Source organism: Bacillus sp. KICET-3 (genome assembly GCF_033261025.1).
Lineage (GTDB): Bacteria > Bacillota > Bacilli > Bacillales > Bacillaceae > Bacillus > Bacillus sonorensis.
The window spans coordinates 3,332,145-3,389,815 of the sequence record NZ_CP137345.1 but is presented as its reverse complement, the minus strand read 5'-3'; the positions used below and the strand labels follow the sequence as shown (position 1 = coordinate 3,389,815).

Annotated in this window: 52 protein-coding genes, 3 pseudogenes and 1 other annotated feature; of the genes and pseudogenes, 46 read left to right on the top strand and 9 right to left on the bottom strand. The window is 46.7% G+C overall.

Annotated features, from left to right (window positions below; all coding sequences use genetic code 11):
* Positions 1-33: 33 nt before the first annotated feature.
* On the top strand, positions 34-420 hold the full coding sequence (locus R5H20_RS17275; RefSeq protein ID WP_006637976.1) for an FxsA family protein: 387 nt from the start codon (positions 34-36) through the stop codon (positions 418-420).
* Positions 421-456: 36 nt separating this feature from the next.
* Here the strand turns inward: R5H20_RS17275 and ytvI are convergent, their stop codons facing one another.
* Complete coding sequence (ytvI, locus tag R5H20_RS17270; RefSeq protein ID WP_006637975.1) at positions 457-1,572, bottom strand: sporulation integral membrane protein YtvI; 1,116 nt, start codon at positions 1,570-1,572, stop codon at positions 457-459.
* A 98-nt stretch (positions 1,573-1,670) separates the two neighbouring features.
* Between ytvI and R5H20_RS17265 the strand changes: the two genes are divergently transcribed.
* The 19 genes from R5H20_RS17265 (at position 1,671) to thrS (ending at position 23,550) form a co-directional block, all read left to right on the top strand.
* A complete protein-coding gene (locus R5H20_RS17265) occupies positions 1,671-2,135 on the top strand; it encodes a DUF441 domain-containing protein (RefSeq protein ID WP_006637974.1) in 465 nt (154 codons plus the stop codon).
* Positions 2,136-2,774: 639 nt separating this feature from the next.
* Entirely contained in the window at positions 2,775-3,893 is a 1,119-nt protein-coding gene (citZ, locus tag R5H20_RS17260; protein WP_006637973.1) for a citrate synthase, read from the top strand.
* Positions 3,894-4,051: 158 nt separating this feature from the next.
* On the top strand, positions 4,052-5,323 hold the full coding sequence (icd, locus tag R5H20_RS17255; protein ID WP_006637972.1) for an NADP-dependent isocitrate dehydrogenase: 1,272 nt from the start codon (positions 4,052-4,054) through the stop codon (positions 5,321-5,323).
* A 47-nt stretch (positions 5,324-5,370) separates the two neighbouring features.
* A complete protein-coding gene (mdh, locus tag R5H20_RS17250; RefSeq protein ID WP_006637971.1) occupies positions 5,371-6,309 on the top strand; it encodes a malate dehydrogenase in 939 nt (312 codons plus the stop codon).
* 314 nt (positions 6,310-6,623) lie between these two features.
* The gene (locus R5H20_RS17245) at positions 6,624-7,346 is read left to right on the top strand and encodes a response regulator transcription factor (RefSeq protein WP_006637970.1); all 723 of its coding nucleotides are present in this window, start codon (positions 6,624-6,626) and stop codon (positions 7,344-7,346) included.
* On the top strand, positions 7,339-9,081 hold the full coding sequence (pnpS, locus tag R5H20_RS17240) for a two-component system histidine kinase PnpS (protein WP_006637969.1): 1,743 nt from the start codon (positions 7,339-7,341) through the stop codon (positions 9,079-9,081). Before R5H20_RS17245 ends, pnpS begins: the two co-directional genes overlap by 8 nt.
* Positions 9,082-9,337: 256 nt before the next feature.
* On the top strand, positions 9,338-11,977 hold the full coding sequence (gene polA, locus R5H20_RS17235) for a DNA polymerase I (RefSeq protein ID WP_006637968.1): 2,640 nt from the start codon (positions 9,338-9,340) through the stop codon (positions 11,975-11,977).
* A gap of 18 nt (positions 11,978-11,995) precedes the next feature.
* The gene (gene mutM / locus R5H20_RS17230; protein WP_006637967.1) at positions 11,996-12,823 is read left to right on the top strand and encodes a DNA-formamidopyrimidine glycosylase; all 828 of its coding nucleotides are present in this window, start codon (positions 11,996-11,998) and stop codon (positions 12,821-12,823) included.
* A 218-nt stretch (positions 12,824-13,041) separates the two neighbouring features.
* Complete coding sequence (gene ytaF / locus R5H20_RS17225; RefSeq protein WP_006637966.1) at positions 13,042-13,674, top strand: sporulation membrane protein YtaF; 633 nt, start codon at positions 13,042-13,044, stop codon at positions 13,672-13,674.
* Between the two features lie 16 nt (positions 13,675-13,690).
* Complete coding sequence (gene coaE, locus R5H20_RS17220) at positions 13,691-14,296, top strand: dephospho-CoA kinase (RefSeq protein WP_006637965.1); 606 nt, start codon at positions 13,691-13,693, stop codon at positions 14,294-14,296.
* A 207-nt stretch (positions 14,297-14,503) separates the two neighbouring features.
* The gene (locus R5H20_RS17215; protein ID WP_006637964.1) at positions 14,504-15,526 is read left to right on the top strand and encodes a glyceraldehyde-3-phosphate dehydrogenase; all 1,023 of its coding nucleotides are present in this window, start codon (positions 14,504-14,506) and stop codon (positions 15,524-15,526) included.
* Between the two features lie 227 nt (positions 15,527-15,753).
* The gene (gene speD / locus R5H20_RS17210) at positions 15,754-16,140 is read left to right on the top strand and encodes an adenosylmethionine decarboxylase (protein WP_006637963.1); all 387 of its coding nucleotides are present in this window, start codon (positions 15,754-15,756) and stop codon (positions 16,138-16,140) included.
* A gap of 201 nt (positions 16,141-16,341) precedes the next feature.
* Positions 16,342-16,734 (top strand): hypothetical protein, encoded by a 393-nt coding sequence (locus R5H20_RS17205; protein ID WP_006637962.1) that lies wholly within the window; start codon positions 16,342-16,344, stop codon positions 16,732-16,734.
* 15 nt (positions 16,735-16,749) lie between these two features.
* Positions 16,750-17,208 carry a transcriptional regulator NrdR gene (gene nrdR, locus R5H20_RS17200; protein WP_006637961.1) on the top strand — a complete coding sequence of 153 codons (459 nt, stop codon included), beginning with the start codon at positions 16,750-16,752 and terminating at the stop codon, positions 17,206-17,208.
* A gap of 118 nt (positions 17,209-17,326) precedes the next feature.
* Positions 17,327-18,742 carry a replicative helicase loading/DNA remodeling protein DnaB gene (locus R5H20_RS17195; protein ID WP_095259995.1) on the top strand — a complete coding sequence of 472 codons (1,416 nt, stop codon included), beginning with the start codon at positions 17,327-17,329 and terminating at the stop codon, positions 18,740-18,742.
* A gap of 20 nt (positions 18,743-18,762) precedes the next feature.
* Positions 18,763-19,695 (top strand): primosomal protein DnaI, encoded by a 933-nt coding sequence (gene dnaI / locus R5H20_RS17190; protein WP_006637959.1) that lies wholly within the window; start codon positions 18,763-18,765, stop codon positions 19,693-19,695.
* A gap of 27 nt (positions 19,696-19,722) precedes the next feature.
* Positions 19,723-20,355, top strand: coding sequence for a TVP38/TMEM64 family protein (locus R5H20_RS17185; protein WP_006637958.1), 633 nt, complete (start codon positions 19,723-19,725; stop codon positions 20,353-20,355).
* A gap of 78 nt (positions 20,356-20,433) precedes the next feature.
* A complete protein-coding gene (gene ytxC / locus R5H20_RS17180; RefSeq protein ID WP_006637957.1) occupies positions 20,434-21,276 on the top strand; it encodes a putative sporulation protein YtxC in 843 nt (280 codons plus the stop codon).
* Positions 21,277-21,618: 342 nt separating this feature from the next.
* Positions 21,619-23,550 carry a threonine--tRNA ligase gene (thrS, locus tag R5H20_RS17175; protein WP_006637956.1) on the top strand — a complete coding sequence of 644 codons (1,932 nt, stop codon included), beginning with the start codon at positions 21,619-21,621 and terminating at the stop codon, positions 23,548-23,550.
* Positions 23,551-23,595: 45 nt separating this feature from the next.
* On the opposite strand, the gene R5H20_RS17170 is transcribed toward thrS, so the two are convergent.
* Positions 23,596-24,393 carry an HAD family hydrolase gene (locus R5H20_RS17170; protein ID WP_006637955.1) on the bottom strand — a complete coding sequence of 266 codons (798 nt, stop codon included), beginning with the start codon at positions 24,391-24,393 and terminating at the stop codon, positions 23,596-23,598.
* 526 nt (positions 24,394-24,919) lie between these two features.
* On the opposite strand from R5H20_RS17170, the gene R5H20_RS17165 reads away from it, so the two are divergent.
* The 3 genes from R5H20_RS17165 to R5H20_RS17155 all read left to right on the top strand — a co-directional run bounded on the left by R5H20_RS17165 (position 24,920) and on the right by R5H20_RS17155 (position 27,815).
* The gene (locus R5H20_RS17165) at positions 24,920-25,147 is read left to right on the top strand and encodes a DUF3923 family protein (RefSeq protein WP_006637954.1); all 228 of its coding nucleotides are present in this window, start codon (positions 24,920-24,922) and stop codon (positions 25,145-25,147) included.
* 186 nt (positions 25,148-25,333) lie between these two features.
* Positions 25,334-27,100 carry a sensor histidine kinase gene (locus tag R5H20_RS17160; RefSeq protein ID WP_006637953.1) on the top strand — a complete coding sequence of 589 codons (1,767 nt, stop codon included), beginning with the start codon at positions 25,334-25,336 and terminating at the stop codon, positions 27,098-27,100.
* Complete coding sequence (locus R5H20_RS17155) at positions 27,093-27,815, top strand: LytR/AlgR family response regulator transcription factor (RefSeq protein WP_006637952.1); 723 nt, start codon at positions 27,093-27,095, stop codon at positions 27,813-27,815. Before R5H20_RS17160 ends, R5H20_RS17155 begins: the two co-directional genes overlap by 8 nt.
* 11 nt (positions 27,816-27,826) lie before the next feature.
* Here the strand turns inward: R5H20_RS17155 and R5H20_RS17150 are convergent, their stop codons facing one another.
* The gene (locus R5H20_RS17150) at positions 27,827-29,398 is read right to left on the bottom strand and encodes an alkaline phosphatase D family protein (RefSeq protein WP_006637951.1); all 1,572 of its coding nucleotides are present in this window, start codon (positions 29,396-29,398) and stop codon (positions 27,827-27,829) included.
* A 252-nt stretch (positions 29,399-29,650) separates the two neighbouring features.
* On the opposite strand from R5H20_RS17150, the gene lrgA reads away from it, so the two are divergent.
* The 6 genes from lrgA to R5H20_RS17120 all read left to right on the top strand — a co-directional run bounded on the left by lrgA (position 29,651) and on the right by R5H20_RS17120 (position 32,567).
* On the top strand, positions 29,651-30,064 hold the full coding sequence (gene lrgA / locus R5H20_RS17145) for an antiholin-like murein hydrolase modulator LrgA (RefSeq protein WP_006637950.1): 414 nt from the start codon (positions 29,651-29,653) through the stop codon (positions 30,062-30,064).
* Between the two features lie 21 nt (positions 30,065-30,085).
* Positions 30,086-30,769 carry an antiholin-like protein LrgB gene (gene lrgB / locus R5H20_RS17140; RefSeq protein WP_006637949.1) on the top strand — a complete coding sequence of 228 codons (684 nt, stop codon included), beginning with the start codon at positions 30,086-30,088 and terminating at the stop codon, positions 30,767-30,769.
* A gap of 136 nt (positions 30,770-30,905) precedes the next feature.
* Positions 30,906-31,039: a sequence feature (ribosomal protein L20 leader region), on the top strand.
* A 68-nt stretch (positions 31,040-31,107) separates the two neighbouring features.
* A complete protein-coding gene (infC, locus tag R5H20_RS17135) occupies positions 31,108-31,626 on the top strand; it encodes a translation initiation factor IF-3 (protein ID WP_087962510.1) in 519 nt (172 codons plus the stop codon).
* Between the two features lie 17 nt (positions 31,627-31,643).
* Entirely contained in the window at positions 31,644-31,844 is a 201-nt protein-coding gene (rpmI, locus tag R5H20_RS17130; RefSeq protein ID WP_006637947.1) for a 50S ribosomal protein L35, read from the top strand.
* 32 nt (positions 31,845-31,876) lie between these two features.
* Positions 31,877-32,236: a 50S ribosomal protein L20 gene (gene rplT, locus R5H20_RS17125; protein ID WP_006637946.1), complete on the top strand. Its 360-nt coding sequence runs from the start codon at positions 31,877-31,879 to the stop codon at positions 32,234-32,236.
* 61 nt (positions 32,237-32,297) lie between these two features.
* On the top strand, positions 32,298-32,567 hold the full coding sequence (locus R5H20_RS17120) for a DUF1294 domain-containing protein (protein ID WP_006637945.1): 270 nt from the start codon (positions 32,298-32,300) through the stop codon (positions 32,565-32,567).
* Between the two features lie 12 nt (positions 32,568-32,579).
* Here the strand turns inward: R5H20_RS17120 and R5H20_RS17115 are convergent, their stop codons facing one another.
* Positions 32,580-32,981: a hypothetical protein gene (locus R5H20_RS17115; protein WP_006637944.1), complete on the bottom strand. Its 402-nt coding sequence runs from the start codon at positions 32,979-32,981 to the stop codon at positions 32,580-32,582.
* A gap of 176 nt (positions 32,982-33,157) precedes the next feature.
* On the opposite strand from R5H20_RS17115, the gene R5H20_RS17110 reads away from it, so the two are divergent.
* From R5H20_RS17110 to R5H20_RS17060, 11 genes and pseudogenes are all read left to right on the top strand, one after another.
* Positions 33,158-34,243, top strand: coding sequence for a M42 family metallopeptidase (locus R5H20_RS17110; protein ID WP_029419156.1), 1,086 nt, complete (start codon positions 33,158-33,160; stop codon positions 34,241-34,243).
* Positions 34,244-34,445: 202 nt separating this feature from the next.
* The gene (locus R5H20_RS17105) at positions 34,446-35,357 is read left to right on the top strand and encodes an arabinan endo-1,5-alpha-L-arabinosidase AbnA (RefSeq protein ID WP_081605374.1); all 912 of its coding nucleotides are present in this window, start codon (positions 34,446-34,448) and stop codon (positions 35,355-35,357) included.
* Between the two features lie 271 nt (positions 35,358-35,628).
* A pseudogene (araA, locus tag R5H20_RS17100) lies at positions 35,629-37,109 on the top strand (L-arabinose isomerase).
* 14 nt (positions 37,110-37,123) lie between these two features.
* Positions 37,124-38,812, top strand: a pseudogene (araB, locus tag R5H20_RS17095) (ribulokinase).
* 19 nt (positions 38,813-38,831) lie between these two features.
* Positions 38,832-39,518 carry an L-ribulose-5-phosphate 4-epimerase gene (gene araD / locus R5H20_RS17090; RefSeq protein ID WP_006637940.1) on the top strand — a complete coding sequence of 229 codons (687 nt, stop codon included), beginning with the start codon at positions 38,832-38,834 and terminating at the stop codon, positions 39,516-39,518.
* A gap of 39 nt (positions 39,519-39,557) precedes the next feature.
* Positions 39,558-40,730 carry a sn-glycerol-1-phosphate dehydrogenase gene (locus tag R5H20_RS17085; protein WP_051056679.1) on the top strand — a complete coding sequence of 391 codons (1,173 nt, stop codon included), beginning with the start codon at positions 39,558-39,560 and terminating at the stop codon, positions 40,728-40,730.
* Between the two features lie 39 nt (positions 40,731-40,769).
* Positions 40,770-42,041 carry an arabinooligosaccharides ABC transporter substrate-binding protein AraN gene (locus R5H20_RS17080; RefSeq protein WP_206702802.1) on the top strand — a complete coding sequence of 424 codons (1,272 nt, stop codon included), beginning with the start codon at positions 40,770-40,772 and terminating at the stop codon, positions 42,039-42,041.
* A gap of 30 nt (positions 42,042-42,071) precedes the next feature.
* Entirely contained in the window at positions 42,072-43,016 is a 945-nt protein-coding gene (locus tag R5H20_RS17075) for an arabinooligosaccharides ABC transporter permease AraP (RefSeq protein ID WP_006637937.1), read from the top strand.
* A complete protein-coding gene (locus R5H20_RS17070) occupies positions 43,017-43,859 on the top strand; it encodes a carbohydrate ABC transporter permease (RefSeq protein WP_006637936.1) in 843 nt (280 codons plus the stop codon). It abuts the gene before it with no gap.
* A gap of 33 nt (positions 43,860-43,892) precedes the next feature.
* Positions 43,893-45,401, top strand: a complete 1,509-nt coding sequence (locus R5H20_RS17065) for an arabinosylfuranosidase ArfA (protein WP_006637935.1) — start codon at positions 43,893-43,895, stop codon at positions 45,399-45,401.
* A 90-nt stretch (positions 45,402-45,491) separates the two neighbouring features.
* Positions 45,492-45,770, top strand: a complete 279-nt coding sequence (locus tag R5H20_RS17060) for a hypothetical protein (protein ID WP_224254427.1) — start codon at positions 45,492-45,494, stop codon at positions 45,768-45,770.
* Positions 45,771-45,895: 125 nt separating this feature from the next.
* On the opposite strand, the gene R5H20_RS17055 is transcribed toward R5H20_RS17060, so the two are convergent.
* From R5H20_RS17055 to R5H20_RS17045, 3 genes are read right to left on the bottom strand one after another with little or no spacing between them, the layout of a single operon-like run.
* A complete protein-coding gene (locus R5H20_RS17055; protein WP_006637933.1) occupies positions 45,896-47,344 on the bottom strand; it encodes a PH domain-containing protein in 1,449 nt (482 codons plus the stop codon).
* Positions 47,331-47,810: a PH domain-containing protein gene (locus tag R5H20_RS17050; protein WP_006637932.1), complete on the bottom strand. Its 480-nt coding sequence runs from the start codon at positions 47,808-47,810 to the stop codon at positions 47,331-47,333. Before R5H20_RS17050 ends, R5H20_RS17055 begins: the two co-directional genes overlap by 14 nt.
* An 11-nt stretch (positions 47,811-47,821) precedes the next feature.
* Positions 47,822-48,415 carry a TetR/AcrR family transcriptional regulator gene (locus R5H20_RS17045; protein ID WP_006637931.1) on the bottom strand — a complete coding sequence of 198 codons (594 nt, stop codon included), beginning with the start codon at positions 48,413-48,415 and terminating at the stop codon, positions 47,822-47,824.
* A gap of 179 nt (positions 48,416-48,594) precedes the next feature.
* Between R5H20_RS17045 and cstA the strand changes: the two genes are divergently transcribed.
* Positions 48,595-50,391: a carbon starvation protein CstA gene (gene cstA / locus R5H20_RS17040; protein ID WP_006637930.1), complete on the top strand. Its 1,797-nt coding sequence runs from the start codon at positions 48,595-48,597 to the stop codon at positions 50,389-50,391.
* Between the two features lie 32 nt (positions 50,392-50,423).
* Here the strand turns inward: cstA and sspI are convergent, their stop codons facing one another.
* On the bottom strand, positions 50,424-50,639 hold the full coding sequence (gene sspI / locus R5H20_RS17035; RefSeq protein WP_006637929.1) for a small acid-soluble spore protein SspI: 216 nt from the start codon (positions 50,637-50,639) through the stop codon (positions 50,424-50,426).
* Positions 50,640-50,754: 115 nt separating this feature from the next.
* On the opposite strand from sspI, the gene R5H20_RS17030 reads away from it, so the two are divergent.
* The 3 genes from R5H20_RS17030 (at position 50,755) to pheT (ending at position 55,327) form a co-directional block, all read left to right on the top strand.
* A complete protein-coding gene (locus R5H20_RS17030; RefSeq protein WP_006637928.1) occupies positions 50,755-51,501 on the top strand; it encodes a TrmH family RNA methyltransferase in 747 nt (248 codons plus the stop codon).
* 361 nt (positions 51,502-51,862) lie between these two features.
* Positions 51,863-52,897, top strand: coding sequence for a phenylalanine--tRNA ligase subunit alpha (pheS, locus tag R5H20_RS17025; RefSeq protein ID WP_006637926.1), 1,035 nt, complete (start codon positions 51,863-51,865; stop codon positions 52,895-52,897).
* Positions 52,898-52,912: 15 nt separating this feature from the next.
* Positions 52,913-55,327 (top strand): phenylalanine--tRNA ligase subunit beta, encoded by a 2,415-nt coding sequence (gene pheT, locus R5H20_RS17020; protein ID WP_006637925.1) that lies wholly within the window; start codon positions 52,913-52,915, stop codon positions 55,325-55,327.
* A 50-nt stretch (positions 55,328-55,377) separates the two neighbouring features.
* Here pheT and R5H20_RS17015 read toward each other — a convergent pair whose 3' ends face one another.
* Entirely contained in the window at positions 55,378-56,178 is an 801-nt protein-coding gene (locus tag R5H20_RS17015) for a zinc-dependent metalloprotease (RefSeq protein ID WP_006637924.1), read from the bottom strand.
* A gap of 533 nt (positions 56,179-56,711) precedes the next feature.
* Between R5H20_RS17015 and R5H20_RS17010 the strand changes: the two genes are divergently transcribed.
* On the top strand, positions 56,712-56,939 hold the full coding sequence (locus tag R5H20_RS17010; protein WP_053071197.1) for a hypothetical protein: 228 nt from the start codon (positions 56,712-56,714) through the stop codon (positions 56,937-56,939).
* 288 nt (positions 56,940-57,227) lie between these two features.
* Positions 57,228-57,664, top strand: a pseudogene (locus R5H20_RS17005) (SMI1/KNR4 family protein).
* The last annotated feature ends 7 nt before the right edge of the window (positions 57,665-57,671 follow it).

Below are 57,671 nucleotides of genomic sequence, written 5' to 3'. Positions count from 1 at the left end.
GTTCGCTTCCATAAAGAACGTGAGGTGAAAATGATGAAGTTTTTCTTATTATTTCTCATTATCTTTCCGGCAAGTGAAATCGGCCTGTTCCTATTGTCCGCCAACTGGATCGGTGTTTTGCCAACCGTGCTGCTGATCATATTGACGGGCTTTCTCGGCGCGGCTCTGGCTAAAAAGCAGGGCATAGAGGTTTATCATAAAGTCCAGCGCGATCTTCAATACGGAAAAATGCCCGGTGATGCGATTTTAGACGGGCTTTGCATTTTCTTCGGCGGCATGCTGCTGCTTCTCCCCGGATTTCTATCCGATATCATCGGTTTACTGCTATTGATTCCGGCATCACGCAATTGGCTCAAACCGTTTTTATCCCGCAAACTGAAAAAAATGTCTGAAGGCAGACGGGTGAAAATTATCAAATAATGTAAAGCGGCAGCCTGCTGAAAAGCGGATTGTCGTTTATTTTTGGTTTCCTTTAATAAAAAGCCAGATTTCCTTGAATATACCTGTTGTATAGAGAGCCTGAATCAGAACGAAAAGAGCGGGACCCATGATCAGCCCGAGAAATCCAAACAGCTTGAGGCCGGCAAAAAGGGAGATGAGTGTGCCTAAAGGATGGATTCCGATTGATTTGCTCAAGATCTTTGGTTCGGCAAGCTGCCTGAACAGCAATACAACGATGTACAATACACCGAGGCCGATAGCGAGCGGCAGCTGCTTGGTGATTACCAAATATAAAATCCAAGGGACGAATACTGACCCTGCTCCCAAATACGGAAGAAGATCAACAAGTCCGATGAAAAAAGCAATCGCCACAGCATGGTTGACTTTCAGGACGGCAAGTCCGATCAGCACGAGGACCATCGTGATGGAAACGAGCGCAAGCTGCGCCTTCAAAAAGCCGGTCAACGCTTTTTTTAGTTCGGCATAAACCGCGGCTCCCCCTGCAATCAGACGGTCAGGCAATACCGTCTTCACCCCTTTTTTGAATTGATGTAAATCCTTGCTGATGAAAAAAGTGGCCAAGAGGGAAAAAATCAGCACGGCTGCCGTATTTGGCAAGAAAGCGAAAAAAAGCGGCACCATTTCTAAAATTTTGGAAAGAAATGAAGCGGTGCTCGAAGCGAATCCGCTCCCGACATTCTCGATCTGCGCAATAATCGATTCCTGCTGGCCGGCGTCAAGTCCGTCAAAAAAAGCGGCAAGCTGATTGTAAAGCGGCATGATTTGACCGGTGAAAAATCGTTCAATATAAAAAGCGGCTTTATGTAATTGAGCGGGCAGCACCTTGGCCAAATAAGCTGCACCGGAGACAATCTCGGCAACGACCAATGTCAAAAAGCCCGCTCCTAAGACCAAAAAGCAGCTCAACACGATGCCGACATTGACGCCCCGCGGAAATCCCGTCGATTTTTCCAGCCATTCTACAAAAGGGTTAATCATCACGGCCAGAATAAGGGCGATCACAAAAGGATAGGTTAACGGAAAAGAGTAGTACCCGGCTGTTCCGACGGCTGCGGTTAAGAAAAGCACAAAACCTGCCCGAAGTGCGATTGTAAGATAGGATTGATTCAATTCTAAAATCCTCCCGCAAGAAAGCGTGTCCTTTTTTTCATTTTATTCATGAGTCCTGCTATTATGAGAAAGGTCATAAAAAAATGGAGATGAAACAGATGTTTACTCAAGCCAATTTATTTTTACTGCTTTTGCTGGCGATCGCTTTAATAGCCAAAAACCAGTCTCTGCTGATTGCGGTATCGGTGCTTTTGGTGATCAAGCTGATCGGCCTCGATCAAAAGCTGTTCCCCTACATTCAGTCAAAGGGAATCAACTGGGGCGTCACGGTGATTACGATTGCCGTTCTTGTACCGATCGCGACAGGAGAAATCGGATTTAAACAGCTTGGTGAAGCGATGAAATCATATTATGCGTGGATTGCCCTTGGAGCAGGCATCCTCGTCGCTCTGATCGCCAAAAACGGCATCACCCTGCTTGCGCAGGATCCGCATATCACGACCGCCCTTGTCTTCGGAACGATTTTGGCAGTCGCTTTATTTAAAGGCGTCGCGGTTGGCCCGTTAATCGGCGCGGGAATTGCTTACCTCGTCATGCAGGTCGTACAGCATTTTGCTCCATAGGTTCGGGTTGCAGTGTCTATGAATCAATCCCCTTTGAAAAAAGGGGATTCAGCGTGTCGACAAACCCTCGCATTCGTTGTCAGGCCTGTGCGTCGGTGCTCACGAATTCCAACATTCGCTCCGCTCCGCTGCTCGGCCTTCCTAGACTGCAAGGGTTTTCAATCACGCTGAAAGGATGACAAAATTCTAAAACTGAAAACCGTTTTAGGATTTTGTCAACAATCTAAATCCCCTTTGAAAAAAGGGGATTTTTTTGTTCAATATGTTTCGCAACCGAAAAAATTTCAGAGCCGTATTTTTTCAAAAAAACATAATTGAATACAAATTAAACCGTAAAAAACTACTAAAAGTCTGTAAATAGAAGACAGCTAGACTAAAAAATGAGCTGAAAAAACTATAGTTAAACATTTAACAAATGTCTGATAATTGTTTATAATATAAATATGCTTAATCTTTATTAAGCTTATCGGAGTATTGAAGGGTATAAAGACGCATGATTGTTTTATTTGAAAAACGATTTAATGTAAGCATTTTCTTTTTAGATCCAAAAGAAGGTGTATTGCATTCTGCGTTGTTTTTACTCCAGGGTTTTGGTTTAATTTTAAAAGGGGAAATTTTTTAAAAAAGGGAGAGATGTATATGACAGCAACACGCGGCCTAGAAGGGGTAGTCGCAACTACATCATCAGTAAGTTCAATTATTGATGATACTCTTACATATGTAGGGTATAACATCGATGATTTGACTGAAAACGCCAGCTTTGAAGAAATTGTATACCTGCTCTGGCATTTAAAGCTGCCGAACAAAGCCGAGCTTGCCGAGCTTAAAAAACAGCTTTCTGAAAATGCCGGCATCCCCAAAGAATTAATTGATCATTTCAAATCCTACTCAAATCGAAAAGTCCACCCGATGGCAGCCATTCGTACAGCGGTTTCTTTATTGGGGCTGTATGACGAAGAAGCAGATCAAATGGATGCGGAAGCGAACTACAGGAAAGCGGTGCGTCTGCAAGCAAAGATGCCTGCGCTTGTCGCTGCTTTTTCAAGAATCCGCAAAGGGCTTGAGCCAATCGAACCAAATCCTGAACTCGGCTTTGCCGCCAATTTTCTTTATATGCTGAATGGAAAAGATCCTTCGCCTGTCGAAATCGAAGCCTTTGATAAAGCATTGATTCTCCATGCGGACCATGAGCTGAACGCCTCCACATTTACGGCAAGGGTATGCGTCGCAACGCTTTCAGACGTATATTCCGGAATAACCGCCGCAATCGGCGCCTTGAAAGGCCCGCTTCACGGGGGCGCAAACGAGGCAGTTATGAAAATGCTTTCAGAGATTGGCGAGGTGGAAAACGTAGAATCCTATATTCGCGCCAAACTTGAAAAGAAAGAAAAGATTATGGGATTTGGGCACCGCGTGTACCGGCAGGGCGATCCGCGCGCAAAGCACTTGAAGGAAATGAGCAGAAGGCTGACGAATTTAACCGGTGAGAGCAAATGGTTTGAGATTTCCGAGCGGACTGAACAAATTGTCACATCGGAAAAAAAGCTGCCGCCAAACGTAGACTTTTACTCTGCGTCGGTTTATCATAGCTTAGGAATCGACCATGATCTGTTTACGCCTATATTTGCGATCAGCCGGGTATCAGGCTGGCTGGCGCATATTCTTGAACAATATGAAAACAACCGACTGATCCGCCCGCGCGCCGATTACACGGGGCCGGACATGCAGAAGTTCATTCCGCTTGAAGAAAGAAGCTGACGAATGAATGAGGGGCTGTCCGCGGTTTTAAAGGACAGCCTTCTTCACACGCTTTTTGCTAAATGAACTTATGAATCTATGAAAAAACATGCTTGTCCCCCTCTCCGGGGGAAACAAATGTTTTTCTATATGCACTACATATTATGGGAGGTTTTATTGTGGCACAAGGTGAAAAAATTACAGTCTCTGGCGGAGCATTAAACGTTCCAAATAACCCGATCATCCCGTTTATCGAAGGGGACGGAACCGGTCCTGATATTTGGAGAGCGGCTTCAAGGGTTTTGGAAGCAGCCGTTGAAAAAGCGTATAAAGGCGAAAAGAAAATCACCTGGAAAGAAGTCTACGCCGGTGAGAAGGCATTCAACAAAACAGGCGAATGGCTTCCGGAGGAAACGCTGGACGCAATCCGCGAATATCTCATCGCCATTAAAGGTCCTTTAACCACACCGGTAGGGGGCGGAATCCGCTCGTTAAACGTAGCGCTCAGACAGGAGCTTGACTTGTTCACATGCTTAAGACCTGTCCGCTATTTCAAAGGTGTTCCTTCTCCGGTCAAACGCCCTGAAGATACGGACATGGTCATCTTCCGCGAAAATACCGAAGACATCTACGCAGGCATTGAGTACGCCAAAGGTTCTGAAGAAGTGGAAAAGCTGATTTCCTTCCTGAAAAACGAGCTTGGCGTTAATAAAATCCGCTTCCCTGAAACATCAGGCATCGGAATCAAACCGGTTTCGCAAGAAGGAACATCAAGACTTGTCAGAGCAGCCATCGAGTATGCGATTGAGCACGGCCGTAAATCCGTGACCCTCGTTCATAAAGGAAACATCATGAAATTTACTGAAGGAGCCTTTAAAAACTGGGGATATGAAGTGGCTGAAAAAGAATTCGGCGACAAGGTATTTACATGGGCCGAATATGACCGCATCGCTGAAAAAGACGGCAAAGACGCGGCCAATAAGGCGCAAAGCGAAGCCGAAGCAGCTGGGAAGATCATCATCAAAGACAGCATCGCCGACATTTTCCTTCAGCAGATTCTTACGCGTCCTGCGGAATTTGACGTTGTGGCAACAATGAACTTGAACGGGGACTACATCTCTGATGCGCTTGCGGCACAAGTAGGGGGAATCGGGATAGCGCCGGGAGCGAACATCAACTATGAAACAGGGCATGCCATATTTGAAGCAACGCACGGTACGGCTCCTAAATATGCCGGCCTTGATAAAGTCAACCCGTCATCAGTCATCCTTTCCGGCGTCCTGCTTCTTGAACATTTGGGATGGAATGAAGCAGCCGACCTTATCATTAAATCGATGGAAAAAACAATCGCCTCCAAAGTCGTGACATATGATTTTGCCCGCTTGATGGACGGCGCGACAGAAGTAAAATGCTCTGAGTTCGGGGATGAGCTCATCAAAAACATGTCTTAACCAACAATAGGTTTTATCAACAAAAAACAACAAAAGGGGTAGAAAAAATGGGAAAGAAGCGTAATAAAGTATCTATTATTGGAGCGGGTTTCACGGGTGCAACAACTGCATTCCTGACGGCACAAAAAGAATTGGCTGATGTCGTGCTGGTCGACATTCCGCAGCTTGAGAACCCTACGAAAGGCAAGGCGCTCGACATGCTTGAAGCGAGTCCTGTCCAAGGGTTTGACGCAAATATTAAAGGAACGGCGAATTATGAAGACACAGCCGGTTCCGATATCGTCGTGATCACCGCCGGCATCGCGAGAAAGCCTGGAATGAGCAGGGACGACCTTGTCGCTACAAATGAAAAAATCATGAGAAGCGTCACAAAAGAAGTCGTCAAATATTCTCCGGACTGTATCATCGTCGTCTTGACGAATCCAGTTGACGCGATGACTTATGCCGTATTTAAAGAATCCGGTTTTCCGAAAGAGCGGGTCATTGGCCAGTCGGGGATCCTCGATACCGCGAGATTCAGAACATTTGTCGCTCAAGAGCTGAATCTTTCCGTCAAGGACATCACAGGCTTTGTGCTTGGCGGCCATGGGGACGATATGGTGCCGCTAGTCCGCTATTCTTATGCGGGCGGCATTCCGCTTGAAACGCTTCTTCCAAAAGACCGCATTGATGCAATTGTCGAAAGAACGAGAAAAGGCGGGGGAGAAATTGTCAACCTGTTAGGAAACGGAAGCGCATATTATGCGCCTGCCGCTTCACTGACGGAAATGGTTGAAGCGATCTTGAAAGATCAGCGCCGTGTATTGCCGACGATCGCCTACCTTGAAGGTGAATACGGTTATGAAGGCATCTATCTCGGCGTACCGACCATCATAGGCGGAAACGGCCTTGAGCAGATTATCGAACTTGAACTGACAGATTATGAAAAAAGTCAGCTGGATCAATCCGTTCAATCCGTGAAGAACGTCATGAAGGTACTTTCATAGAACAAACGGACAGGGAAGGCTTGGAAAAGCCTTCCCGTTTTTCATAGTAGGCAAAAATGAAAATCGAGACATAAACACAGGCTCCGGGCATATACCTAATCATAATCATCTGCCCGGACATTTCTATCTTTTAATGATCTCGAATTTCTTGAATGTAGCTGTACAGAAAACGGGTAAAAAGAAGGTTTATTTTAAAAGACAGAAAAATCAAATTGTCGAACAGACAGGCTTTCGTTAAAATAAGAGTGAAAACATTTGTTGATCATAAAATAGAGATAGAGATGTCGGGGAAATCTGAAGCCTGGAGGCATGTCATGAGCAAAAAGATATTAGTTGTAGACGATGAAGAATCAATTGTTACCCTTCTAAAATATAACCTTGAACGGTCAGGTTACCAAGTCGTAACGGCTATGGACGGAGAGGCCGGCTTATTAAAAGCGATAGAAGAGAAGCCGGATCTGATTGTGCTTGATCTGATGCTCCCAAAAATGGACGGAATCGAAGTCTGCAAGGAGCTCAGACAGCAGAAATTGATGTATCCGATTTTGATGCTTACCGCAAAAGACGATGAATTCGATAAAGTGCTCGGGCTTGAATTGGGAGCGGACGACTACATGACAAAACCGTTCAGCCCGAGAGAGGTAACGGCAAGAGTCAAAGCGATCTTAAGGAGAACACAGACGCTACCTGTTCAGCAGGATGAAGCTGAAGAGGCGGATACCGGGGAACTGATCATCGGCGAGCTTAAAATACTGCCTGAACATTATGAGGTATATTTTCAAAACGAACGTCTCGAACTCACGCCGAAGGAATTTGAGCTTCTTTTATATCTCGGGAAGCATAAGGGAAGAGTGCTGACAAGAGACCTTCTGTTGAATGCTGTCTGGAATTATGACTTTGCGGGAGACACGCGCATTGTCGACGTTCATATCAGCCACCTGCGCGATAAGATTGAAAAAAACACCAAAAAACCTGAATACATTAAAACGATCAGAGGTCTTGGCTACAAAATGGAGGAGCCGAAACTGAATGATTAAATTTCGGACTCGGCTTTTAGCTGCCCTGCTGACGCTCTTGATTCTCGTATTTGCTTCACTCGGCTTTCTGCTTGTTCACTTGTTTCACACTTCCTACTATGAAAAATTAAGCAGCCATATTGAAAAAGAAGCCGGCTTGATCGCCTCGCTGGCGGACACCGATCATCTGAAGTCTAAAGAGCAAGGCGCACTGTTGGAAAATGCAAGCCGTGAACTGAACAGCGCCGTAGCACTGATAGATACAAAAGGCAAGGTCCTTTTTCATTTTGGAGGCAGCCCCGATCAAGCGGTTATAAAAGAGGCGGTTGAATCAGAAGAAAATGTTGAAAGCGGAGGCTATCGAATCAATCCGGATGATGAAGCAAAATTCCGCTATGTACAGCCGCTGAAGGAACGCGGGGAACTGCACGGCTATCTCCTGATCACTTCACCTGTTGATTCGCTCGCGGATATCAACCAGAAGATTTGGATTCTGCTCGGCGTCAGCCTTGGAACGGCGTTTCTGATCATAGCAGGGCTTGGGGCGAGAATCACCTCGCAATACACGAATCCGATTGAATCCGCAACCCAAGTTGCGATTGAGCTAGCGAAAGGAAACTACAAAGCGAGGACTTTTAACGAAGATGAGACGATGCTGAGCCAGTCGATTAATATGCTGGCCCAGAATTTGCAGGACATGACCAGAGCCCAGGAAATGCAGCGGGACCGGCTGCAGACCGTGATCGAAAACATAGATTCCGGGCTGATTTTAATTGACGGGAAAGGCTATATTCATTTGGTGAACCGCGCCTATCAAAAACAGTTTCACGTTCAGGCGGACCAGCTTCTTTACCATTTTTATCATGAGGTGCTTGAACATGAAGAAATCATCAATCTTATTGAAGAAATTTTCATGACCGAAACAAAGGTCCGCAAGATGTTTCATCTGCCGATCCGGATTGAAAGAAGATATTTCGAAGTCGACGGGGTTCCGATTATCGGCATCAATGATGAATGGAAGGGAATCGTCCTCGTGTTCCACGACATGACAGAGAGAAAACAGCTTGAAGAAATGAGAAAGGACTTTGTCGCAAACGTCTCCCATGAGCTGAAAACGCCGATTACTTCAATCAAGGGCTTTACCGAAACGCTTCTTGACGGCGCCATGAACGAACGGGAAACCCTCTCACAATTTCTCTCGATTATTTTAAAAGAAAGCGGGCGTCTGCAAACCCTCATTCAGGATCTATTGGATCTTTCCAAAATCGAGCAGCAAAACTTCACCCTGAACATTCAAGATTGCGACATCGGTGAAATCCTTGTGGAGATTGAAATGCTTTTGAAAAATAAAGCGGAGGAAAGAGGAATCTCGCTTAGGCTCGAAAAACCGGAAGGACCGGCCGTTGCTTCCGGAGATCCGCACAGATTGAAGCAGATCTTCTTAAATTTGGTCAACAATGCCATCACATACACACCGGAAACCGGCAGTGTGACGATTTCTGCCGAAGTGCTTGAAGATGTGGTTCAAGTGAAGGTGAGGGATACGGGCATCGGCATCAAAAAAGAGGAAATCCCGAGAATTTTTGAACGGTTCTACCGGATTGACAAAGACAGAAGCAGAAACTCGGGAGGCACCGGGCTCGGCCTTGCGATCGTCAAGCATTTGGTTGAAGCGCATCACGGTGAAATCGATGTCGAAAGCGAGCAGGGAAAAGGCACCGTATTTACAGTCCGCTTAAAACGCGCTTCGCATTGATCGGAATGAACAATCTTTACAAAGGCTTTACAACTTTTATATACACCTTTAAAACTTGGTTGATAGGATCATTAGTGAACCCCTTCATCCAAGGAGCCATATGGACGGACGCGAGATCATCACGCGTCCCTTTTTTTGTTTTCTAAAAAAGGACTCTGATTTTCCTTTCAAAATGAACTTTGCTAAAATAAAATAAGCTACATATGAAGATGAAGCGAAAGGAAGCTTAATAACTCGGCTTCTTAGGAGGATCAAGATGACTGAAAGAAAAAAATTAGTATTGGTTGACGGAAACAGCCTGGCATACCGCGCGTTTTTCGCTCTGCCTCTCCTCAGCAATGAAAAAGGGATACATACAAATGCGGTGTACGGTTTTACGACGATTTTGCTGAAAATGCTCGAGGAAGAAAAACCGACTCACATGCTTGTCGCATTTGATGCGGGGAAGACGACGTTCAGGCATAAAACGTTTAAAGAATATAAAGGCGGCAGACAAAAAACGCCTCCGGAGCTTTCCGAGCAGTTGCCGTTTATTCATGAGCTCCTGGACGCCTACCGCATTTCCAGGTATGAGCTTGAAAACTACGAGGCCGATGATATTATCGGAACGCTCGCCAAATCAGCCGAAAAAGAAGGTTTTGAAGTCAAGATTTTTTCCGGAGACAAAGACTTGACACAGCTTGCGACAAAAGGAACAACTGTCGCCATCACAAAAAAAGGAATCACAGATGTTGAATATTATACCCCTGATCACATTCAGGAAAAGTACGGCCTTGCCGCTGAGCAGATCATCGATATGAAAGGTCTGATGGGCGATGCCTCAGATAATATTCCCGGCGTGCCCGGCGTCGGCGAAAAAACGGCGATCAAGCTGTTAAAGCAGTTCCACACGGTGGAAGAGCTTTTATCATCAATTGATGAAGTAAGCGGCAAAAAGCTGAAAGAAAAGCTGAGCGAATTTAAAGATCAGGCTTTGATGAGCAAAGAGCTCGCGACGATCACAACAGATGCCCCGCTTGAGATTGGTCTTGACGGCCTCGGCTACGAAGGCTTTGACAGGGAAGCGGTCGTCAAGCTGTTTAAGGATCTCGGCTTTAACTCTTTGCTGGAACGGCTTGGCGAAGATCCGGTGGAAAAAGAAGAAGAACCATTTGAGGATATTCATGTAAAGATTCAGCAGTCCATCACAGAAGAATTGTTGGCTACCCCGGCTTCATTTGTTGTTGAACAGCTTGGCGACAACTATCATGAAGCGCCGATCCTCGGTTTTTCCATCGTCAATGAAAACGGTGTGTTCTTCATTCCGAAAGAGACGGCTTTAGGCTCTGACCGCTTTAAAGAATGGGCTGAGGATGAGTCGAAAAAGAAATGGGTATTTGATGCAAAACGTGCGGCCGTCGCCTTGCGCTGGCAAGGAATTGAGCTGAGCGGAGCCGAATTTGACGTTCTTCTTGCAGCTTATATTATCAATCCAGGCCACTCGTATGATGATGTGGCAAGCGTTGCAAAGGAACATCATCTTAACATCGTTTCCACTGATGAAGCGGTTTACGGAAAAGGAGCCAAACAGGCGGTTCCGGACGAGAAGGAGCTTGCCGATCATTTGGGCAGAAAAGCCCGGGCGATTTGGGAGCTCCGTGAAAAGCTCCTTGACGAATTGGAAAAAAACGAGCAGCTTAAACTGTTTGAGGAGCTTGAGATGCCTCTCGCCCATATCCTTGGTGAAATGGAATCCATCGGTGTCCAGGTCGATGTCGACAGGCTGAAAAAAATGGGCGAAGAGCTGTCCGGAAAGCTGAAGGAATATGAAAAGAAAATCCATGAATCAGCAGGCGAAACCTTTAATATCAACTCGCCCAAGCAGCTCGGCGTCATCCTGTTCGAAAAGCTTGGATTGCCTGTCGTGAAAAAAACGAAAACGGGATACTCCACATCAGCGGATGTTCTGGAAAAGCTTCGCGATAAGCATGTCATCATCGAAGACATTCTTCATTACAGGCAAATCGGCAAGCTGCAGTCCACATATGTCGAAGGGCTTTTAAAAGTCATCCGGAAGGATACCCATAAAGTGCATACCCGCTTTAACCAAGCCTTGACGCAAACCGGCCGGCTGAGCTCGACCGATCCGAACCTGCAAAATATCCCGATCCGTCTTGAAGAAGGCCGGAAAATCCGGCAGGCATTTGTTCCGTCTCAAAAAGATTGGCTGATATTTGCGGCGGATTATTCGCAGATCGAGCTGAGGGTGCTTGCCCACATTTCAAAGGACAAAAACTTGATTGAAGCTTTTACGCATGACATGGACGTTCACACAAAAACGGCGATGGACGTGTTTCATGTATCTGAGGAAGAAGTCACACCGGCCATGAGAAGACAGGCAAAAGCCGTCAATTTCGGAATCGTATACGGCATCAGCGATTACGGGCTTTCGCAAAACCTCGGGATTACAAGGAAGGAAGCCGCCGCGTTTATTGAACGGTATTTCCACAGCTTTCAGGGAGTCAAAGAATACATGGAAGAAACAGTTCAGGAAGCAAAGCAGAAGGGCTATGTCACGACGCTGTTAGCCCGAAGAAGATACATTCCTGAGCTGACGAGCCGGAATTTCAATCTGCGCAGCTTTGCCGAGCGGACAGCGATGAACACTCCGATTCAGGGAAGCGCCGCTGACATTATTAAAAAAGCGATGATCGCGATGGCTGAGAAGCTGAAGGAGAAAAACCTCCAGGCCAAACTGTTATTACAGGTTCATGACGAATTAATCTTTGAGGCGCCTGAAGAGGAAATCAAAGAGCTTGAAAAGCTGGTGCCGGAAGTGATGGAAAACGCACTTCAGCTTGACGTGCCGCTCAAAGTGGATTATTCCTCAGGGCCTTCATGGTATGATGCTAAATAATGAAAAGGGAGTGATGATGTGCCGGAGCTGCCAGAAGTCGAAACCGTCCGGCGCACTTTAGCCGGACTTGTAATAGGGAAAACGATCGAATCTGTTGAAATTCGCTGGACAAACATCATTAAACGCCCGGCAGAACCAGAGGAGTTTGCAAGGCTACTCATTGGGGAAACGATTCAGTCAGTTGACAGAAGAGGGAAATTTTTGCTGTTTCATCTCGACCATTTCACCATGGTCTCTCATCTGAGAATGGAAGGGAAATACGGGCTTCACCAAAACGGTGAGCCTATGGATAAACATGTGCACGTGATCTTTACGTTTACGGACGGAACGGAGCTTCGCTACCGCGATGTCAGGAAATTCGGCACGATGCATTTGTTTAAACCGGGTGAAGAACAGACTGAACTGCCTCTCAAACAGCTCGGCCCGGAGCCTTTCAGCGACGAATTTACGATCGGGTATTTAAGAGAGCGCCTCAAAAAAACGAGCCGCTTTGTCAAAACCGCGCTGCTTGATCAGAAGACAGTCGTCGGACTTGGAAACATTTATGTGGATGAAGCGCTCTTCAGAGCCGGCATCCACCCGGAAACAGCGGCAAACAAGCTGACAAAAAAACAAACGGCTCTGCTTCATGAAGAAATCATCAAAACGCTGAAAGAAGCGGTTGAAGCGGGGGGAAGCACTGTCAGATCCTATATCAATTCACAAGGAGAAATCGGCATGTTTCAGCTTCAGCTCTTCGTCTATAACCGAAAAGACGAACCTTGCAAAAAATGCGGGACTGTGATCGAAAAAACGGTTGTCGGAGGAAGAGGCACGCATTTCTGCGCCACATGCCAGAAAAAATAACAATTGCATAAACTTTGTCCAGGCTTGACGCATCACGGTTCACGCTGCCGATATTTACGCTTTTGGAGCGCTTAACATCCGGCGGTTCTGTGTATTATTTCTTTTTTAAGGTGAACAACACACAGATCATTTTCCTTTCTCATATATATAAGAAGCCTATATAAAAGCTGCCTAAGGCTAAAAAACACCGCCGCATCAACAGAAAGGAAGAACCGGATATGATGTTTGCATCTTTCTTGCTGCTGGCATTCGCCGTCAGCCTGGACAGTTTTTCAGTCGGATTTACTTACGGATTGCGCAAGCTGAAAATTCCTTTTAAAGCGATTGTGATTATCGCGTTTTGTTCGGGAATCGTTATGCTGCTGGCCATGATGATCGGATCTTTATTGGCGAGATTTTTCCCGGTCGCTTTAACAGAAAGGCTCGGAGCCGTTATTTTGATGGGGATCGGGGCCTGGGTGCTTTATCAGTTTTTCAGACCGGAAAAAGAGCAGGAAATGGCCCTTTCGGAGAAAACGCTGATCAATCTTGAACTGAAATCGCTCGGAATCGTCATCCACATTTTAAGGACGCCGACAAGCGCGGACATCGATAAGTCGGGCATTATCACCGGGATCGAAGCCTTCCTGCTCGGTTTTGCCCTTTCGATCGATGCCTTTGGTGCGGGAATCGGTGCAGCCGCACTCGGATTTTCACCTGTTCCGATGAGTTTGACGGTCGCTCTTATGAGTTCGTTATTCGTATTTTTGGGCATTCAGTCCGGCCGTTTCTTATCAAGGTGGAATTGGATGGATAAACTGACCTTCCTGCCGGGAATATTGCTGATTATGATCGGAATTTGGAAACTGTAGGAAAGAGGTGCAGCCCGTGACATTGGTCATCGGTTTAACAGGAGGCATCGCCAGCGGAAAAAGCACTGTCGCACAGATGTTCCAGCAGCGCGGCATCACGGTTGTTGACGCTGACGTCATTGCGAAAGAAGCCGTTGAAAAAGGAATGCCGGCATACCGAAAAATCACCGAGACATTCGGCAGCGGCGTGTTGCTTGAAACCGGCGATATCGACCGGAAAAAACTCGGAGAACTTGTATTTAAAAACGAAGAAAAAAGGATGCAATTAAATGCGATCGTCCATCCCGAAGTTAGAAAAACGATGATCAGAGAGCGGGATGAAGCCATTCAGGCCGGAGAACGGTTTGTCGTTCTTGATATTCCGCTTTTGTATGAAAGCGGACTCGAGCATCTGGCAGACAAGGTGATCGTTGTCTGGATCCCGAAAAAGCTCCAGCTTGAGCGGCTGATGAAAAGAAATTCATTAAATGAAGAGGAAGCGCTGAATCGAATTCATGCCCAGCTTCCGCTTGATGAAAAAAGAAAAAAAGCCGACGCCGTCATCGATAACAGCGGCCGTCTGGAGGATACCGAAAACCAGCTTCAGCGCCTGCTTGAAGCGTGGTCACATACTGAGAAGTGAGTGCGGATTTTCCCGCACTCACTTTTTTTGTTATACGGAAATCCGTTCGCCGACAGCCCCGCAACGCCAGCCAGCCGTTATTCGCATACACGGTGTGCAAATTTGCTGTAAAAAGAATAAATGGTATGGCTAATTCGAAATAATGTGTTATACTTATTTTGAGCAAAACAGATATGGAATGACATAAAAATAAGGGGTGTTTGTTTGATGAAGGTAAAAGTTGCGATAAACGGATTCGGCCGTATCGGCAGAATGGTGTTTAGAAAAGCGATGCTTGATGATCAAATGGATATAGCTGTGATCAACGCGAGCTATCCTGCGGAAACGCTCGCTCATTTAATAAAGTATGACACAAATCACGGACGCTATGAGCTTGATGTCAAAGCGGGCGATGATCATCTTTCGGTAAACGGGAAAAAGGTTTTGCTGACCAATCAAAGAGATCCGAAGCTCCTTCCGTGGGCAAAACACGGAATCGATATAGTGGTTGAAGCTACAGGCAAGTTTAATTCTAAGGAAAAAGCGGAAGCGCACATTGAAGCAGGAGCGAAAAAGGTCATTTTAACCGCGCCTGGAAAAAATGAAGATATTACGATTGTGATGGGCGTAAATGAAGGCGATTTCGATGCGGAGCGCCATGCGATCATCTCCAACGCGTCTTGTACGACGAATTGTCTGGCGCCTGTCGCAAAAGTGCTTGATGATGCATTTGGCATTGAAAACGGACTTGTCACGACCGTTCACGCCTTCACAAACGATCAAAAAAATATCGACAATCCGCACAAAGACCTGCGGAGAGCGCGCGCCTGCGGTTCTTCGATCATTCCCACGACTACAGGCGCTGCAAAAGCGCTGTCGCTCGTTATGCCTCATTTAAAAGGAAGAATGCATGGCCTTGCTTTGCGGGTGCCTGTTTCAAACGTTTCTCTCGTTGATCTTGTCGCAGATTTAAAAAGCGATGTCACGGCTGAGGACATCAATGAGGCATTCCGCATGGCGGCCGCCGGTTCAATGTCCGGCATCATCGATGTGTGCGATGAACCGCTCGTGTCAGCAGATTTTAATACAAATCCATATTCCGCCGTCATTGACAGCCTTTCAACGATGGTGCTTGAAAACAGAAAAATGAAAGTGCTTGCATGGTATGACAATGAATGGGGATATTCGTGCAGGGTCGTTGATTTAATCAGATATGTCGCTTTGAGAATGAAACATCCTTCAGCTGTATAAAATAAAAGCATGGACGGCTAAAAAAATAAAAACCCCTTAACCAAAAAACCGCCTTGCAAAAAATAATCAAACAAAGTATACTATTTTTCGTGAACTTCTAGTTCGTGAGCGCTTCGGCATTACTTAAAGGGTTAGGACCTCTCCGGACTAACTTTCCCCCGTGGTAAATGACCGGTTTAGTTGCTTGGAAATTCACTTTTTAATTCTTGTTAAGGGGGGTCCATGCTATGGAAACAATGGGGCGTCACGTCATCTCCGAACTGTGGGGATGCGATTTTGATAAGCTGAACGACATGGATTTTATTGAAAAAACGTTTGTAAATGCGGCACTGAAGTCAGGCGCTGAGGTGCGGGAGGTTGCGTTTCATAAATTTGCGCCTCAAGGTGTAAGCGGGGTCGTCATTATTTCTGAATCTCATCTGACCATCCACAGCTTTCCTGAACACGGATATGCCAGCATTGATGTTTATACTTGCGGAGATTTAGATCCGAATATTGCTGCGGATTACATCGCAGAAGAGCTAAGTGCGGAAACAAGAGAGAACATTGAAATACCGAGAGGCATGGGACCTGTTCAGATCAAACAGGCCAAAGCCAAAGCACAGGCGCTTTAATGCCTGAAAAGGAGCTGGATGAAAAAGCGAAGAGCCGCTTTTTGTGATCCGCTCCTTTTTGTTTTTCCGCGAAACCAGCCCCCGCTTCTTTGAAATGGCCTTTCTTCCAGCATTCGGCATTCTCTTGCTATTTTGTTTTCTCTTGGAAATGGAGAGTTTTTTTAATAAAATATAGAGAAGAAGACAAAGGGGATATGGAATATGAGCGTTTTCCAAAAGATTCAGGGGTTTTTTTCGACCCATGCCGAAACATCCGACCACCATCCTTTGGACGAGCTGAAGAGCCGCTATTATAAAGCAACTGCAAAACAGGCGCTTGAAGCAGTAAAGGAAGTGCTGGACGGGCTTGACTGCTGCACCGCCATTTCGGTATCGGAAGAAAGAGGAGAAATAAGCGCGGAGGTTGCAAAGCCGAGAAAAGCTTTTTTGGTGGCGACCGTCGTATCGGTTCGCCCTTTTGATACAGCCGTAGATTTTAATATATCGACGGAAACGTTTTTGCCGACTGATTTTGGGTACAGCCGCAGCATGGTTTCGTCGGTTTATCGGGAATTGGACCGAAAGCTGGCTCCTGCTGTCCAAACAAACAACTGAATAGGAGCTGAAAAAATGAAATGTCCAGCGTGTCAGCATAATGGGACGAGAGTGTTAGACTCCCGTCCGGTTGACGAAAGCAGATCGATTCGCAGAAGGCGCGAATGCGAATCATGTAATTACCGGTTTACGACATTTGAAAAAGTGGAAGAAATTCCGCTCATCGTCGTAAAAAAAGAAGGAATTCGGGAAGAATTCAGCCGGGAGAAGATGCTCCGCGGCTTGATCAAAGCTTGTGAAAAGCGGCCTGTCGCTTTAAAACAGCTTGAAGATATTTGTTTTGAAATTGAAAAAGAGCTTAGAAATCAAGGTGCTTCTGAAGTGAAAAGCGAGGATATCGGCGAAATGGTGATGGACCGTCTGGCGAAAATCGATGAGGTAGCATATGTCAGATTTGCGTCCGTATACCGCCAATTCAAGGATATCAATGTGTTTATCGAGGAACTGAAAGACTTAATAAAGAAAGAACGGTAAAGAGCTGAAAACTTGATCCAGCTCTTTTCTCATGATAAAGATTTCAGGTGGATGACATGAAGACCGAAAAAAGGTGTAAAATGAGGACAAGAAACAAATTGGAAGGTTGACAAAAGATATGAGTAATTATTGGAAAGACTTGCTTCCTGTCGATCCTTACATCGTCAAGAGCCACGGGCTTCTTCAGGATTTGGACCGGCAAATTGTGACCCTGCTGTACCAGCCTTTGATCGGCTTTTTCCCGCTCAGCCTGTTTTTTACGCTCTGGGGAGAGCTGGAGCAAAACAGGGTATGGGGGAAAAGCTCGACCCACAGGCAGCTGATGGGGGCGATGCAGACAAGCCTGAAAACGATTTACGCCGAAAAGGAAAAGCTCGAGGGAATAGGTCTGTTAAAAACATATGTAAAAGAAACCGAACAGGAGCGTTTATTTATATATGAACTGATTCCGCCGCTCAGGCCGGATGAGTTTTTTCAAGACGGCATGCTGAACGTTTTTTTGTACAACCGCGTCGGAAAAGCAAGGTTTCAGCAGTTGAAAGATTATTTTTCACATCCTGCCGTTCCTGAAGAGGCCCGTGATATCACACGCTCGTTCAATGAAGTCTTTGCAGCTGTGCAGCCGAGCGAATGGAAGCTGTCAGATGATATGGCCGACGCCATGCAGCTTGAAGACGGCCAGGAATTGATGAAAGAGGGGCAAAGCAAGCCGGTCGAGGTGACGGATGATGCTTTTGACTTTCAGTTGTTTCTGGCTGGTTTGTCTGAGGCGCTGATCCCGAGAAAAGCGCTGACCGGGCAAGTAAAAGAGACGATCAAAAAACTCGCCTTTCTGTACGGCATCGAACCGCTGCAAATGCAAAACGTCGTCATGTCAGCTGTTGATGAACATGATACAATCACGACGGAAGCGCTCAGAAAAGCGGCAAGCGACTGGTATCAGATCGAAAGAAGCGGCCTGCTTCCGGAGCTTGTCGACAAAGTGCAGCCGCTCAGGCTGCGTGATTATTCGAATGAACAGCCGCCAAAGCCGTCATCAAAGGAAGAAAACTTGATCGCGCTCCTTGAACAGGTATCCCCGAGAAAATTGCTGCAGGATATTGCAGGCGGGGCCGAACCGTCCAAAGCCGATTTGAAAATCATCGAGGAAATCATGCTTGACCAAAAGCTGGAGCCGGGCGTCATCAATGTCCTGATCTATTATGTCATGCTGAAAACCGATATGAAGCTTTCAAAAAACTACACGCAAAAAATCGCTTCCCACTGGGCCAGAAAAAAAGTGAAGACGGTAAGGGAAGCCATGAAGCTTGCCAAGGAAGAAAACCGTCAGTATCTTGAATGGGCGGAAGGAAAGAAAACGCAGCGCAGCAAAAAAGTCATCAGGGAAGAAAAGCTGCCGGATTGGCTGCAAGGTGAAGCTTCCGGGGCTCATCCCGAAGGGGAGCAGGCCGTGGCAAGCAAGGAAGATTTTGATCAGCAGAAGCAACAACTGCTGGAGGAAATGAAAAAACTGAGAAACCATTCCGCCCTTTAAATGTGAGGTGAACAAGAGTTATGGAGCCGATTAAACGAGCTTTGCAAGGCGTGACGGCAAGGCCTGATTTTAAAAAGCGCCTTGAGGATATGAAAGAAAAAGTTCTTTCTGACAAGGATGTTCAGGAATTTCTCGCACAACATCAGTCGGAAGTGGACGATCATATGATCGACAGAAGCTTGAACAAGCTTTATGAATATACACAGCAAAGCAAAGCCTGCAGCAACTGCCCCAGTCTGAATGAATGCAAAAATCTGCTTAAGGGCTATTATCCAAAGCTTGTGCTGAACGGAAAAACGATTGATATCAAGTATGACATCTGTCCTGAAAAGCGCAAAGCTGATGAAAGGGAAAGACAGCGTTCGCTAATCAAAAGCATCTATATTCAAAGGGATCTGCTGGATGCCACATTTGCGGATATTGATGGGGACGACCCCAGCCGCTTGAAGGTGCTTCAGCTTGTGACGCAATTTTTCCATGACTATAACGAGACGGGAAAAGGAAAAGGAATTTATGTCCACGGGAAATTCGGCGTCGGCAAAACCTTTATGCTGGCAGCCATCGCTAATGAGCTTGCAGCAAAGGATCACCCGTCCATTCTCGTCTATGTCCCCGAATTTGTCAGAGAGCTGAAAAACGCCATTCATGACCAGTCATTGGAAGAAAAGCTCGATATGGTGAAATCCACTCCGATTCTTATGCTTGATGATATCGGAGCGGAGTCCATGTCCAGCTGGGTCAGGGATGAAGTAATCGGCACGATTCTTCAGCACAGAATGTCCCAGCAGCTGCCGACGTTTTTCTCTTCGAACTTTGATCCGGATGAGCTGAAGCATCATTTCACATATTCCCAAAGGGGAGAAAAAGAAGAGGTAAAGGCGGCAAGACTGATGGAAAGGGTGCTGTACCTGGCTACTCCCGTCCGTCTTGATGGGAAAAACCGCCGACAATAATCGCCTATGAATCAGGGAGATGAGGACATGCCAAAAAAAGCCCTCGGCAAGTGGGCGGCGGTGATTGCGATAGCGTCAGCCGGATTGTGGTTCAACGCAAAATATTTGAACCTGAATCCCCGCCATATCAGGGAAGGGGTTTTATCCTTCGGCGCTTTCGCACCGCTGATTTATATCGGATTATTAATGATCAGGCCGTTTATTCTGCTGCCCGCTTCCGTTTTCGCCGTTGGCGGCGGGCTTGCGTTCGGTCCGCTGTTTGGATCTCTGTATTCTTTTGCAGGGGCCGCAGGCGGAGCGTTTTTATCATTTGCCGTTGCCTATAGACTCGGCGGAAATGTGAAAAAAATGCCCCTAAAGCTTGATGCGGTTCGCAGCCTTTTGCAAAAAAACGGTTTTTACGGCATTTTGCTGTTAAGGCTCGCTCCGATTCATTTTGATGCGGTCAGCTATGCGGCAGGCGTTTCAAAAGTGAGGCCGCTGTCGTTTTTGGCGGCCACGGCTTGTGGCATCATTCCGGGAACCGTCATTTTAAATGCGCTCGGATCAAGCCTGCTGTCCGGCGACCTCTTGGCAATCGTGATCGTTTCCATGATCTATCTTCTTTTTATCACCGTTCCGCTTTTATTCAGAAAAAAAGTGCAGGAGCTGTTTGATTAAAGGCTTATCCATTTTTTTGAGTCTATTTTATTTGTCCCGCCCATATACATGTATCAGATGTTGTTAGGGGGGACAAACATGCTCGAAATTACATTTGAAGATGATTATGATACAGCCGCGTTTTTGCATCTGCTTCGCAATGCTGATGTGAACCGGCATATCAAGATTCACGAGGCGCCAGGGAAGATCGGAATTGAAAAAACACATTCCTCTGTCAGGATTCAGGCATTGATTCAGCCTGTTCTGACGAAATTTTTTACAGAATGCAAAGAAGATGAATACATGCTTTCGGTCATTGAAGGCGATTATTACTTTTTGGACAGGGATGAACAGCAGCAGATTCTCCAGCTGGCCCACAGCATCATGGAGGGTGAACTTGAAGGGCTTCCGCTTAATCAGGACGACACCCCTCGTGAACATTTCATCAATCAGGAGCTTCAAGCCATCTGTCTTGAAGAAAACGTTCTGTCGATCCGCTCCTTTATGACGTTTCGGCTCGGAAAATATTATCAACGTCTGAGGGGGTACGTCGAGGCTGCGATTGACGAATACAAAATGGAACAGGAATACCAGACGTTCATTCAATCGCTCAGGGACTATGTCACCTCGAAAGAGCCGATGCTTGATCATGTACACATCGTGCATGACGATCATTTCGTATTATGGGAATTAAAGTATATTTCGGAACGGGAACAAAAAAAATACATAGACAGGCGGTTCGTAAGAGAACACCCGATGTATATTGATTCCCGCCTGCTGGCGCCGCTCGTTTCAATCGCTCCGAAAAAAATCGATCTTTATACGAAAGACCGGGAGCATGCCATGGTTCAGACGATCCAAAACATTTTTCAGGAGCGGGTGCGGATTTTTTCTCTCGACTCCTTCCATCCGCAGGAAAACATTTTGGAAGAGCATTCTTGATTTTGCTCGCAAAACGATTTATAATACGGTATAAACTTAAGATGCAATGTATTGATAAGGACATGGAAAAATGAACACCGGTTTGACAGAGAGGGAGGCCGGGGCTGCAAGTCTCCTAAACCAAGGGTCATTTTTTTACCACCTTTGAACATCAGTTGTGAACGGCGTTTTGTCCAGTAATGACTGACGGGACTTCCCGTTACAGAATCGAAAGCCGAAAGCGCCAAGGATTTTTTGCGTTTTCGGGAAAAAGGGTGGAACCACGAATTCCGTTTATCAATCCTCGTCCCTTTCATAGGGGGACGGGGATTTTTTATTTTGTAAAAAAAAGGAGTGACTAGGATGTCAGATATGGTAAAAATCAAATTTCCTGACGGAGCGGTTAAGGAGTTTGCCAAAGGAACGACGACAGAAGATATCGCGGCATCGATCAGTCCCGGCTTAAAGAAAAAAGCAATTGCCGGAAAATTAAACAGCAAAGAAATCGATCTGCGCACACCGATTGTTGAGGACGGTGCGATTGAAATCATTACGGAAGACAGCGACGAAGCGCTTGAGATTATGCGCCACAGCACCGCGCACTTAATGGCTCAGGCGATCAAGCGGCTTTATAAAAATGTGAAGCTCGGCGTCGGCCCTGTGATCGAAAACGGCTTCTACTATGATGTTGACCTGGAAGAAGCGCTCACACCCGAGGATCTCCCGAAAATCGAAAAAGAAATGAAAAAAATCATCGGGGAAAATCTGCCGATCGTCAGAAAAGAGGTCAGCCGCGAAGAAGCGAAAGCACGGTTTGCCGAAATCGGCGACGACTTGAAACTGGAACTGCTTGATGCGATTCCGGAAGGTGAGGCGGTATCCATTTATGAGCAGGGCGAATTCTTTGATTTGTGCCGGGGCGTCCACGTCCCTTCAACAGGAAAAATCAAGGAATTTAAGCTGCTGAGCCTTGCGGGAGCATACTGGCGCGGAGACAGCAATAACAAGATGCTGCAGCGCATCTATGGAACTGCTTTCTTCAAAAAGGCTGAGCTTGAAGAGCATCTGCGCCTGCTTGAAGAAGCAAAAGAACGCGACCACAGAAAGCTTGGAAAAGAGCTCAAGCTGTTTGCCATTTCTCAAAAAGTCGGCCAAGGGCTGCCGCTCTGGCTGCCAAAGGGCGCCACAATCAGACGCGTAATCGAACGCTATATCGTTGATAAAGAGCTCGCACTCGGCTATGAGCACGTCTATACACCAGTGCTCGGAAGCAAGGAACTTTACGAAACATCAGGCCACTGGGATCATTATCAGGATACAATGTTCCCGCCAATGGAAATGGATAATGAGACGGTTGTGCTCCGTCCGATGAACTGTCCGCACCATATGATGATTTATAAAAACGACATTCACAGCTACCGCGAGCTGCCGATCAGAATCGCTGAGCTCGGCACGATGCACCGCTATGAAATGTCCGGTGCGCTCTCAGGGCTGCAGCGCGTCCGCGGAATGACCCTGAATGACGCTCATATTTTCGTCCGTCCGGATCAGATCAAAGACGAATTCATCCGCACCGTCCGTTTGATTCAGGATGTCTATAAAGACTTCGGATTAAATAACTACACGTTCCGCCTGTCTTATCGCGACCCTGAAGATACAGAGAAATACTATGATGATGATGAGATGTGGAATAAAGCACAATCGATGCTGAAAGCAGCGATGGATGAGATGGGGCATGACTATTATGAAGCGGAAGGCGAAGCGGCGTTCTACGGGCCGAAGCTTGACGTTCAAGTCAAAACAGCGATTGGCAAGGAAGAAACACTGTCAACCGTACAGCTCGATTTCCTTCTTCCTGAAAAGTTTGACCTGACATATGTCGGGGAAGACGGAAAACCGCACCGTCCGGTCGTCATCCACAGAGGTGTCGTGTCTACGATGGAACGCTTTGTAGCATTCTTAATTGAAGAGCATAAAGGAGCGCTTCCGACATGGCTTGCACCGGTTCAATTCCAGGTCATCCCTGTATCGCCGTCAGTGCATCTTGACTATGCAAAACAAGTGCAGGATCGCCTGCAGCGAGAAGGTCTGCGCGTTGAAGTCGACAGCCGTGATGAAAAAATCGGCTATAAAATCCGTGAAGCGCAAATGCAAAAAATTCCGTACATGCTCGTCGTCGGCGACCAGGAAGCTGAAAACGAAGCGGTTAATGTCCGCAAATACGGAGAGCAAAAATCAGAAACGGTTTCACTTGAAGACTTCGTGAAAAAAGCCGTTGCTGAAGCAAGAAAATAAGCAAGACAAAAGCATGATTCCATTTGGAGTCATGCTTTTTACATGTTAAAGCGATTGCTGCTTTTCGGCCAGAATGTCAAGCAATTCGGTTAAATGGCGGATTTCGTAGTCCGGCTTTACATCGGTTCCGTTTTCTTTGCCTTTTCGGTTGACCCAAACGGTCTGTATGCCGGCTCTTGAAGCGCCGAGAATATCCGTGTTTAGATTGTCCCCGACCATCACGGTGTCGTCTTTCGTAATGCCGAGAAGATCAAGACAGTGTTCAAAAATGCTCGGATCAGGCTTCCCTTTTCCGAAATTTCCGGAAATGACGATTTCGCTGAAATAAGGGGCAAGCTCGGGAACACCGGCCAATTTTTCTTTTTGCAGGCTCGGATCTCCGTTCGTCAGCAAAAGAAGCTCGACCTTTCCTTTTAATTCTTCCAAAACGGCAAAGGTTTCTTCATAGACAAATGGACGCTTCCGGCGCACAGCCGCAAAGCATTGGCCAAGCTCTTCCCCGAAAACCGGGTCATCGATTCCGAATGCTTTCAGCCCGTTTGTCCATGCATGTTTTCTGTATTCAGGGACGATCTTGTTCAGCTTTTGAAAACCTTCACTGATCGGTTCGCTGAAATTTGACCACAGCCCTTCAAACGGATTGATGCCGATCATCACGGTGTAAGGATACGTTTCATAAGACGTGTAAAGGTCCCGCGCCGCCTGGCGAACGGCCGCTTCAAATTCGCCCGCATTGATCCCGTATTTTTTTTCCGCCTTAAGGCATGTCTCGGCAAATGCTGTGCTGACGCTTTTTTCATCCCAGAGCAATGTATCGTCTAAATCAAAAAATACGGCTTTCATGATCTTCTCCTCTGCCATTAATTTATAGAATTCTCTCATTTATTTTACAATAGATCAAAGGGATGTGAAAGAAATGAATTTGATGTAATGCAGTGTCAAAGTGTGAAAGCCATATGATAAAATAAAACGAAAATTCTATTGTTTGGAAAGCAAGGGGATTTTTATGATTCATTTTAGATCATGATGTTTGGCTCATTTGAAGGGATTCCGCCGCCATCTGCGGCATTCTGAAGGTTATAAGGGGTCTGTATCTTTTCCTTTTTTTTATTATACGCATTGAAATACATAACCGCGAGATGCTGAGCAATGACTGGATTTTTCAGTTAAGCCGTCAAGTTCGATAGAATCGGGAGGCTGTTTGCTGGCGCAGAAGTGTGAATCTCCGCCCGCGTTTTAAACAAACAGAAGGGGAATTGGATGCTTGATGAAATGTTTGCATGGAATGAATTGAGATATTTGTTGGAACGGTCGGAAGAAGTGGATATATTGTAACAACATTAGTTGGGAAAATGGAAGGAATGGTATGATGAAAAAACGGTGGGTATTTTGGTGGGTTTGCAACATATTTTGGATGACCATTTTTGTAGTAGGAGCAGCTGTTATTTGGCTTAGAAATGTTGATGGTGCTGGTGTTACTCAAACACCTGAGCTTAAATTAATAGCATTTATCGTTTTATTGATTGCGTTTATATTTCCATTCATTATTCAAATTGTGTGGCTGATTGTTAATTTAAGAATTAGCAGTAACAAATAAGCGAGCGGGCGCGATTGTTGGAGTGAAAAAAATGAAGAAGGGCGGCAAACAATTGCTGTCCTTTTTATTTTCCTTATTAAGCGGTTTTGTCCGTAAAAGATTTTAAAGCCATGCTGCGTCAAAGTGTGAATAAAGAGAGGTATGATAGAATAAGAGCAGATTCCGAAAGAAAGCAAGGGGAAGTACATGATCCAACTCATGATCATGATGCTGGAGAGAGTGGGGATCATCGTCATTCTGGGCTTTATGTTGGCCCATATGAAGGTGTTCCGTCAGCACCTTCAGCATCCGGAAGGGTATAAGGGAAAGGGAGTTCTTATCTTCATTTTTTCCTTGTTCAGCATCATCAGCAACTATACAGGCATTGAAATCCGAGAACACGAGATTTTGAACAATGATTGGATTTTTGCGATCGATCCGTCAAGCTCGATTGCCAATACGAGAATTCTCGGTGTCGAAATCGGCGGCCTGATCGGAGGGCCGTTTGTCGGAGCGGGTGTCGGGCTTTTGTCAGGCATTCACCGTTTTTCACTGGGAGGGACGACGGCTTTGAGCTGCGCAGTTTCTTCAGTGCTGGCAGGCATCATCGCGGGTTATATCGGCAGCTTTTTCAGAAAACGGCACCAGATGGTGACGCCGCGGGTAGCCGCTCTTGCTGGCATTTGCATGGAGGGCCTGCAGATGCTTATGATTCTCGTGCTTGCAAAACCGCAGGCCGAGGCTTTGGCGCTCGTTCAGATGATCGGCATTCCGATGATGATTGTCAACGGGACAGGCAGCTTTATATTTCTATCGATCATTCAATCTATTATCCGCAAAGAAGAACAGGAGCGGGCCGTTCAGACCCATAAGGTATTTTCGATAGCTGATCAGACGCTTCCTTTTTTCCGCCGGGGGCTGAATGAGGATTCCTGCAAAAGCGCCGCTCTCATTATTCACCGGATGACGGGGACGGATGCCGTATCGATTACGGACAGAAAGAACATTCTCGCTCATGTCGGAGAAGGAGCCGACCATCATATTCCTTCAAAAAACCTGATCACCGGTTTATCGAAAAAAGTCATTCACACAGGTAAGGTCATGAAAGTGAAGTCGCGCGATGAGATCGAGTGTACGCACCGTTCTTGTCCGCTCCAGGCAGCGATCGTACTGCCGCTCTTCTCCAATCGAGAAACGATCGGCACGCTGAAGCTGTACTTTAAGCACCCGTCCGGTCTTAACCGCGTGACGGAAGAGCTCGCCGAAGGTCTTGCCATGCTTTTTTCCACTCAGCTTGAGCTCGGGGAGGCTGAGCTGCAAAGCAAGCTGTTGAAGGATGCCGAAATCAAAGCGCTGCAGGCGCAGGTCAATCCTCATTTTTTATTTAATGCCATCCATACGATCTCCGCACTGTGCCGGACAGACGTTGAAAAAACGAGAAGGCTGCTGCTTCAGCTCAGCGTCTATTTCCGCTCGAACTTACAGGGGGCAAGGCAATTGCTGATTCCGCTCTCAAAGGAGCTGAATCATCTCGAAGCATATTTGTCTTTGGAACAGGCGCGTTTTCCGGGGAAATATTCAATCGATTTTCATATCGAAGAAGGGCTGGAGCGCATGGAAATCCCTCCATTTATCTTGCAGATGCTTGTTGAAAACGCGCTGCGCCATGCTTTTCCGAAAAAGCAGAAATCTTGCAGGGTGACAGTCTGCGTCCGTTCAGAGCCGGACGGCGTCCTGATGAAGGTCGCAGATAATGGCAGAGGAATTGAACCGGGCGTACTGGAACAATTGGGAAAAGCGCCGTCGCCTTCAAAGGAAGGAAACGGGACCGCGCTGTATAATCTGAACCAGCGGCTGACGGGGCTGTTCGGACAGCAGGCGGCTTTAAACATTACAAGTCAACCTGACAGAGGGACTGAGGTTTTATTCAAGATTCCTTTTCAAACCGGAAGAGGGGGAGAAGCAAATGCTTAAGGTGTTAATCGTTGATGATGAAATGTTTGCAAGGGATGAATTGAGATATTTATTGGAGCGGACGAAAGAAGTAGATGCCATCGATGAAGCTGAACATATCGAAGAGGCGTTTGACAAAATGGCTGATCAAAAGCCTGATATTCTTTTTTTAGATATTGATCTGTCCGGGGAAAACGGATTTGACATCGCCAAGCGCCTGAAAAAAATGTCAGCCCCTCCGGCCGTTGTTTTTGCCACCGCATATGACGAATACGCGCTGAAAGCATTTGAAGTCGATGCTATTGACTATTTGACAAAACCGTTTGATGAGGAGCGCATCAGACAGACGATCAAAAAATACAAAAGGATGCATCAGAAAGGCAAAGAGGAGCAGCCGCTGCCCGGCCATCAGAAGCTGGCTTTTCATGTTGATGAATCGATTGTCATTCTTGACGCTGATGAAATCGTGTATGCCGGATTAAGAGACGGCCGGGTCATCGTCAAAACCTTTGAAGCGGCCTACGCCGTGCATGACACGCTGGTCGTGCTTGAGCAAAAGCTTCCGCAATCCTTGTTTATCAGGGTTCACAGAAGCTTTCTGGCGAACATGGGCCATATGAAAGAGGTAAAGCCGTGGTTTAATTCAACGTATAATCTGCTCATGAAAGACGGTTCAACCATTCCTGTCAGCCGTACATATGCAAAAGAACTGAAAAAACTGCTACATATGATGTGAAACAGCTGATGTTAATGAATCCTTTGCAGCCCAGGGCGGCCCGCTTCTACTAAAAAGCTGGCATAGGTTGAAACAGAGGCACCGGGGCGGGTGACATAAGGGAGAACCTGAAATTCGGCCAGAAGCTGTTTAGGAGTCATGGTGCAGCGGACATAGCCCCGCTGTGCATTATATAGCTTGACATGGGGATTCCCCAGCCAGATCGGTGCGAGGGAATCGGTTTCGGCGCCATCGGCGTCAGAAGCGATCGAGGTGGCAATCAGCTCTGTGCCGATCGTTTTTGATTGAACATCATTGAAATCTGTTTTAAGGTCTGCGGCGGCATGTCTGTGGATATCTCCTGTCAGCACGACGGGGTTTTGGATGCCGCACGTTTGATAGGCGGAGAACAGCCTGTCGCGCGAAGCAGGATAGCCGTCCCATTGATCGACGCTGTACTCCGTGCCTGGTCCTGTGTCACGGTCAATCTGCGCCAAAACGACCTGCTGCACCAGCATATTCCAAATCGTATTCGACCTGCTCAGCCCGCGAAACAGCCATTGTTCTTGGGCTTTTCCGAGGATTGATCTTTCGGGATCGAGCCGTTCATCCTCGTTTGCCGGATAATTGCTCCGGTACTGCCTTGTGTCAAGGACATTGAATTCTGCCAGGTTTCCATAGCGGAAGCGGCGGTACATCAGCATATCCGGCCCTTTTGGAAGCGAGGCGCGCCTGACCGGAATGTTCTCGTAAAAGGCTTGGTAGGCGGCTGCGCGCTGCTTGAGAAACGCTTCTGGAGAAGGATTGTATTGGGAGTAGATGCCGGCATAATTGTTTTCGACTTCATGGTCATCCATGGTTGTGACCCAAGGAGCCAATGCATGGATGTTCTGAAGGTCAGGATCGGTCTTGAAAAGGGAGTACCGCAGCCGGTATTGGCTGAGGGTGACCGTCTTTGCATTGTGAGCACTGGACAGCTTGACGTCCCGGTAAAGGTTGTTTTCGTTTATAGGGTATTCGTAAATATAGTCTCCAAGGAAAAACACAACGTCGGGGTGATCTTCGGCCATGTGCCGATAAGCAGTAAAATAGCCGTGATACCAGGCTTGGCATGATGCAAGGGAAAACGACATTCCGCTTAGATCGACATATGGGGGAGGCGCGGTTTTCGTCCGGCCTGTCCGGCTGATCTCCCGACCGGCTTTGAATCTGTACCAATAATATCTTGCCGGTTTCAATCCGTGGATTTCCACATGCACAGAGTGGCCAAGCTCCGCCAGAGCCGTCGCCGTACCTTGTTTGACGATTTTGCGGAAATGTTCATCTTCGGCGACCTCCCATCTCACTGGTACGTTCCTGTTCGGCATGCCTCCCGAGCCATCTTCAGCAAGCGGATCAGGTGCAAGCCTCGTCCATATCACAAATCCGTCCGGGTGCGGTTCGCCTGAGGCGATCCCCAGCTGAAATGGATTGTCTGTAAATGCGGGCGCTTCTGCGGCGAGTGAAGCGTCTTCCGGCAATAATCCGCGATCGATCAAGGATGTAAGCTCAGCAGACGGCTTCGAGCGGCGTCCGTGCATGTCGAGCTGATTTCCGGTGTGCATATTGTTCTTGGCCCCCTTACTTTTTTTCACGTTATTAACTATACGATGAACGCTTCTTCATTAGCACATATTGGAAAAATTCCGCTGTGAAAATGATAAGTGCCATTCAAACCTCCGCTATGGAGGCTATTTGTATTTCAGCGTCCGATTCCTGCAACTGAACCTGTATATTAGGCGAGTTTCAATGTAAGCGCTTTTTCAAGGGGCTTTGTTTTATATAATGATGCCAACAAAGCCAAAGAGGTGAGCGAAATGAGTGGGAGAAAAGTATTCGGTTTTTTGACACAGGCTTTTATTTTTGCTGTCATTATGCTTGTTTCTAACGGAATCGCAGGCATGCTGCCCATCCCGATTCCGGCATCAGTCATAGGTTTGGTTCTATTATTCACGCTGCTGTGCACGAAGGTGATCAAGCTTGAGCAGGTTGAGTCGCTCGGTACAGCATTAACCTCTCTTATCGGATTTTTATTTGTTCCATCGGGAATTTCTGTCATGAATTCGCTCGGTGTGATGCAGGAATACGGCCTGCTCATCGTATTCGTTATTTTTCTGGCTACCGTCATTCTGCTTGGTGCAACAGGACTGTTTTCACAGCTGATTTTGACTGCCGGGGGCAAAAAGCGGCAGGCTGCACCGCCTGAAACGGTTAAAAAAACAGCTTCTTGATGAAAAAAGGAGGTTTTCTTTATGACACCATATTTCGGCATTGTCGTATCACTTGCCGCTTTTGGCATCGGCACTTATCTGTTCAAGAAGACAAACGGATTTTTCTTGTTTACGCCTTTGTTTGTCGCCATGGTGCTCGGGATCGCATTCTTGAAAATCGGGGGCTTTTCGTATGAGGATTACAGCAGCGGCGGAGACATCATTAAATTCTTTTTAGAGCCTGCTACGATCGCGTTTGCGATTCCTCTATATAAACAGGCGGATAAATTAAAAAGATACTGGTGGCAGATCCTCTCCGCCATTATCGCAGGCTCAGTCTGTTCGGTTGCCGTCGTGTATCTCATCGCGGAAGGAATTCATCTGGATGAGGCCGTCATGAAAAGCATGCTGCCGCAGGCCGCCACAACGGCGATTGCTCTTCCATTATCAGAGGGAATCGGCGGCATCACCGATATTACAGCTTTTGCAGTCATTTTTAACGCTGTTATCGTTTATGCACTTGGGGCGCTGTTCTTAAAAATCTTTCATGTGAAAAATCCGATCGCAAAAGGTTTGGCGCTTGGAACATCAGGACATGCCCTCGGCGTTGCCGTCGGAATTGAAATGGGGGAAGTCGAAGCGGCCATGGCAAGCATTGCAGTGGTTGTCGTCGGCGTTGTGACGGTTTTTGTCATTCCGGTGTTCATTCAAATGATCGGCGGGTAAGCATGGAGAAAGAAGAAAATAAAGATCATCGTTGCTATTTCAAATATGACCTGCTATAATAGCAAATGTTGTGATAAATTTTATATCTTGACTTACAGGATATGTTTATGTAAGATTGATAATGAATTGAATATATATCAACAAGCAGAAGCACCCGCTTCTCACCTGATTGACACATTCTTGTAGTTGGCAGGTTAAACGTACATTTCTTATTTTTTTATGCAGATGTTCGCAGTGTGGGTGTTGTTATGCCCACACTTTTTGTTTGCCTGTGGAAATGCAATGAAGCGGTCAAAATGAGTTGTGAAATCAATTCAAAGATTCTATGGAGGTGGCTCATTATTAGCAAAGATCAATTGGTTAATGAGGGTATCCGTGCGCGTGAAGTTCGTTTGATCGGACAAAATGGCGACCAGCTGGGGATCAAATCCCGCCAGGAAGCACTGGAGATTGCCGGTCGCGCAAATCTTGACCTTGTGTTAGTTGCGGCAAATGCAAAACCGCCTGTCTGCCGGATTATGGACTATGGAAAGTACAGATTCGAGCAGCAGAAGAAGGAAAAAGAAGCACGCAAAAATCAAAAAATCATTAACTTAAAAGAAGTGCGGCTGAGCCCGGGTATTGAAGAACACGACTTCAATACAAAGCTTCGCAACGCCATCAAGTTCCTGCAAAAAGGGGACAAAGTAAAAGCATCCATCCGCTTTAAAGGCCGCGCGATCACGCATAAAGAAATCGGACAGCGCGTTCTCGACCGTTTTTCGGAAGCCTGCGCGGAAGTTGCAACCGTTGAAACGAAGCCGAAAATGGACGGCCGCAGCATGTTCCTGGTGCTCGCACCTAAAAATGAAAAGTAATTAAGGAGGAAACATCCATGCCAAAAATGAAAACTCACCGCGGATCTGCGAAACGTTTTAAAAAGACAGGTTCCGGGAAACTGAAACGTTCTCATGCATATACTAGCCACTTGTTCGCAAATAAATCTCAAAAACAAAAACGCAAGCTTCGCAAAAGCGCGATCGTCAGCGCGGGCGATTTCAAACGCATCAAGCAGCAGCTTGCCAACATTAAGTAATTCGGAAAAGGGATAATTAGGAGGGAAATCTAATGCCAAGAGTAAAAGGCGGAACTGTTACACGCAAACGTCGTAAAAAGGTTCTTAAATTAGCAAAAGGTTATTTTGGTTCAAAACATACATTATATAAAGTAGCTAACCAGCAAGTCATGAAATCTGGAAACTACGCTTTCCGTGACCGTCGTCAGAAAAAGCGTGATTTCCGCAAGCTTTGGATCACTCGTATCAATGCCGCAGCTCGTATGAACGGTCTTTCTTACAGCCGTTTAATGCACGGTCTTAAACTTTCCGGCATTGAAGTCAACCGCAAAATGCTTGCTGATCTTGCTGTAAACGATCTTTCTGCATTCAATCAGCTTGCTGATGCTGCAAAAGCTCAATTAAACAAATAATAAAAAGGCCGTTCACGGCCTTTTTTTATTTGATGTCAACGGCAAGGGGGGAAAATGACAAATGAGTATGATGCTGACAGCCTTCATCCTGATCAACGGATATGGTTTCGCGCTGATGAACATCGACAAACAAAGAGCCGTCCAAAACAAATGGAGGATATCTGAACGCCGCATCTGGCTGACTGCCGCTCTGTTCGGCTCGGCTGGCGTCTGGCTTGGAATGCTCTGCTTCAGACATAAAACGAAGCATCTCTCCTTTAAGCTGGGGATCCCCTTCCTGCTGATGATTCAAGCCGTATTGGCGGTTGTTTTGCTATATGTCATGAACTAAAAGCAGAAAAGCTTATCGCTGTTCTGCTTTTTTGTTTTTAAATTTTTTGAGGGATGAATCCCAATCGATTTTGCAGTCCGGGTAGTGTGCTTTGATTTTGTTTTCCAATTCGAGAAAATCCTCTTCCGTAAAAGACTTGAGCTTTTCTTCCGGGGCATCCGACCACACGAAAATCGTATGGATAAACAGAGGATGGTCTTTGGAGGGAATGTGTTTTTCCCCTTCGAAGAGAACGCCCTTAAACGCTAATTTGAAATTTTTGCGCGTATTTTTTTGTTCGTCCAAAAAATAGAAATGTTCTTTTGCCTGTGCGGATTTCAGTCTCCGTTTCGGATCGCCCAAAAACTGAACGGTCTTGTATACGACATAAATTAATAGCGCCAGCAAAGCGAATCTCAATATAAGGACAAGCATGTTCAAAAGAACCTCCCATGAAAGAAATTCAGGTATATCTGAATATATACGAACCACTTCATTAAACGTTTCATTTTTTTCAAAAAAAAACGACTGCAACCGATATTGATCGTATTGAAAAGGTTTGTTTTTGTATAATAGTAATTGAGGGTTAATTAAAGGAGGCTGTAAATGATATGGCAAAGCTTGATGAAACGCTTACCATGCTAAAAGAATTGACAGACGCAAAAGGGATACCAGCAAATGAAAAAGAACCCAGACAAGTCATGAAATCATACATAGAGCCGTTTGCCGATGAGGTAACGACAGACAGACTCGGTAGTCTGATTGCTAAAAAGACCGGCCGGGCCGACGGACCGAAGATCATGATTGCCGGTCATCTCGATGAAGTCGGTTTTATGGTAACGCGCATTGATGACAGGGGATATCTCCGTTTTCAGACGGTCGGAGGCTGGTGGTCACAGGTCATGCTGGCGCAGCGTGTGACAATCGTGACGAAAAAAGGGGAGGTCACCGGTGTCATCGGTTCAAAGCCGCCTCATGTTCTCTCCCCTGACGCCCGCAAAAAACCGGTGGACATTAAAGACATGTTTATCGACATCGGCGCTTCAAGCAGAGAGGAAGCGATGGAATGGGGCGTTCTTCCCGGAGATCAAATCGTACCTTACTTTGAATTTACAGTCATGAAAAATGAAAAGATGCTGCTTGCCAAGGCATGGGACAACCGTATCGGCTGTGCCATCGCAATAGACGTTTTGAAACGTCTGAAAGGCGCCGACCACCCAAATATCGTGTATGGCGTAGGGACGGTTCAGGAAGAAGTCGGATTGCGCGGTGCCAAAACCGCTGCACACACAATCAAGCCGGACATCGCTTTTGGAGTCGACGTCGGAATCGCTGGAGATACACCGGGGATTACGGAAAAAGAATCGACAAGCAAAATGGGTAAAGGTCCGCAAATCATTTTGTATGACGCTTCAATGGTTTCCCATAAAGGGCTTCGCGATTTTGTCACAAATGTAGCCGATGAAGCGGGAATTCCATACCAATTTGATGCCCTCTCGGGAGGGGGGACCGACTCAGGATCGATCCACTTGACCGCAAACGGAGTACCCGCTCTTTCGATAACGATTGCAACCCGCTATATCCATACACATGCGGCGATGCTTCATCGCGATGACTATGAAAATGCCGTCAAACTGATCACCGAAGTGATCAAACGACTGGACAATGAAACGGTGCAAAACATTACGTATGATTGATTCAAAAAAGCCGGCAGCTTGGCAAACAGCTGTCGGCTTTTTTTGGAATGTTTATGGCAGCGCTTACATATAAAAAGTTAGAATGTTCCGTAAAATTCCATAAAAGGAATATTCACTTGGCTTTTGATATTTTGAAGGGAGTGGTTTTGTGAAACGATATTCACAATGGTTTTCATTGGCGGCGGCATTTGTAACCGCGCTGATGCTGATGTTTTCGACGGATCAATCTGCTTCAGCCGCATTTTGGGACACAAAAGGGGACAACATCATTCATGATCCTTCTATGATTAAAGAAGGGAATACATGGTACACCTTTGGCACGGGAATCGGAAACGGATTGCGCGTCATCAAATCGAATGACGGAATCACATGGAGTGCAGCACCGAGTATCTTTCCAACTCCATTATCATGGTGGAAAATGTACGTACCAAATCATGAAGAAAATCAATGGGCGCCGGATATCAGTTATTATAACGGACGGTACTGGCTGTATTATTCCGTCTCTTCGTTCGGCTCAAACACCTCGGCGATCGGGCTTGCTTCCACAGACCGGATCGCCTCAGGGCAATGGCGCGACCACGGACTTGTCATCAGGACGACTTCGGCTGATAACTATAATGCGATTGACGGGGATTTAGTAATTGATAAAGACGGAAACCCGTGGTTGTCCTTCGGTTCCTTTTGGAGCGGCATCAAGCTGACAAAGCTCGATAAAACCACAATGAAACCGACGGGAAGCCTTTATTCGATCGCCTCAAGGCCGAATAACGGCGGGGCGGTTGAAGCGCCGCACATTACGTATAAAGACGGCTACTATTATTTATTCGTTTCATTTGACAGCTGCTGCAAGGGGGTCAACAGCACGTATAAAATGGCCTACGGCCGTTCAACCAATATTACCGGGCCTTACTATGATAAAAATGGAAAAAGCATGATGGCCGGAGGAGGGACGATATTGGACGCCGGAAATGAACGCTGGAAAGGGCCGGGACATTCCGATATTATGGGCAATTCGGTCATTGTCAGACACGGCTATGATGCTCTTGATAACGGGATTTCAAAATTGTTAATCAATGATTTGTATTGGGATTCAGCAGGCTGGCCAACGTACTAGCTTCCGCTTGCCAAGCAGATGTCAGTCTGCTTGGCTTTTTCTTTTCGAATGTGTCAAAAAAAATTTAAAAACATGCTGGAAATTGAATTGACAGTATATGGTGTTAAGAATATAATGAACTTGTTCGTATGAATATAAAACTTGTTTATAGATGTACGTACGTATTAGGATAAGATTTGGTGCCGAAGGCTCTTCATCAAATGCTTTTGTAAGCGTTTTATTTTAATGGTTTCATAATGTTTCATCATACCGGGGCATAGGAGGAAAAATCTTGATTCAATCAAAAACGTACGAATTTTGGTTTGTTGCGGGCAGCCAGCATTTATACGGAGAAGAAGCTGTCAGGGAAGTCGAAGAACATTCAAAAATCATGTGCAGAGGGTTAAATGACAGCCAACTGAGGTTCAGTGTCAAATATAAAACGGTTGTCACTTCGCCTGATGGCGTGACGAAGCTTATGAGAGAAGCGAACAGCGACGATGCATGCGCAGGTGTCATCACTTGGATGCATACGTTTTCACCGGCCAAAATATGGATTCAAGGTCTCACAGAACTGAAAAAACCGCTGCTTCACTTCCATACTCAATTTAACAGGGACATCCCGTGGGACAAAATCGACATGGACTTTATGAATATCAACCAATCAGCACACGGAGACCGCGAATATGGGTTTATCGGAACAAGATTAGGTCTTCAGCGTAAGGTGATTGTCGGACACTGGGAAGATGCCGAGGTGAAAAAGGCGGTCGGCCGATGGATGAGCGCCGCAGTCGCCTCTGTTGAAAACCGCCAGATCAAGGTGGCACGGTTTGGAGACAACATGCGGAATGTGGCGGTGACGGAAGGCGATAAAATAGAAACCCAAATTCAGCTTGGCTGGTCTGTCGACGGATATGGGATCGGAGATCTAGTCCGGGAGATCAACGCAGTATCCGAGCAAAGCGTCAGCGAACTGCTGGCAGAGTATGAAGAGCTCTATGAATGTCCTGAAGACGGCGCTGCCCGTGAAGCCGTAAAAGAACAGGCGCGGATCGAGCTTGGATTAAAGCGCTTTCTAACAGCCGGCGGCTATACCGCATTTACGACGAACTTTGAAGATTTGCACGGCATGAAGCAGCTTCCGGGCTTGGCCGTTCAGCGGCTGATGGCTGAAGGCTATGGCTTCGGCGGAGAGGGAGATTGGAAAACGGCCGCGCTTGTCCGGATGATGAAAGCGATGGCTGACGGAAAAGAAACCTCATTTATGGAGGATTACACATATCACTTTGAACCAGGCAATGAAATGATTCTCGGTTCGCACATGCTTGAAGTGTGTCCGTCGATTGCCGAAAACAACCGAGAATTGAAGTGCATCCTCTGTCAATCGGCGGCAAGGAGGATCCGGCGCGTTTGGTTTTTGACGGAATCGCAGGGTCTGCGGTCAATGTTTCTTTAATCGATATGGGCGGTCGTTTGCGGCTGGTCGTCAATGAAGTCGAGGCTGAAAAGGTTCCGCATGAGATGCCGAACCTTCCGGTGGCGCGCGTCCTTTGGAAGCCGCAGCCCTCTCTCAGAACCTCTGCGGAAGCGTGGATATTGGCGGGCGGGGCGCATCATACATGCCTTTCCTATCAGCTGACGTCCGAACAAATGCTGGACTGGGCTGAAATGACGGGCATTGAAGGGGTTTTGATCAACCGGGATACGACGATCGTCAACCTGCGGAATGAACTCAAATGGAGTGAAGCTGCATACCGGCTTCGCATGTTTTAAGGGGGTGCTCGATTATGGCATTTACAATCGGGGTTGATTTCGGAACATTATCAGGAAGAGCCGTCCTGGCGGATGTCCGGACAGGGGAAGAAATCGCGACAGCGGTAAAAGAATATACGCACGGCGTAATCGATCATGAATTGCCCGGGACAAAGCAAAAGCTTCCGAGAGACTGGGCGCTTCAGCATCCCGCCGATTACATTGAAGTGCTGGAAGAGACGATTCCAAGCCTTTTGCGCCAATCGAAAGTCGATCCGACAGAAATCATCGGCATCGGCATCGATTTTACGGCATGTACGATTCTGCCTGTCGATAAGGATGGAACACCGCTTTGCATGAGGGCGGAATATGCGGGTGAGCCCCACAGCTATGTGAAGTTATGGAAGCATCATGCCGCACAGGAGCAGGCGAACAGGCTGAATCGAATCGCTGAAAAAAGAAATGAAGCATTTCTTAAAACATACGGCGGAAAGATTTCCTCTGAGTGGCTGGTGCCGAAAGCAATGCAAATCGCGGAAGAAGCACCGGACATATACGATGCAGCCGCCGAAATCATGGAAGCCGCCGACTGGATCGTATACCGGCTGTGCGGAAGAGTCAAACGAAACAATTGTACAGCGGGCTATAAAGCAATCTGGAACTGTACCGACGGCTACCCTTCGGAAGACTTTTTCGCGGCTTTGCATCCGAAGCTGAAAACAATTGTTGAGGAAAAATTGACAGAAGACATTTATCAGGTAGGGGAAAGAGCCGGCGGACTGACTGAGGAAATGGCCGCTAAAACCGGTCTTTTGCCGGGAACGGCGGTTGCTGTTGCCAATGTCGATGCGCACGTTTCCGTTCCGGCGGTCGGTATCACAGAACCGGGAAAAATGCTGATGATCATGGGCACATCCACCTGCCACGTACTGCTTGGTGAGGATGTCCGCATGGTGCCGGGAATGTGCGGAGTTGTAGAAAACGGCATTTTACCGGGGTATGTCGGCTATGAGGCGGGCCAGTCCTGTGTCGGCGACCATTTTCATTGGCTTATCAAGCATTTCGTCCCGGAAGCGTATATGAAAGAAGCTGAAGCAAAAGGTGTATCCATATATGAGCTGCTGTCACAAAAAGCGGACAACATGCGCGTCGGTGAAAGCGGCCTGCTTGCACTTGACTGGTGGAACGGAAACCGTTCGACGCTTGTCGATGCGGATCTGACGGGGATGATGCTCGGGATGACCCTGTCAACCAAGCCTGAAGAAATATACCGTGCTTTAGTTGAAGCGACCGCATATGGGACGAGAATCATCATCGAAACATTCCGGCAGAGCGGCGTGCCGATCGAAGAGCTGTATGCCGCCGGAGGAATTGCTGAAAAAAATCCGTTCATCATGCAGATTTACGCTGATGTGACAAACATGGAAATTAAAATTTCCGGTTCTCCGTAGGCTCCTGCTTTAGGATCGGCGATATTCGCGGCGCTTGCCGCCGGAAGTGAAAAAGGCGGATATGATCAGATTGAAGAGGCCGTCAAGCATATGGGGAAAGTGAAAAATCATACGTACAAGCCGATCCCGGAAAATGTAACATTGTACGATCAGCTCTATGCGGAGTATAAGGAGCTTTACACATACTTCGGAAAACAAAATGATGTCATGAAGCGGCTCAAAAAATTAAAAAACATCCAGTCCGCAGAGCTACGCCGTCCGGTAAAAGGCTAATCAAAAGGAGGAGAAACTTGTGCTGGAGGCTGTGAAAGAACAAGTGTTACAAGCGAATTTACAGCTTGAAGAGCATCGGCTCGTCACGTTTACATGGGGAAATGTCAGCGGGATTGACCGCGAGAAAGAGCTGGTCGTCATCAAACCGAGCGGTGTGAAATACAGCGAATTAAAAGCGGAAGATCTCGTCGTACTGAACATGGAAGGAGAAGTTGTAGAAGGGAAGCTGAAGCCGTCGTCAGATACCCCGACTCATCTGCATCTTTACAAAGAGTTTCAGACGATCGGCGGGATTGTCCACACGCATTCCCCGTGGGCGACAAGCTGGGCACAATCGGGAAGGGACATTCCTTCCTTGGGAACGACCCATGCCGATTATTATCACGGCGATATCCCTTGTACGAGAGAAATGTATGCTGATGAAATCGCGGGACAGTATGAATTAAATACCGGAAAAGTTATCGTGGAGACGTTCCAGCGTCTTGATCCGCGCGACATTCCGGGCGTTCTCGTCAACAACCATGGTCCGTTTTGCTGGGGAGAGGATGCATTGACGGCTGTCCACAATGCCGTCGTTCTGGAAGAGGTCGCAAAGATGGCCTACCATTCGCTTATGCTGAATCCGTCCTTACATCCGATCAGCGATGTTTTGCTTGATAAGCATTTTTTCCGGAAGCATGGAGCTGACGCGTATTACGGCCAATAGAAGGAGGCGTGGACTATCGTGAATGATCTGATCTCTTATATGAACAATACTTTAGGCGCCTGTCAATGCGGAGCCGTTCATTTTCCGCTTACCATCGAAAAAATTGCGCTTGGGGAACATGCCGTTGATCAAGAGCTGCCGGCCTATATAAAAGCTTCATCATTTCAACACATCGCCATCATTTGCGATGAGACGACCGGCCGGATTGCAGGAAACCGGCTGGAGTCGCTTCTCGCGGGAACAGCAAATGTGTCCCGGATCAAGCTTGAGGCCAATCCGGCCGGCGATGTCACCGCAGATGAGAGAACATTGGTCAAGGCCTTGATCGATGTGCCGATTGATGCGGACGTGCTAATTGCGGCGGGTGCGGGGACAATTCATGATATCGTCCGGTTTTGCGCTTTTCAGCGAGGCATCCCGTTTATTTCGGTGCCCACGGCTCCGTCGGTTGATGGTTTTACATCAGCCGGAGCCCCGCTGATTGTAAACGGCACGAAGCAGACGATTCAAACAAAGGCGCCGCTTGCATTATTTGCGGACATTGAGGTTTTGCGGAACGCGCCGCAAAAGATGATTGCCGCCGGTTTTGGCGATATGCTCGGCAAAATAACGTCTCTCGCCGATTGGGAAATCTCCCGTTTGCGTGATGAACCATACTGTCCGACCGCTGCCGGCATCACGAGAAAAGCGCTTGACCAATGTCTGTCCCGGATGGACGACATATCGGCAAAAACGTGCGAAGGCATTACGAGTTTGATGGAGTCGTTGATCCTTTCAGGCCTTGTCATGCTGATGCTCGATCATTCAAGACCCGCTTCAGGGGGAGAGCATCACCTTTCGCATTATCTTGAGATGAAAGCGCTGGAAAACCATAAACGGCAGGTGCTCCACGGAGCAAAAGTGGGATGCGCCGCCATTATGCTGGCTGATGTATACCGGTCTCTGACGGAGCGGGATATCGGCGATGAACGTGTCGGAAACACGATGCGCTCCGCCTATGAACAGCTCCCGGCCGGGGAGAAGATGGCCGAATGGATGAGACATGTCGGCGGCCCGGTATCCTTCAAGGAACTGGATGTTGATGCGCCGCTTCTTGAGGAGGCGATGGCCCATGCCCATAATCTCAGGGACCGCTATACGGGACTGAAAATCATGAATCAATATGGTCTTTTGCCTGACATCAGGCAATATGTCAAACATGGAAGGGGTTAAAGCGTGAAAAAGGTCCTTTCGTATTTTCTCCTGACGATCATGGCTCTAAGCTTGCTTTTAACGGGCTGCAGGGCGAGCCCCACAGCAGGCAAGGAGTCTGGTGCGACAGAACTGACATTTTGGACGTTCAACGGGCTGCACGAACAATTTTACACGGAAATGGTAAAAGAATGGAACAAAGCATATCCGGACCGAAAGATTCGATTAAATACGGTCGTTTATCCATACGGACAGATGCATGACAATCTTTCGATTTCACTTTTGGCGGGAAAAGGGGTTCCGGATATTGCCGATGTCGAACTCGCCCGTTTCTCCAATTTTTTGAAAGGCTCTGACATTCCTTTGACAGATTTAACCTTCCTGGTGGAAAAAGAACGCGACAAGTTTGTGGAAGCAAGGCTCACCCTTTACAGCAAAGATGGAAGACTGTACGGTCTCGATACCCATGTCGGAACGACCGTGATGTATTACAACATGGATATGTTAAACAAAGCGGGCGTTGATCCGGATGACATCAAAACCTGGGAAGATTACAGAAATGCGGGCAAAAAGGTCGTAGAGGCTACCGGCAAACCGATGACGACGATTGAAACGACAGATCCGAATTCATTTTTGCCGCTGATTTCCCAGCAGGGGTCGGGCTACTTTGATGAAAAGGGGCGCCTGACATTAAACAATGAAACAAGTGTCAAAACGCTCGAATTCCTGAAAACCTTAATCGAAAAAGATAAAATTGCGATCACAACGCCTGGCGGAAATCATCATAGTGAGGAATATTACGGTTTCATGAACCAGGGCGGAGCTGCCTCCGTTTTGATGCCGATCTGGTATATGGGAAGGTTTTTGGATTACATGCCTGATCTAAAAGGGAAGATCGCGATCAGGCCTCTGCCGGCATGGAAGGAAGGCGGAGACCGCTCGGCAGGTTTGGGCGGGACAGCCACCGTCATCCCGAAACAAGCGAAGGAAGCCGGTTTGGCCAAGGAATTTTTAAAGTTCGCCAAAGTATCAAAAAAAGGGAATATCAAGCTGTGGACCGTGCTTGGTTTTGATCCTTTGCGATGGGATGTGTGGGATTCGGAAGAGTTGAAAAAACCGAATCAATATACTGAATATTTTCAAAACGGCAGCCGGATTTTTTCCGTGCTCCTTGAGGTGAAAGATGAGATCAATCCGCTTTATCTCACTGAGGACTATGCGAAAACTTCAGATCTCGTCAACAGAAACGTACTGTACGAAGCGCTCAAAACGAAGAGCAAAACACCGAAAGAAGCATTGGACAAAGCAGCCGCCGAAGTGAAGGGACAATAGTCTTTCATTACTGTAAAGCGAGGCGATAACTTGAAGACTGTTAAAACAGATACCGTGCATTCATTTCCGCCGGTGAGCAGAAAAAGAAAGATGACTCGCTTTTTATACTCAGCAAAAGCCGCACCTTATATTTTCACAGCACCTTTCGTACTCTCCTTTTGTATATTTTTTCTTTATCCGCTTATCAGCGTCGTCATCATGAGCTTTCAAAGCATCCTCCCCGGAGAAATCCGTTTCATCGGGCTGGAAAACTATAAAGCTTTAAACAATCCCACTTTTTATACCGCATTATTCAATACAATGAAATACACCTTTTGGACATTGTTGATTTTAATACCGGTTCCTCTTATTCTTGCAGTCTGTTTGGATTCAAAACTGGTGAAGTTTAAAAATGTGTTTAAATCTGCTTTGTTTATACCTGCCTTAACGTCTACGATTGTAGCGGGAATCATTTTCAGGCTGATTTTCGGAGAAATGGAAACATCTCTCGCAAACTCGATTTTGATGAAGCTCGGGGCCTCTCCGCAAAACTGGCTGAACAATGAGCATACAGGGATGTTTTTAATGGTGATGCTCGCATCCTGGCGCTGGATGGGAATCAATGTGCTCTATTTTTTGGCCGGTCTGCAAAATGTTCCAAAGGAATTGTATGAAGCAGCCGAAATTGACGGCGCAGGCACGTTGAAGAAGTTTTATCATATCACCCTGCCGTTTTTAAAGCCCGTCACCGTCTACGTGCTGACGATCAGCATCATCGGCGGCTTCCGGATGTTTGAAGAAAGCTATGTGCTGTGGCAAAACAATTCCCAGGGCAATATCGGGCTGACAATGGTCGGCTACATTTATCAGCAGGGGCTTGCCTACAACAACATGGGCTACGGATCGGCTCTCGGAATCGTGCTCCTGATCATTATTTTTATCGCCAGCCTGATTTCATTAAAGCTGTCTGGATCCTTTAAAAAGGAGGGCTATTAAATGCATCCTGCCAGAGGCTTGCACATTGCGAAAATCGCTGCGTTTTTCCTGTTTGCGATCTTAAGCTTTTTGTTTGTATTTCCGCTTTTCTGCCTTTTGCTCGGCTCGCTGAAACCATCTTCGGAATTGCTGCGGTTCGGGCTGAATTTGAAGCTGAGCCCGGAAATTTTAAGTCTAGACAACTATACTTATTTGTTTAACGGAGGAAGCATTTATTTTAAATGGTTTTCAAACAGTTTGCTTCTTGTGGTTATTTCCACCGTTTTAACGCTTTTATTCTCATCAATGGTCGGCTACGGGCTCGCTGTTTATCAATTTAAAGGGAAGAATCTGCTGTTTGTGTTTGTGCTCTTGATCATGATGGTGCCAATCGAGATTTTAATGCTGCCTTTATTTAAAATGACGGTCTCTTTGCACATCGTCGATACGTACGCCGGAGTGATCCTCCCGTTTATCGTCTCGCCCGTCGCCGTCTTTTTCTTCCGGCAGTATGCGCTCGGCCTGCCGAAAGACTTGCTCGACTCGGCGAGAATGGACGGGTGCACCGAATTCGGCATTTACTTCCGGATTATGGCGCCGCTGATGAAGCCCGCTTTTGGGGCGATGATCATCCTTCAGTCCTTAAACAGCTGGAACAATTTTTTATGGCCGTTAATCGTTTTGCGATCAAAGGAAATGTTTACGCTTCCGATCGGATTGTCGGCTTTGCTCAGTCCGTACGGTAACAACTACGACATGCTGATCTCAGGGTCGGTGCTGGCGATTCTGCCTGTTATATTGATTTTCTTGTTTTTCCAAAAATATTTTGTTTCAGGTTTGACGGCAGGCGGAATTAAAGGCTGATCAATATATATTCTGTGGGGAGGAATGATGGAAATGACCGTAAAACAAGCGAAAATGACGATTGATAAGGAGTACAAGGTGGGAGAGGTTGACAAACGGTTGTACGGTTCATTCATCGAGCATCTGGGAAGAGCCGTCTATGAAGGCATTTATGAACCGGATCATCCTGAGGCTGATGAATCGGGCTTTCGGAAAGATGTCATCAAACTGGTGAAAGAGCTGAAGGTGCCGTTTATCAGATACCCGGGTGGAAACTTTGTATCGGGATACAACTGGGAGGACGGAGTCGGACCTGTCGAAAAGCGGCCGACAAGGCTGGATTTGGCATGGGCGACAACCGAACCGAACCTGGTCGGTACCAACGAATTCATGGATTGGGCGAAGCTTGTCGGCGCCGAAGTGAATATGGCCGTCAACCTGGGCACACGGGGAATTGATGCGGCCCGAAATCTCGTGGAGTACTGCAACCATCCGTCAGGCTCATACTACAGTGATCTTAGAAAATCCCACGGTTATAAAGAGCCGCATAAGATCAAAACATGGTGCCTCGGCAATGAGATGGACGGTCCTTGGCAAATCGGCCATAAAACCGCCGCCGAATATGGAAGGATTGCCGCTGAAGCCGCAAAGGTCATGAAATGGACCGACCCTTCCATCGAACTGGTCGCCTGCGGAAGCTCAGGGAGCGGAATGCAGACGTTCATCGACTGGGAAACAACCGTGCTCGATCATACGTATGATCATGTGGAGTATATATCGCTTCACTCGTATTATGGAAACCGTGATAATGACCTTCCAAACTATTTGGCGAGATCGCTTGATATGGATCATTTCATCAACACGGTGGTTGCCGTCTGCGACTACATGAAAGCGAAAAAACGCAGCAAAAAGACGATTCACCTTTCATATGATGAATGGAATGTCTGGTATCATTCAAATGAAAAAGACAAACTGGTCGAGCGCTGGGAGCGCGCGCCTCATCTTCTTGAAGACATCTACAATTTCGAAGATGCGCTCTTGGTCGGCTGTATGCTGATTACGATGCTGAAGCATGCGGACCGCGTGAAAATCGCCTGTCTCGCACAGCTTGTCAATGTGATCGCGCCGATCATGACAGAAAAAGGCGGGGAAGCGTGGCGGCAGACGATTTTCTATCCGTTCATGCACGCCTCCGTCTACGGCCGGGGAACGGCTTTGCAGACGGTCGTCTCATCACCGAAGTACGACAGCAAAGACTTTACAGATGTTCCGTACTTGGAATCAGTCTCTGTGTTCAATGAAGAAGCGGAAGAATTGACAATATTTGCAGTGAACCGCGACACGGAAGGCGGCCTGCAAATTGAAGCGGATGTCAGAAGCTTTGAAGGCTATGCCGTAAGCGAGCACATCGTCCTTGAACATGAAGACAACAAAGCGACAAATGAACAGGACCGGAACAATGTCGTTCCCCACAGCGGCGGAGACGCCAAAGTATGCGACGGCAGGCTGACGGCTCATCTTCCGAAGCTTTCCTGGAATGTGATCAGACTGAAAAAACGATGATGTAAAAAAACCGGCCGCTGTGCCGGTTTTTTAGGTGTGAAAAGGTGTGCGCATTTATGCCGGAGAATACTATAAAACAGGAGGGAGGATATGATGAAGGCGTTTTTTTCGGCTGCATACTGCTTTTTGATGTACGGGTTTTTAGCGTACCTTTGGCTTCTGTTTATCACGACGATCCTTGATCGGGCCCGGTTTCTCAGTCACTCATTTTTAGAGGCAGGCGTCATCTTGATCGGCACCATTTTGTTTTTTTCACTGTCTCACCATTTCTCAGTTTCGCTTGTCAAAACAAAAGTCAATCGAATCGCGGGGATCGCCGCGTTTTGTCTAGTCATGGCCGTTCATTTTTTTGTCGTTCCGCTGTGCTAACAGAAAAAGGGCGGATATCCGATGATACCCGCCAATTACGCCTTGAAAAGGCAGCAGATGAAGCTTGTGTCTATTTTATTCTTATTATTCCTATTAGTCAACTTGGTTTTGAGAAATTTTGAAAATCATTCCTTTGTTTTAAGGGCATGTTGATAAAGATCTGTTGCATTCTCTATTGGAATGTGGTTGATCGAAAACTTCACATTTTCTTTTCCTGAAGCAACAGCCAGCTTAATTGACGCCAAGTTTTTTCTCTCTTGCATAAATGTTTGGCCTAATGATGCCCATTGAATGCGCCCGCGTTTCATAATTGCCGTTTTCCGGGATAAAATTCCGTATTGCAAAGTTAAAAAACGGTTGCTTTGATTCCAGCCAATCATTCGATACCCCATCCATCCCAGACTGAATAATCCGAGCGGCAGAACTGCGGCCAGATTGTGATAGTCAGAAGGCACAAACAGCCATATCGGTACGGCAAGTAGACAGCCGGCTATAAATGGCATAACCATATAGTGAATTTTGGCCTCCTTTGTGAGCATGTGCAGATGGCTGCCCTTGCGGTAACCGGTAAACGGTTCAAGCATGGATTGGGCTTTTTCTTTTTTTACAAAAGGAAGAATGGTAACGGTTTTACTGTTTTGCTCATTTGAACGATTGCGAATCACAACAGCTTTGATTGCTGCATACCCTAAGAGGCGGTGAATCGGATGCTCGATGATAAGAATGGCCTGGATCCGGTTTTGGGCGATCGTTCGTTTTTTCTTCTCAAACAGACCCTGTTCAGTCTCAATTTCTCCTTTGCTATTTTTCCTTAATGTGAATTGAAAATCACTTGCAAATGTGAGTAATAGCGAAAGCGCGAATGATAGAATAGCCATCAAGACCACCGTGATCATGATCCAGTTGGGGCCGAACCAGCCGGATAAGTAGGTGAACAAAGTGTCCCGGGCTCCTTCTTTCGATATATCCAAATATTTTAGCAATCCAAGCAATAATAGCGTAAACACAATCCCGAATTTAGGCGATAGCAGGCTGTGTAAAATGAGATCATTTTTAGATAATTGAAACATTGAGTCTTCAGCATGTTCGCGCGGCCTGACTTTTGTTTCTGTTTTTAAAGCCGTCCGAATGCGCTGTTCTTCTTCTTTTGAAATGCAGCTGAGAATGATGCTGGATTCATCACCTCCGGCAAGTTCAATTGTTAACGTTCGTGTAGAGAATAAATGGTCATATACACGGATCGTAGAATCGATGGATTGAATGCGGTCCGGCTGCACCCATCTTTTCTTGACGACAAGTAAACCGGATTCAACATATATCGCTTTCTCATGTATTTGGTAGGTAAATGCCCGCCATTTCAATACACCAATTATGAAAAACGCGATAATAAGCAAAGAACCTAGAGCAATATTGATGATGAAAGCGGGGATGTGGCTGCCCAGTTTATGAATAAATAGTACGAGCAGCGGAACCAGCCAAATGAAGGACAACGATTCCTTGATCGCTATCATGACAAAATAAAGGATCGAAACAGGATGGAGACGATGTTTTATTAATGTTTCAGACTTGTTCATCGCTTAACCTCGCATAGGCTTCAATATCTTGGCGGATAGATTCGGCGGTTCCTTCGGCCAATCCCAGAATGTCGTGGCTGCCGGCTGCCGTTGATAAAGTCACTGTATATAAATTGTACTTTTTTAAAATAGGGCCTTGTTTTGCTTCGACATGCTGGACTTTTCCCATGGGAATTAATACTTTTCGCTTAAAAAAGATCCCTTTATGGATTTGGATGCTTAATTCACTGATCCGATATCGCCATAAACGATATTTCCACCTTGGCAAAAGATAAAGTTCAAATGGTACAGAGGCAATAGCCAAACACGATGCTCCAGCCAATATCCATTTTGGCCAGCCGAATGTTAAAGTACAGTATAGCAAGGCAAGGATAACGCATGTATACACGCATAACGTGATCACACCTTCAAGCTTCCTTGCGTCAACAATTTTTTTGTCTAATTTCTGCAATTTGCCAGTTCTCATGATAGTCCCCCCTATTTAGTTGTTTTTCTCGTTGCATAATCGAATGTATCAACAATTTCAGATATCGTGCTCTCCATGTCTGATATATCATGATTTGCGATTTTTGGTCCCAATGAATCGATTACGCTTCGCACGGTTCTGGCCATAATGAGCGGGGAAAACTCCCTGAAACTCTCTTCCATTTCCTGTCCCCACTTCAAAATGTCAATCAGCGGTTCATATATTGATTCATCTTCATCCTTATAATACAGCTCACCGCTTTCTGTTCGTAAGTTGGAAACCACTTCAATGATTGCGGTAACGTATTTGGGGTGCTCAAACATGAATCTGAGATTTGATTCAATATAGGCACGGAGTGTAGCCGGTGCACTGTCCAAACCGTCCATGAATTTTTCCATATAAGGCGCTGCAAGTCCGTAGGAATGCTCCACAACAGCCTTCATCAGCTGCATTTTATTCGGAAAATGATACGTGACGACTCCTTTGCTGATTCCCCCCTTTTTTGCGATATTGCCGATCGAGGCATTCGCATAGCCTTCTTCCGCAAGCACTTGAATGGCGTCTTCAATAATTTGCAGTCTTCGCTTTTGTCTTTTTGTATTCATGGTTTCATTTTAGTACGATCGTGCTAAAGTGTCAATTTAAAAATGATTCTATATGAAATGGAATCTAATAGTCTAAAATACAGAAACAAAAAATAAGGGGGGCTTTTTTAAAAATGATGATTGCGCTTACATAAAAGATAAGCTATGTTAAAAAGGAAACAAAGGGGGGAGGAATTGGGATGAATGCAATTACGATTGTGATCGCCTCAATTTGCATATTGGCGATCGCCTACCGTTTGTATGGAACTTTTATGATGGTGAAAGTGCTGAAGGTGGATGACGAAAAACCGACTCCTGCCCATCTTCAAAAAGACGGCAAAGATTATGTGCCGACAAATAAATGGGTATCCTTCGGCCATCATTTTGCGGCGATTGCGGCGGCGGGACCGCTTGTCGGGCCGATTTTGGCCGCGCAATTCGGCTATCTGCCCGGCCTGATATGGCTGTTGATCGGAGCGGTTATCGGGGGAGCCGTTCACGATATCGTTGTTTTGTTTGCATCCATGCGCAGAAATGGAAAATCGCTTTCAGAAGTCGCCAAAGAAGAGCTCGGACCTGTCGCCGGGTTTTGCACCGGGCTTGCGATGCTGTTTATTATTACGATCACAATGGCGGGGCTGTCGATGGTTGTGCTCCATGCGCTCGAACGCAATCCGTGGGGGACGTTTGCTGTAGCTATCACGATACCAATTGCCATGGGAGTCGGTTTATTTTATAAAAAAACGGGCAATTTAAAGCTGGCATCAACCGGCGGGTTTATCCTGCTGATGATCGGCGTGTTCATCGGACCGTCTGTCGCAAGTACACCGCTTGGCGAGGCGCTGACGCTTGATGCAAAAACGCTTGCGATCGCGCTTCCGGTCTATGCGTTTTTTGCGGCGGCGCTTCCGGTCTGGCTGCTGCTTGCGCCGAGGGATTATTTGAGCAGCTTTATGAAGATCGGCGTGTTTATCGCGTTGATTGCAGGGGTGTTTGTCGTGAATCCGGCGATTCCGTTTCCGGCGTTTACCGAGTTTACGGAAGGGGGCGGCCCGGTCTCGCCAGGTCCGGTTTGGCCGTTTATTTCCATTACGATCGCATGCGGCGCGATTTCCGGCTTCCACGCGTTTGTCGGCTCAGGCACGACGCCGAAAATGCTCGATAAATGGAGCGATATGAAATTCGTCGGCTTTGGCGCGATGCTTGTGGAGTGCCTTGTCGGGATTATGGCTTTGATTGCAGCGACGGCATTGCAGCCGGGCGATTATTTTGCGATTAACAGCGCGCCTGAGGTTTTTCGGACGCTTGGGATGGACACCGTCCATTTATCTGAGCTCAGCCGGGAGATCGGGCTTGATTTGGAAGGAAGAACGGGCGGAGCCGTTACGCTTGCCGTCGGCATGGCCTATATTTTCACGGACATTCCGTTTTTCAGCCACTTAGCCTCGTATTTCTTTCAATTTGTCATCATGTTTGAAGCCGTCTTTATTTTAACGGCGATTGACGCCGGAACGAGGGTGGCCCGCTACTTGATTCAGGACTTTTTCGGCGAAGTGTACAGACCGCTCAAAAAAACCGATTGGCTTCCAGGTTCAGTCACCGCCAGCGCGCTCGCCTGTTTGATGTGGGGATACCTGCTGTATTCAGGCGATATCAGCTCCATTTGGGCGCTGTTTGGCGTTTCCAATCAGCTGATGGCATCTGTCGGCCTCATCATCGGCGCGACCGTCGTCTTGAAAATCGCCGATAAACGGCGGTATATGCTGACATGCCTTATTCCGCTCGCCTATTTATATGTAACCGTCAACTATGCGGGATACTGGATGATCAGACACGTCTACTTTAATGCGGAAGCGGCCGGCTACAGCATTTTAAACGGCATTTTGTCGATCATCATGCTGATGTTGGGATTGGTCATCATGATTGCCGCCATTAAGAAGTGGACGGTGCTTTGGCGTGATCCGGCTTTGAGAATGGAGCCATCCATTCCGGGCTGATAAAATAAACCGGGGCCATCCGGGCCTCCGGTTTATTGTTTTGGTTTCAAACCTTGTTCCAACGTTTCGAGCATTTCATTTTTGTCTGATTCTGAAGCGTTCTGCCAAATGACCTCAAACAAAACGCCCAATCCAGGCAGCATTTTTTCTTCTCCGCTTTGGATCGCATCGACGATCGTGTGCTCAAGCTCCTCCTGCGTGTTTCCGGAAACATTCGCAATGACTGCGTGTCGCAAATTCAAATCCACTTTTTTCACTCCATTTCCATATCTGATTTTCTATATTCTGTCTCGTTTGCGGGTTTATTATGTATCATTCATGAGATATAATGTGACTATTGCCAGACAAAGGAGTCAAAATGATTTGAAACGAATTGAATCAGCTAAAAATCAAAAAGTGAAGGATTGGAAAAAGCTTCATACGAAAAAGGAACGGACGAAAACCAATACTTTTCTAATAGAAGGTGAGCACCTTGTTGAAGAGGCGCTGAAAACGCCCGGGAACGTAAAAGAAATTATGGTCATGGAGGAAGCCGATCTTCCGGCGGGACTTGATGTATCTGTTTCTTGTTATATTCTGAGCGCTGAAGCTTTTTCAGCCATTACGGAAACAGAGACACCGCAGGCTGTGGCCGCCGTCTGCCAAATGCCTGAACAAGGCCCTTTTCAATATGAAAAGCTGCTCCTTGCAGACGCTGTACAGGACCCCGGCAATTTAGGGACGATCATTCGGACGGCTGATGCGGCAGGAATCGATGCTGTTGTTGTCGGACACGGGACGGTAGACCCGTACAACGCGAAAACGCTCAGATCCGCCCAAGGTTCGCATTTTCACATCCCGATCATCAAAGCGGAGCTTTCCGGACTGATAGAAGAGCTCAAAGAAAAGCAGATTCCCGTTTACGGAACGGCCCTGCAAAATGCCGTTCCATTTAGGGAGGCGGAGCCGTCGCGGTCATTTGCGCTTCTAATCGGAAATGAGGGCTCTGGAGTTGATCCGGATCTTCTCGGCCGGACGGACAAGAACCTGTACGTTCCCATTTACGGTAAAGCCGAATCCTTGAATGTGGCGGCCGCAGCGGCGGTACTGCTTTATCACCTGCGCGGATAACCGGTTGCACAGGATGATCTAATTCACTATAATGAATATAATATGTTGAAAAACAGTGATAGAGGAGCGGTTTTTTGCGAGTGCCGCCATTCAGGGAGAAAATGCCTGAGACTGAGAGCATTTTTATGGCCGGCTTAAAAAACGTTTCACCTCTTGAGTTGTCACCGGGACCACATGCATGCCATGTGTAAAGGTGAACCGGAGTCAATCCGTTATGTCAATGAAGTGAGAAGCAAAGCTTGTTTTGCTTTTCTTAAAAAGGGTGGTACCGCGGGCCACAATTCGTCCCTTTCATACAGAGAGGGGCTTTTTTTATTGTCAATTAACAAGTTTGTCCAGATAAAAGGAGGAAATGAAAAACATGCAGGAACAGCTGAAACAGCTTGAAAAAGAAGCGGTTGCCAAAGTTGAAGGCGCACAGTCATTAAAAGAAGTCAACGATGTCCGCGTGGCGTATCTTGGGAAAAAAGGGCCGATCACAGAAGTGCTCAGGGGAATGGGAAAGCTTTCTGCTGAAGAAAGGCCGAAAATGGGCGCTCTGGCAAATGAAGTGAGAGAAACGATTGCCGCCGCCATTGCTGAAAAAAATGCCCGTCTTGAAGAGGAAGAAGTCAAAAGAAAGCTGAAAGAACAGACAATTGATGTGACGCTTCCGGGAAGTCCCGTCAAAACGGGATCAAAGCACCCGCTGACGATCGTGATCGAGGATATTGAAGACCTGTTTATCAGCATGGGCTATTCTGTGGAAGAGGGGCCTGAGGTGGAAACGGATTACTACAATTTCGAAGCGCTGAACCTTCCGAAAGACCATCCGGCGCGGGATATGCAGGACAGCTTTTACATCACTGAAGACACCCTGATGAGAACGCAGACTTCACCGGTTCAGACACGGACGATGGAAAAGCACAAAGGAAAGGGTCCTGTCAAAATCATCTGTCCCGGCAAAGTGTACCGCCGCGACAATGATGATGCGACACACTCTCACCAGTTTATGCAGATTGAAGGGCTTTGCGTCGATCACAACATCAGCATGAGCGATCTGAAAGGAACGCTTGAAACCGTCGCTAAAAAGATGTTCGGCGAAGAACGCGAAATCAGATTGCGTCCAAGCTTCTTCCCGTTTACAGAACCATCCGTGGAAGTCGATGTTTCCTGTTTCAAATGCGGAGGAAAAGGCTGTTCCGTTTGTAAACAAACAGGCTGGATTGAAATTCTCGGCGCCGGAATGGTGCATCCGAACGTGCTTGAAATGGCCGGATTCGATTCCAAACAATATCAGGGCTTTGCGTTTGGAATGGGTGTTGAACGCATCGCGATGCTGAAATACGGCATTGATGACATCCGTCATTTCTATACGAACGATGTTAGATTTTTATCTCAATTTAAACAGGCTTAAAGAGGAGGACGCGTGATGTTTGTTTCATATAAATGGTTGGAAGAATACGTGAATTTGGACGGAATGACGCCTGATATTCTCGCTGAAAAGATTACGAGAAGCGGGATTGAAGTGGAAGGCGTCGAATATAAAGGCGAAGGAATCAAAGGCGTTGTCATCGGACATGTCCTTGAACGCGAACAGCACCCGAACGCCGATAAATTAAACAAGTGCCTTGTCGATATCGGCGGAGATGAGTCTGTACAAATCATTTGCGGCGCTCCGAATGTCGACAAAGGCCAAAAAGTGGCCGTTGCGACGGTCGGCGCCGTACTGCCGGGCAACTTCAAAATCAAAAAAGCCAAGCTCCGCGGCGAAGAGTCGAACGGCATGATCTGTTCATTGCAGGAGCTCGGCATTCAAGGCAAGCTTGTGCCGAAAGAATATGCGGAGGGCATTTTCGTATTCCCGAATGATGCCGAAACGGGAGCGGACGCGCTGGAGAGCCTTGCACTTGACGATGCGATCCTTGAGCTCGGTCTGACGCCAAACCGCGCCGATGCGATGAACATGCTCGGCGTCGCCTATGAAGTGGCGGCGATTCTCGGACGCGATGTGAAGCTTCCTGAGACGTCCTATCAACCTGGCGGTGAAAAAGCGGAAGACTACATTTCGGTGAAAATCGAAGACCAGCAAGCGAATCCGCTATACGCGGCAAAAATCATTAAAGATGTCAAAATCGGCCCTTCACCGCTCTGGATGCAGACGAAGCTGATCAATGCCGGAATCAGACCGCATAACAATGTCGTCGATATTACGAACTTTGTGCTGCTCGAATACGGCCAGCCGCTGCACGCTTTCGACTATGACCGCTTCGGTTCAAAAGAGGTCGTCGTCCGCAAAGCGGCGGAAAATGAAACGATTGTAACACTTGATGATGAGGAAAGAACATTATCAGCCGATCATCTTGTCATTACGAACGGCTCCACGCCGCAAGCCGTCGCAGGTGTTATGGGAGGTGCCGAGTCAGAAGTCCGCGAAGATACGACGACGATTTTGCTCGAAGCGGCGTACTTTAACGGACAGACTGTCCGCAAGGCTTCAAAAGACCTCGGACTTCGCAGCGAATCAAGCATCCGCTTTGAAAAAGGAATCGACCCCGCACGCGTGCGACTCGCCGCAGAACGGGCAGCCGACCTGATCAGCCAATATGCGGGCGGTACTGTGTTGGAGGGGACAGTGGACGAAAATCACCTTGACATCCAAGAGGCTGTCATCAGCCTTTCCGCTGATAAAGTGGCGAAGGTGCTCGGCATGTCCATCAGAAAAGAGGAAATGGTCCATATTTTCAAGAAGCTCGGTTTTTCCGTCGAAGAAGCGGACGGCAAGCTGATCGTGACCGTTCCGACAAGAAGAGGCGACATTACGATCGAAGAGGACTTAATCGAAGAGGTTGCAAGACTGTACGGCTATGACAATATTCCGTCTACACTGCCTGAAGTGACGGGCTTTACCGGCGGACTCACCCCTTATCAAGAAAAGCGGAGAAAAGTGAGACGCTTTCTGGAGGGAGCGGGGCTTTCACAGGCGATCACGTACTCGCTGACAAACGATAAAAAAGCGACCGCCTTCGCTCTTGAAAAATCGTTCAAAACGATTCTTTCTCTGCCGATGAGCGAGGAGCGAAGCGTATTAAGACACAGCCTGCTTCCAAACCTGCTTGACTCTGTCGCCTACAACCTGGCGCGGCAGACCGATTCCGCAGCCTTTTACGAAATCGGCTCGGTTTTCCTAAAAGTCGAAGAACAGACAAAACCGGTTGAAAAAGAATATGTAGCTGGCGCTGTGACAGGTCTGTGGCACAAAAACCTTTGGCAGGGCGAGAAGAAGCCGGTTGATTTCTTCGTTGTCAAAGGCATTGTCGAAGGCCTTTTAGAAAAACTCGGCATACAGGAAGGCATCGAGTATGTTCAATCTGAAAGAAAAGAGCTTCATCCGGGGCGGACGGCCAATATTTTGCACAACGGCAGCCTGATCGGTTTCATCGGCCAGCTCCATCCATCGGTCGAAAAAGAGCTCGATCTGAAAGAAACGTACGTATTTGAGCTAGACCTGCACGCGCTATTCACGCTGGACGTACCGGCCATCACGTACACGGCCATTCCGAAATATCCGTCCGTCACACGCGACATCGCGCTTGTCGTGAACAAAGACATCACGAGCGGCCAGCTGGAGAGCGCCATTAAAAAAGCCGGCGGAAAATTATTGAAGGAAGTGCACGTCTTTGATGTCTACGAAGGCGAGCATATGGAAGAAGGCAAAAAATCGGTCGCTTTCAGCCTCCAATATTTAAACCCGGAACAAACGCTGACAGAAGAAGAAGTGACAAAAGTCCACGACCAAGTGCTGAAAGCGCTGGAGGATACGTATCAGGCTGTGTTAAGAGGATAAAACTTAAAAAAATAACCGGTTCCCATGTATCAGGGACCGGTTATTTTTTGTTATTGATACCAAACTTTATTTTTCTCGATAAGCTCGTTATGAGCCTCATCCCAGACATCGACTGTGTATGCGTAGTCGTAGTTCATAATGCAGCGGATTCCGCTTCCTTGCGGATCGTGTTCCACGCCGAAGTTATGGGAAAATTCGTGTCTTGCCGCTTTTGCCGAATTTTCCGTTCCCATGTCGAGCGTGACGCTGAAAGCGGGACCGTCCGGCTTAACAGGATATTGAAAAGCGATGCCGCCCGCTTCAAAATTGTCGTTGGCTGTAAAGCCGGCTACAAATTTATAAGGCTGGCCCTCAAATTTGGCTGCAAGGTTGTCAAGAATGTCAGAGGCGTTCTTACCGGAAGAATTCCAAGGGGCAACGGCTTCCACGACAAAGTCAATATCATGGTCGCGGTTGAACATTTCATCCGCCTCCTCAACAATTTGGACGATTCTCGTTTTCCAATCCTTATATTTCGTCCGAAATTGCTTATCAGCCACTGCCAATACGCTTACCTTTTGTTTGCCCGTGCTGGCTTGAGTCGAAAATTTGCTGTTGTTTACATTCTTTTCAAATGTCATCGTTCCAGCTGTGTTTCCTTTTTCATCCAGCACCTTTGTTTTCGTTGTTTTTTCAACGTGAACTTTGCCGGCTAAATCTTTAAAACCATCCTTAGGTTTAGGCAATGCTTCAATATGAATCCCTTTTGCTTCATGAGGATGCCCATGACCGCCCGTTTCCGCGACCCCGGCCGCCCCGGGTATTAAACTTGCAGAAAGTAATAAAGTAAAGAATAAAGACCGTTTTTTCATTTTACAAATCCCTCCGTATTTTTTAACAAATTAAAGATTTCTTCTAGTAAACTAAAAATCCCTGCTTTTCATCCAAAAAGAGGAAGATATACATAGATTCTTATTACAGGCCTTTCAATCTAACTACGAAGATCGCTAAAATTCGACAAGAAATCTGCAGTTTGACAGGGTTTTTCAAACAGATCTATAGGCCTTTTATTTGCTAATCTTCTGATAAATTGTAATAATCTCCAGCAAAAAGATCGAAATTCAGCAAAGGTTGCGCCGCTTTGTGTTGCCTGCGTCAAAAAAAGCAAGAGAAAGGCGCTGCCTGACTATATCATTGTTGCTTCACATTAACGTTGCCTCTATGAGCCTTATTTTGTAATCCTTGATACCCGGAAAACCTGGCCATTTGCCAGCTTATGCCCTCTATCATAAATTTTAATCAAATCGCTTTCTTCTGGATCGCTGGAAAAAACTATTTCATATTTCTTTTTTTTAGTATAAAATCATTAATAGTGCAAAATAACCATTCAGAAAGGATCGGGACTATGACAAAAAACCCAAGCAATAATACTCAAACATTTATCATTTTAGGCTGGATATGTACCGGTATATCACTGCTGCTTATTCCGATTTTATTTGGTGCAGGAGGAGTTATTTTTGGATATCTAGTAAGAAGTAATGGGAAAGTACAACACGGCACAATTATGATGATCGCAGCTATCGCTTGTGGTTTATTTGGTGTTGTATTAGGAATGGCTACCGCCGGATATTAAATTCATTTCAAGCGATAACGGGAATCCGGGACAGACAGTATACATAAAAAAGGCAGGCCGGGTGGTCTGCTTTTTTACTTGATTATGATGCCGGGATGCCAATAGGCCATGACCTCAGGACGCAACGTTTGTTGCCTCTTCATCTTCCTCTCCAATCTCGTCGGGCTCCTAGTCATCTTACCGGCAGGATGAGCGCATCCATATAATAAGATAAGTCACTGAACAACTAGCAGGAATAATAGACAAGTTTCCCGCGGCCTATCCAAGATTTCAGCGAGGTAAACGATAATGAGCAAATTTGATTTTATAAAAAATAGCAAGCATGCGTTTTATGCGTTAAAAGAAAACGATCTTACAGAAGCAGAAGGAAGATTAGGATTTTCATTTCCTAATGAACTGAGGGAATTTTATTTGGAAATTGGATACGGATTTATAAGAAGTAATAATGGGAGCGCAATTAACAGGCTGTTGGATCCGCATACTATTGCAAATATTACTTTAAGAGAAGATATTTACGAATTTGATCCGGATTTAGATGATATATACGAAGATGAAGACAGGCTTGTTTTTTATTTGTAAATGAAGGCGTATATTTAACACTTAATGTAAATAAAACCGATAGATCTCCAGTATTCTTTTTTAATGCAAAAATAGCCGACTCGTTGGAGGAATTTATTAAAAAAGTTGATCAAGATGATCGATACTTTGAAAATATAATAGATTAAATATGCC

Excerpts from the sequence above, each read along its gene's own strand:
- R5H20_RS17120 (WP_006637945.1), top strand. The coding sequence starts at position 32,298 with ATGAGTATGATGCTGACAGCCTTCATCCTGATCAACGGATATGGTTTC.
- ytaF (WP_006637966.1), top strand. The coding sequence starts at position 13,042 with ATGATGTTTGCATCTTTCTTGCTGCTGGCATTCGCCGTCAGCCTGGAC.
- cstA (WP_006637930.1), top strand. The coding sequence starts at position 48,595 with ATGAATGCAATTACGATTGTGATCGCCTCAATTTGCATATTGGCGATC.
- lrgA (WP_006637950.1), top strand. The coding sequence starts at position 29,651 with ATGAGTGGGAGAAAAGTATTCGGTTTTTTGACACAGGCTTTTATTTTT.
- R5H20_RS17170 (WP_006637955.1), bottom strand. The coding sequence starts at position 24,393 with ATGAAAGCCGTATTTTTTGATTTAGACGATACATTGCTCTGGGATGAA.
- rpmI (WP_006637947.1), top strand. The coding sequence starts at position 31,644 with ATGCCAAAAATGAAAACTCACCGCGGATCTGCGAAACGTTTTAAAAAG.
- mdh (WP_006637971.1), top strand. The coding sequence starts at position 5,371 with ATGGGAAAGAAGCGTAATAAAGTATCTATTATTGGAGCGGGTTTCACG.
- polA (WP_006637968.1), top strand. The coding sequence starts at position 9,338 with ATGACTGAAAGAAAAAAATTAGTATTGGTTGACGGAAACAGCCTGGCA.
- R5H20_RS17070 (WP_006637936.1), top strand. The coding sequence starts at position 43,017 with ATGCATCCTGCCAGAGGCTTGCACATTGCGAAAATCGCTGCGTTTTTC.
- lrgB (WP_006637949.1), top strand. The coding sequence starts at position 30,086 with ATGACACCATATTTCGGCATTGTCGTATCACTTGCCGCTTTTGGCATC.
- R5H20_RS17010 (WP_053071197.1), top strand. The coding sequence starts at position 56,712 with ATGACAAAAAACCCAAGCAATAATACTCAAACATTTATCATTTTAGGC.
- R5H20_RS17110 (WP_029419156.1), top strand. The coding sequence starts at position 33,158 with ATGGCAAAGCTTGATGAAACGCTTACCATGCTAAAAGAATTGACAGAC.
- R5H20_RS17115 (WP_006637944.1), bottom strand. The coding sequence starts at position 32,981 with ATGCTTGTCCTTATATTGAGATTCGCTTTGCTGGCGCTATTAATTTAT.
- R5H20_RS17165 (WP_006637954.1), top strand. The coding sequence starts at position 24,920 with ATGAAAAAACGGTGGGTATTTTGGTGGGTTTGCAACATATTTTGGATG.
- R5H20_RS17080 (WP_206702802.1), top strand. The coding sequence starts at position 40,770 with ATGGCTCTAAGCTTGCTTTTAACGGGCTGCAGGGCGAGCCCCACAGCA.
- R5H20_RS17265 (WP_006637974.1), top strand. The coding sequence starts at position 1,671 with ATGTTTACTCAAGCCAATTTATTTTTACTGCTTTTGCTGGCGATCGCT.
- R5H20_RS17205 (WP_006637962.1), top strand. The coding sequence starts at position 16,342 with ATGAGCGTTTTCCAAAAGATTCAGGGGTTTTTTTCGACCCATGCCGAA.
- rplT (WP_006637946.1), top strand. The coding sequence starts at position 31,877 with ATGCCAAGAGTAAAAGGCGGAACTGTTACACGCAAACGTCGTAAAAAG.
- pheS (WP_006637926.1), top strand. The coding sequence starts at position 51,863 with ATGCAGGAACAGCTGAAACAGCTTGAAAAAGAAGCGGTTGCCAAAGTT.
- R5H20_RS17215 (WP_006637964.1), top strand. The coding sequence starts at position 14,504 with ATGAAGGTAAAAGTTGCGATAAACGGATTCGGCCGTATCGGCAGAATG.
- R5H20_RS17085 (WP_051056679.1), top strand. The coding sequence starts at position 39,558 with ATGAACAATACTTTAGGCGCCTGTCAATGCGGAGCCGTTCATTTTCCG.
- nrdR (WP_006637961.1), top strand. The coding sequence starts at position 16,750 with ATGAAATGTCCAGCGTGTCAGCATAATGGGACGAGAGTGTTAGACTCC.
- pnpS (WP_006637969.1), top strand. The coding sequence starts at position 7,339 with ATGATTAAATTTCGGACTCGGCTTTTAGCTGCCCTGCTGACGCTCTTG.
- R5H20_RS17055 (WP_006637933.1), bottom strand. The coding sequence starts at position 47,344 with ATGAACAAGTCTGAAACATTAATAAAACATCGTCTCCATCCTGTTTCG.
- R5H20_RS17160 (WP_006637953.1), top strand. The coding sequence starts at position 25,334 with ATGATCCAACTCATGATCATGATGCTGGAGAGAGTGGGGATCATCGTC.
- speD (WP_006637963.1), top strand. The coding sequence starts at position 15,754 with ATGGAAACAATGGGGCGTCACGTCATCTCCGAACTGTGGGGATGCGAT.
- R5H20_RS17060 (WP_224254427.1), top strand. The coding sequence starts at position 45,492 with ATGATGAAGGCGTTTTTTTCGGCTGCATACTGCTTTTTGATGTACGGG.
- R5H20_RS17050 (WP_006637932.1), bottom strand. The coding sequence starts at position 47,810 with ATGAGAACTGGCAAATTGCAGAAATTAGACAAAAAAATTGTTGACGCA.
- R5H20_RS17105 (WP_081605374.1), top strand. The coding sequence starts at position 34,446 with ATGCTGATGTTTTCGACGGATCAATCTGCTTCAGCCGCATTTTGGGAC.
- R5H20_RS17150 (WP_006637951.1), bottom strand. The coding sequence starts at position 29,398 with ATGCACACCGGAAATCAGCTCGACATGCACGGACGCCGCTCGAAGCCG.
- dnaI (WP_006637959.1), top strand. The coding sequence starts at position 18,763 with ATGGAGCCGATTAAACGAGCTTTGCAAGGCGTGACGGCAAGGCCTGAT.
- R5H20_RS17155 (WP_006637952.1), top strand. The coding sequence starts at position 27,093 with ATGCTTAAGGTGTTAATCGTTGATGATGAAATGTTTGCAAGGGATGAA.
- R5H20_RS17045 (WP_006637931.1), bottom strand. The coding sequence starts at position 48,415 with ATGAATACAAAAAGACAAAAGCGAAGACTGCAAATTATTGAAGACGCC.
- ytxC (WP_006637957.1), top strand. The coding sequence starts at position 20,434 with ATGCTCGAAATTACATTTGAAGATGATTATGATACAGCCGCGTTTTTG.
- R5H20_RS17065 (WP_006637935.1), top strand. The coding sequence starts at position 43,893 with ATGACCGTAAAACAAGCGAAAATGACGATTGATAAGGAGTACAAGGTG.
- pheT (WP_006637925.1), top strand. The coding sequence starts at position 52,913 with ATGTTTGTTTCATATAAATGGTTGGAAGAATACGTGAATTTGGACGGA.
- R5H20_RS17195 (WP_095259995.1), top strand. The coding sequence starts at position 17,327 with ATGAGTAATTATTGGAAAGACTTGCTTCCTGTCGATCCTTACATCGTC.
- thrS (WP_006637956.1), top strand. The coding sequence starts at position 21,619 with ATGTCAGATATGGTAAAAATCAAATTTCCTGACGGAGCGGTTAAGGAG.
- R5H20_RS17185 (WP_006637958.1), top strand. The coding sequence starts at position 19,723 with ATGCCAAAAAAAGCCCTCGGCAAGTGGGCGGCGGTGATTGCGATAGCG.
- citZ (WP_006637973.1), top strand. The coding sequence starts at position 2,775 with ATGACAGCAACACGCGGCCTAGAAGGGGTAGTCGCAACTACATCATCA.
- R5H20_RS17275 (WP_006637976.1), top strand. The coding sequence starts at position 34 with ATGAAGTTTTTCTTATTATTTCTCATTATCTTTCCGGCAAGTGAAATC.
- R5H20_RS17015 (WP_006637924.1), bottom strand. The coding sequence starts at position 56,178 with ATGAAAAAACGGTCTTTATTCTTTACTTTATTACTTTCTGCAAGTTTA.
- R5H20_RS17245 (WP_006637970.1), top strand. The coding sequence starts at position 6,624 with ATGAGCAAAAAGATATTAGTTGTAGACGATGAAGAATCAATTGTTACC.